The 55,882-nt window shown below is 62.7% G+C and carries 57 protein-coding genes (1 of these 57 cut by a window edge); 23 read left to right on the plus strand and 34 right to left on the minus strand.

The window, feature by feature from the left end; genetic code table 11:
• Positions 1-184 precede the first annotated feature (184 nt).
• Both I8746_RS23220 and I8746_RS23225 read right to left on the minus strand, forming a co-directional pair.
• Entirely contained in the window at positions 185-784 is a 600-nt protein-coding gene (locus tag I8746_RS23220; RefSeq protein ID WP_003254608.1) for an FMN-dependent NADH-azoreductase, read from the minus strand.
• A 109-nt stretch (positions 785-893) separates the two neighbouring features.
• Positions 894-1,208: a hypothetical protein gene (locus I8746_RS23225; RefSeq protein WP_029380540.1), complete on the minus strand. Its 315-nt coding sequence runs from the start codon at positions 1,206-1,208 to the stop codon at positions 894-896.
• Positions 1,209-1,256: 48 nt separating this feature from the next.
• On the opposite strand from I8746_RS23225, the gene I8746_RS23230 reads away from it, so the two are divergent.
• The 4 genes from I8746_RS23230 (at position 1,257) to I8746_RS23245 (ending at position 5,452) form a co-directional block, all read left to right on the plus strand.
• On the plus strand, positions 1,257-2,180 hold the full coding sequence (locus I8746_RS23230) for a LysR family transcriptional regulator (RefSeq protein ID WP_003254610.1): 924 nt from the start codon (positions 1,257-1,259) through the stop codon (positions 2,178-2,180).
• A 13-nt stretch (positions 2,181-2,193) separates the two neighbouring features.
• On the plus strand, positions 2,194-3,006 hold the full coding sequence (locus I8746_RS23235) for an alpha/beta fold hydrolase (RefSeq protein ID WP_221101097.1): 813 nt from the start codon (positions 2,194-2,196) through the stop codon (positions 3,004-3,006).
• Complete coding sequence (locus I8746_RS23240) at positions 3,000-3,557, plus strand: peptidylprolyl isomerase (RefSeq protein WP_012051528.1); 558 nt, start codon at positions 3,000-3,002, stop codon at positions 3,555-3,557. The genes I8746_RS23235 and I8746_RS23240 overlap by 7 nt, the downstream gene beginning before the upstream one ends.
• A gap of 62 nt (positions 3,558-3,619) precedes the next feature.
• Positions 3,620-5,452: an ABC transporter ATP-binding protein gene (locus I8746_RS23245; RefSeq protein WP_221101098.1), complete on the plus strand. Its 1,833-nt coding sequence runs from the start codon at positions 3,620-3,622 to the stop codon at positions 5,450-5,452.
• A 104-nt stretch (positions 5,453-5,556) separates the two neighbouring features.
• Here I8746_RS23245 and I8746_RS23250 read toward each other — a convergent pair whose 3' ends face one another.
• On the minus strand, positions 5,557-6,684 hold the full coding sequence (locus I8746_RS23250) for a GNAT family N-acetyltransferase (protein WP_041168339.1): 1,128 nt from the start codon (positions 6,682-6,684) through the stop codon (positions 5,557-5,559).
• A gap of 262 nt (positions 6,685-6,946) precedes the next feature.
• On the opposite strand from I8746_RS23250, the gene I8746_RS23255 reads away from it, so the two are divergent.
• Positions 6,947-8,191, plus strand: a complete 1,245-nt coding sequence (locus I8746_RS23255) for a putative porin (protein WP_003254615.1) — start codon at positions 6,947-6,949, stop codon at positions 8,189-8,191.
• 201 nt (positions 8,192-8,392) lie between these two features.
• Here I8746_RS23255 and I8746_RS23260 read toward each other — a convergent pair whose 3' ends face one another.
• Together I8746_RS23260 and hrpA are read right to left on the minus strand one after the other, a co-directional pair.
• Positions 8,393-9,514, minus strand: coding sequence for a beta-ketoacyl-ACP synthase III (locus tag I8746_RS23260; RefSeq protein WP_014590060.1), 1,122 nt, complete (start codon positions 9,512-9,514; stop codon positions 8,393-8,395).
• Between the two features lie 174 nt (positions 9,515-9,688).
• Entirely contained in the window at positions 9,689-13,594 is a 3,906-nt protein-coding gene (gene hrpA / locus I8746_RS23265; protein ID WP_012051524.1) for an ATP-dependent RNA helicase HrpA, read from the minus strand.
• A 570-nt stretch (positions 13,595-14,164) separates the two neighbouring features.
• Between hrpA and I8746_RS23270 the strand changes: the two genes are divergently transcribed.
• Both I8746_RS23270 and I8746_RS23275 read left to right on the plus strand, forming a co-directional pair.
• Entirely contained in the window at positions 14,165-15,529 is a 1,365-nt protein-coding gene (locus I8746_RS23270; protein ID WP_029611821.1) for a glutamine synthetase family protein, read from the plus strand.
• Positions 15,530-15,553: 24 nt separating this feature from the next.
• Positions 15,554-16,861: an FAD-binding oxidoreductase gene (locus I8746_RS23275; protein ID WP_003254619.1), complete on the plus strand. Its 1,308-nt coding sequence runs from the start codon at positions 15,554-15,556 to the stop codon at positions 16,859-16,861.
• Between the two features lie 286 nt (positions 16,862-17,147).
• Here I8746_RS23275 and fadD1 read toward each other — a convergent pair whose 3' ends face one another.
• Positions 17,148-18,845 carry a long-chain-fatty-acid--CoA ligase FadD1 gene (fadD1, locus tag I8746_RS23280; RefSeq protein WP_003254620.1) on the minus strand — a complete coding sequence of 566 codons (1,698 nt, stop codon included), beginning with the start codon at positions 18,843-18,845 and terminating at the stop codon, positions 17,148-17,150.
• A 319-nt stretch (positions 18,846-19,164) separates the two neighbouring features.
• Entirely contained in the window at positions 19,165-20,853 is a 1,689-nt protein-coding gene (fadD2, locus tag I8746_RS23285; protein WP_014755704.1) for a long-chain-fatty-acid--CoA ligase FadD2, read from the minus strand.
• Between the two features lie 218 nt (positions 20,854-21,071).
• Here fadD2 and I8746_RS23290 point away from each other — a divergent pair, with 218 nt between their 5' ends.
• Positions 21,072-22,016, plus strand: coding sequence for an alpha/beta hydrolase (locus I8746_RS23290; RefSeq protein WP_221101099.1), 945 nt, complete (start codon positions 21,072-21,074; stop codon positions 22,014-22,016).
• 34 nt (positions 22,017-22,050) lie between these two features.
• On the plus strand, positions 22,051-22,521 hold the full coding sequence (locus I8746_RS23295) for a MaoC family dehydratase (protein WP_003254624.1): 471 nt from the start codon (positions 22,051-22,053) through the stop codon (positions 22,519-22,521).
• A gap of 118 nt (positions 22,522-22,639) precedes the next feature.
• On the opposite strand, the gene I8746_RS23300 is transcribed toward I8746_RS23295, so the two are convergent.
• The 5 genes from I8746_RS23300 to I8746_RS23320 form a co-directional block, all read right to left on the minus strand.
• Entirely contained in the window at positions 22,640-23,878 is a 1,239-nt protein-coding gene (locus tag I8746_RS23300) for an RNA polymerase sigma factor (RefSeq protein WP_014755700.1), read from the minus strand.
• A complete protein-coding gene (locus I8746_RS23305) occupies positions 23,878-24,363 on the minus strand; it encodes an SRPBCC family protein (RefSeq protein WP_012051517.1) in 486 nt (161 codons plus the stop codon). The genes I8746_RS23300 and I8746_RS23305 overlap by 1 nt, the downstream gene beginning before the upstream one ends.
• A gap of 21 nt (positions 24,364-24,384) precedes the next feature.
• A complete protein-coding gene (locus I8746_RS23310) occupies positions 24,385-24,729 on the minus strand; it encodes a YciI family protein (protein WP_010955228.1) in 345 nt (114 codons plus the stop codon).
• Positions 24,730-24,773: 44 nt separating this feature from the next.
• Positions 24,774-25,199, minus strand: coding sequence for a nuclear transport factor 2 family protein (locus I8746_RS23315; RefSeq protein WP_010955229.1), 426 nt, complete (start codon positions 25,197-25,199; stop codon positions 24,774-24,776).
• Between the two features lie 189 nt (positions 25,200-25,388).
• Positions 25,389-25,646: a DUF2790 domain-containing protein gene (locus tag I8746_RS23320; RefSeq protein ID WP_003254632.1), complete on the minus strand. Its 258-nt coding sequence runs from the start codon at positions 25,644-25,646 to the stop codon at positions 25,389-25,391.
• A gap of 318 nt (positions 25,647-25,964) precedes the next feature.
• On the opposite strand from I8746_RS23320, the gene I8746_RS23325 reads away from it, so the two are divergent.
• The gene (locus I8746_RS23325) at positions 25,965-26,369 is read left to right on the plus strand and encodes a GNAT family N-acetyltransferase (protein ID WP_221101100.1); all 405 of its coding nucleotides are present in this window, start codon (positions 25,965-25,967) and stop codon (positions 26,367-26,369) included.
• Here the strand turns inward: I8746_RS23325 and def are convergent.
• From def to I8746_RS23340, 3 genes are all read right to left on the minus strand, one after another.
• A complete protein-coding gene (gene def, locus I8746_RS23330; protein ID WP_012051515.1) occupies positions 26,324-26,860 on the minus strand; it encodes a peptide deformylase in 537 nt (178 codons plus the stop codon). The genes I8746_RS23325 and def overlap by 46 nt on opposite strands.
• The gene (locus tag I8746_RS23335) at positions 26,860-27,816 is read right to left on the minus strand and encodes a YihY/virulence factor BrkB family protein (protein WP_003254637.1); all 957 of its coding nucleotides are present in this window, start codon (positions 27,814-27,816) and stop codon (positions 26,860-26,862) included. The genes def and I8746_RS23335 overlap by 1 nt, the downstream gene beginning before the upstream one ends.
• Before the next feature lie 160 nt (positions 27,817-27,976).
• A complete protein-coding gene (locus I8746_RS23340) occupies positions 27,977-28,156 on the minus strand; it encodes a CsbD family protein (protein ID WP_012051514.1) in 180 nt (59 codons plus the stop codon).
• Between the two features lie 235 nt (positions 28,157-28,391).
• Between I8746_RS23340 and I8746_RS23345 the strand changes: the two genes are divergently transcribed.
• Entirely contained in the window at positions 28,392-28,772 is a 381-nt protein-coding gene (locus tag I8746_RS23345) for a hypothetical protein (RefSeq protein ID WP_003254641.1), read from the plus strand.
• A gap of 5 nt (positions 28,773-28,777) precedes the next feature.
• Here the strand turns inward: I8746_RS23345 and I8746_RS23350 are convergent, their stop codons facing one another.
• On the minus strand, positions 28,778-29,614 hold the full coding sequence (locus I8746_RS23350; protein ID WP_012051513.1) for a S1 RNA-binding domain-containing protein: 837 nt from the start codon (positions 29,612-29,614) through the stop codon (positions 28,778-28,780).
• A 130-nt stretch (positions 29,615-29,744) separates the two neighbouring features.
• On the opposite strand from I8746_RS23350, the gene I8746_RS23355 reads away from it, so the two are divergent.
• The gene (locus I8746_RS23355; protein ID WP_221101101.1) at positions 29,745-30,605 is read left to right on the plus strand and encodes a DUF6279 family lipoprotein; all 861 of its coding nucleotides are present in this window, start codon (positions 29,745-29,747) and stop codon (positions 30,603-30,605) included.
• Positions 30,606-30,624: 19 nt separating this feature from the next.
• On the opposite strand, the gene aceK is transcribed toward I8746_RS23355, so the two are convergent.
• A complete protein-coding gene (gene aceK, locus I8746_RS23360) occupies positions 30,625-32,340 on the minus strand; it encodes a bifunctional isocitrate dehydrogenase kinase/phosphatase (RefSeq protein WP_010955236.1) in 1,716 nt (571 codons plus the stop codon).
• Positions 32,341-32,544: 204 nt separating this feature from the next.
• On the opposite strand from aceK, the gene I8746_RS23365 reads away from it, so the two are divergent.
• Together I8746_RS23365 and I8746_RS23370 are read left to right on the plus strand one after the other, a co-directional pair.
• Positions 32,545-33,420: a DMT family transporter gene (locus tag I8746_RS23365; protein WP_004576045.1), complete on the plus strand. Its 876-nt coding sequence runs from the start codon at positions 32,545-32,547 to the stop codon at positions 33,418-33,420.
• A 13-nt stretch (positions 33,421-33,433) separates the two neighbouring features.
• Positions 33,434-33,892 (plus strand): DUF4265 domain-containing protein, encoded by a 459-nt coding sequence (locus I8746_RS23370; RefSeq protein WP_004576044.1) that lies wholly within the window; start codon positions 33,434-33,436, stop codon positions 33,890-33,892.
• A 3-nt stretch (positions 33,893-33,895) separates the two neighbouring features.
• Here the strand turns inward: I8746_RS23370 and I8746_RS23375 are convergent, their stop codons facing one another.
• On the minus strand, positions 33,896-34,777 hold the full coding sequence (locus I8746_RS23375; RefSeq protein WP_221101102.1) for a DMT family transporter: 882 nt from the start codon (positions 34,775-34,777) through the stop codon (positions 33,896-33,898).
• A gap of 195 nt (positions 34,778-34,972) precedes the next feature.
• Between I8746_RS23375 and I8746_RS27300 the strand changes: the two genes are divergently transcribed.
• Positions 34,973-35,101, plus strand: coding sequence for a hypothetical protein (locus I8746_RS27300; RefSeq protein ID WP_014755693.1), 129 nt, complete (start codon positions 34,973-34,975; stop codon positions 35,099-35,101).
• A gap of 111 nt (positions 35,102-35,212) precedes the next feature.
• Here the strand turns inward: I8746_RS27300 and I8746_RS23380 are convergent, their stop codons facing one another.
• Positions 35,213-36,148, minus strand: coding sequence for an aspartyl/asparaginyl beta-hydroxylase domain-containing protein (locus I8746_RS23380; protein ID WP_014590045.1), 936 nt, complete (start codon positions 36,146-36,148; stop codon positions 35,213-35,215).
• A gap of 173 nt (positions 36,149-36,321) precedes the next feature.
• Entirely contained in the window at positions 36,322-37,296 is a 975-nt protein-coding gene (cysK, locus tag I8746_RS23385; RefSeq protein WP_003254654.1) for a cysteine synthase A, read from the minus strand.
• A 132-nt stretch (positions 37,297-37,428) separates the two neighbouring features.
• Between cysK and I8746_RS23390 the strand changes: the two genes are divergently transcribed.
• The 3 genes from I8746_RS23390 (at position 37,429) to I8746_RS23400 (ending at position 40,727) form a co-directional block, all read left to right on the plus strand.
• A complete protein-coding gene (locus tag I8746_RS23390; RefSeq protein ID WP_004576042.1) occupies positions 37,429-38,502 on the plus strand; it encodes a DUF748 domain-containing protein in 1,074 nt (357 codons plus the stop codon).
• Positions 38,503-38,689: 187 nt separating this feature from the next.
• Positions 38,690-39,535: a MoxR family ATPase gene (locus tag I8746_RS23395; RefSeq protein ID WP_003254658.1), complete on the plus strand. Its 846-nt coding sequence runs from the start codon at positions 38,690-38,692 to the stop codon at positions 39,533-39,535.
• A 13-nt stretch (positions 39,536-39,548) separates the two neighbouring features.
• A complete protein-coding gene (locus I8746_RS23400) occupies positions 39,549-40,727 on the plus strand; it encodes a VWA domain-containing protein (RefSeq protein ID WP_012051509.1) in 1,179 nt (392 codons plus the stop codon).
• Between the two features lie 81 nt (positions 40,728-40,808).
• On the opposite strand, the gene I8746_RS23405 is transcribed toward I8746_RS23400, so the two are convergent.
• The 4 genes from I8746_RS23405 to I8746_RS23420 are packed head-to-tail and all read right to left on the minus strand — an operon-like array spanning position 40,809 to position 44,481.
• Positions 40,809-41,726: a biotin-dependent carboxyltransferase family protein gene (locus tag I8746_RS23405; RefSeq protein ID WP_014755691.1), complete on the minus strand. Its 918-nt coding sequence runs from the start codon at positions 41,724-41,726 to the stop codon at positions 40,809-40,811.
• On the minus strand, positions 41,723-42,409 hold the full coding sequence (gene pxpB / locus I8746_RS23410) for a 5-oxoprolinase subunit PxpB (RefSeq protein ID WP_221101103.1): 687 nt from the start codon (positions 42,407-42,409) through the stop codon (positions 41,723-41,725). Before pxpB ends, I8746_RS23405 begins: the two co-directional genes overlap by 4 nt.
• Complete coding sequence (locus tag I8746_RS23415; protein ID WP_014755689.1) at positions 42,409-43,185, minus strand: 5-oxoprolinase subunit PxpA; 777 nt, start codon at positions 43,183-43,185, stop codon at positions 42,409-42,411. Before I8746_RS23415 ends, pxpB begins: the two co-directional genes overlap by 1 nt.
• Before the next feature lie 9 nt (positions 43,186-43,194).
• Positions 43,195-44,481 carry an MFS transporter gene (locus I8746_RS23420; RefSeq protein WP_003254666.1) on the minus strand — a complete coding sequence of 429 codons (1,287 nt, stop codon included), beginning with the start codon at positions 44,479-44,481 and terminating at the stop codon, positions 43,195-43,197.
• A gap of 130 nt (positions 44,482-44,611) precedes the next feature.
• Between I8746_RS23420 and I8746_RS23425 the strand changes: the two genes are divergently transcribed.
• Entirely contained in the window at positions 44,612-45,523 is a 912-nt protein-coding gene (locus tag I8746_RS23425; protein ID WP_003254668.1) for a LysR family transcriptional regulator, read from the plus strand.
• A gap of 135 nt (positions 45,524-45,658) precedes the next feature.
• Here the strand turns inward: I8746_RS23425 and I8746_RS23430 are convergent, their stop codons facing one another.
• The 3 genes from I8746_RS23430 to I8746_RS23440 are packed head-to-tail and all read right to left on the minus strand — an operon-like array spanning position 45,659 to position 47,475.
• On the minus strand, positions 45,659-46,180 hold the full coding sequence (locus I8746_RS23430) for a DUF2937 family protein (RefSeq protein WP_012051506.1): 522 nt from the start codon (positions 46,178-46,180) through the stop codon (positions 45,659-45,661).
• A gap of 9 nt (positions 46,181-46,189) precedes the next feature.
• Positions 46,190-46,963 (minus strand): class II glutamine amidotransferase, encoded by a 774-nt coding sequence (locus I8746_RS23435; protein WP_003254671.1) that lies wholly within the window; start codon positions 46,961-46,963, stop codon positions 46,190-46,192.
• A 14-nt stretch (positions 46,964-46,977) separates the two neighbouring features.
• A complete protein-coding gene (locus I8746_RS23440; RefSeq protein WP_012051505.1) occupies positions 46,978-47,475 on the minus strand; it encodes a hypothetical protein in 498 nt (165 codons plus the stop codon).
• Positions 47,476-47,654: 179 nt separating this feature from the next.
• Here I8746_RS23440 and I8746_RS23445 point away from each other — a divergent pair, with 179 nt between their 5' ends.
• Positions 47,655-49,697: a S9 family peptidase gene (locus I8746_RS23445; protein ID WP_012051504.1), complete on the plus strand. Its 2,043-nt coding sequence runs from the start codon at positions 47,655-47,657 to the stop codon at positions 49,695-49,697.
• A 196-nt stretch (positions 49,698-49,893) separates the two neighbouring features.
• On the opposite strand, the gene I8746_RS23450 is transcribed toward I8746_RS23445, so the two are convergent.
• The gene (locus I8746_RS23450) at positions 49,894-50,172 is read right to left on the minus strand and encodes a hypothetical protein (RefSeq protein ID WP_003254675.1); all 279 of its coding nucleotides are present in this window, start codon (positions 50,170-50,172) and stop codon (positions 49,894-49,896) included.
• Between the two features lie 132 nt (positions 50,173-50,304).
• Between I8746_RS23450 and I8746_RS23455 the strand changes: the two genes are divergently transcribed.
• Together I8746_RS23455 and I8746_RS23460 are read left to right on the plus strand one after the other, a co-directional pair.
• Positions 50,305-50,676: a YajD family HNH nuclease gene (locus I8746_RS23455; protein WP_003254676.1), complete on the plus strand. Its 372-nt coding sequence runs from the start codon at positions 50,305-50,307 to the stop codon at positions 50,674-50,676.
• Between the two features lie 71 nt (positions 50,677-50,747).
• Entirely contained in the window at positions 50,748-51,218 is a 471-nt protein-coding gene (locus I8746_RS23460) for an RNA methyltransferase (RefSeq protein WP_003254677.1), read from the plus strand.
• Between the two features lie 64 nt (positions 51,219-51,282).
• On the opposite strand, the gene I8746_RS23465 is transcribed toward I8746_RS23460, so the two are convergent.
• The 3 genes from I8746_RS23465 to I8746_RS23475 are packed head-to-tail and all read right to left on the minus strand — an operon-like array spanning position 51,283 to position 53,203.
• The gene (locus I8746_RS23465) at positions 51,283-51,501 is read right to left on the minus strand and encodes an aldehyde dehydrogenase family protein (RefSeq protein WP_108078912.1); all 219 of its coding nucleotides are present in this window, start codon (positions 51,499-51,501) and stop codon (positions 51,283-51,285) included.
• A 2-nt stretch (positions 51,502-51,503) separates the two neighbouring features.
• A complete protein-coding gene (locus tag I8746_RS23470; RefSeq protein WP_012051503.1) occupies positions 51,504-52,712 on the minus strand; it encodes a hypothetical protein in 1,209 nt (402 codons plus the stop codon).
• Between the two features lie 41 nt (positions 52,713-52,753).
• Positions 52,754-53,203, minus strand: coding sequence for a YcgN family cysteine cluster protein (locus I8746_RS23475; protein ID WP_004575890.1), 450 nt, complete (start codon positions 53,201-53,203; stop codon positions 52,754-52,756).
• Positions 53,204-53,348: 145 nt separating this feature from the next.
• On the opposite strand from I8746_RS23475, the gene I8746_RS23480 reads away from it, so the two are divergent.
• Positions 53,349-53,942 carry a nitroreductase family protein gene (locus tag I8746_RS23480; RefSeq protein WP_014755682.1) on the plus strand — a complete coding sequence of 198 codons (594 nt, stop codon included), beginning with the start codon at positions 53,349-53,351 and terminating at the stop codon, positions 53,940-53,942.
• Positions 53,943-54,054: 112 nt separating this feature from the next.
• Here I8746_RS23480 and I8746_RS23485 read toward each other — a convergent pair whose 3' ends face one another.
• The 3 genes in view from I8746_RS23485 to rnd are tightly spaced (at most 2 nt apart) and all read right to left on the minus strand, a layout consistent with a single transcriptional unit that may run on beyond the window.
• Entirely contained in the window at positions 54,055-54,987 is a 933-nt protein-coding gene (locus I8746_RS23485) for a D-2-hydroxyacid dehydrogenase (RefSeq protein ID WP_004575888.1), read from the minus strand.
• 2 nt (positions 54,988-54,989) lie between these two features.
• Positions 54,990-55,283: a YcgL domain-containing protein gene (locus I8746_RS23490; protein ID WP_003254683.1), complete on the minus strand. Its 294-nt coding sequence runs from the start codon at positions 55,281-55,283 to the stop codon at positions 54,990-54,992.
• On the minus strand, positions 55,280-55,882 hold the 3' portion of the coding sequence (gene rnd / locus I8746_RS23495; RefSeq protein WP_004575887.1) for a ribonuclease D. 531 nt of this gene lie beyond the right edge of the window; only the last 603 of its 1,134 coding nucleotides appear in the window; the start codon falls outside the window, past its right edge; its stop codon occupies positions 55,280-55,282. Before rnd ends, I8746_RS23490 begins: the two co-directional genes overlap by 4 nt.

Below are 55,882 nucleotides of genomic sequence, written 5' to 3' on the forward strand. Positions count from 1 at the left end.
CCCTTGCCGGGTGTGTAGAGGACTTTCACCCCCAAGTCACCAGCGAGGCCACCACAGCCAAGCTGGTTGCGCTATCGCGCAACGCGCCATGCCTGGCGCACCATAAAAAAGCCCGGCCATACAAGCCGGGCAGGTACACCCAAAGGAGCAAAAACAGGTGTCAGGTTTGGGAATTCGTGAAGCTTCAGGCCACCGCTGCCAGCTTGGCCTTGGCCTGGTTGACGCCCTTCTCGTGGAACTCGCCGCTCATGTTCAGGCCTTCGGCATGGATGAAGTCGACATCGTGGATGCCGATGAAAGCCATGACCTGGCGCAGGTACGGTTCCTGATGGTCACTGCTGGCACCCGCATGGATGCCGCCGCGGGCAGTCAGGACGATGGCGCGCTTGCCGGTCAGCAGCCCTTGCGGGCCGGTCGGGGTGTATTTGAAGGTGATGCCGGCACGCAGCACATGGTCCAGCCAGGCTTTCAGGGTGCTGGGGATGGTGAAGTTGTACATGGGCGCAGCCATCACCAGCACGTCGGCAGCCAGCAATTCATCCGTCAGCTCGTTGGAACGGGCCAGGGCCTCCAGTTCGGCGGCGCTGCGCTGTTCTTCGGGTTTCATCCAGCCGCCCAGCAGGTTCGCGTCCAGGTGGGGTACCGGGCTTACTGCCAGGTCGCGCACAGTGATCTGATCGGCCGGGTGGGCAGCCTGCCATTGCTGGATGAAATCTTTGGTCAGCTGACGGGAAACGGAATCCTGCTGGCGGGCGCTGCTTTCAATGATCAGTACACGGGACATGGGATGCCTCCATCGGCAAAAAAGGGTGCGATTCGATGGAGGTGAGATTAAGGCTTGACCTATCGATAAAAAAGCGTAAAAAGTGGGTCCAATCTATCGATTAATCCGTTTATTCCGAACTGCAGTTCAAGGCGATCCGCAGTTTGATGATTTGCCGATTGAATTTGGCAGTGACATCGACGCTTTTACCTGCCGGTACGTTCACACGGCGTACCCGCGGTGCCTCCGGGCCATTGCGGAAGGTCACCTTGCATGCAGCCGGGACCTGCCCATAGTTGTTGAGGGTGATGGCGCCAATGTCATAGGCCGTGTCATAGGCGGTGTAGTCGAGCTTGACCCCGGTCAGCTCCTTCTCCACATCGATGGGATAAGCCATGGCCCCGAGGGGCAGGCACATCAGTATTGCCGCACAACATTTCTTCATGGGCCGCTCTCCTTGAAAGAGCGCAGCTTAGGACAACAGGAGCGAAAGATGAAAGCGCCGCGCGTAACCCTTGACCAGTGGCGAACCCTGCAAGCAGTGGTCGATCACGGCGGGTTTGCCCAGGCCGCCGAGGCCTTGCACCGCTCGCAGTCATCGGTCAGCTACACCGTGGCCCGCATGCAGGAGCAACTGGGCGTCCCGCTGTTGCGCATCGATGGCCGCAAGGCGGTGCTGACCGAGGCCGGCAATGTGCTGCTGCGCCGCTCGCGCCACCTGGTCAAGCAGGCCAGCCAGCTCGAAGACCTGGCCCACCACATGGAACAGGGCTGGGAAGCCGAGGTGCGCCTGGTGGTCGATGCCGCCTACCCCAGCGCCCGTCTGGTACGCGCGCTGGCTGCATTCATGCCACAAAGCCGCGGCTGCCGGGTACGCCTGCGTGAAGAAGTGCTGTCTGGCGTGGAGGAAGTGATGCACGAAGGCATCGCCGACCTGGCCATCAGCAGCTACAGCATCGGCGGCTACCTGGGCGCCGAATTAAGCGCAGTGGAATTCATCGCCGTCGCCCACCCCGAGCACAGCCTGCACCGCCTGGGACGCGAACTGACCTTCCAGGACCTGGAAAGCCAGCTGCAGGTGGTGATCCGCGACTCTGGCCGCGCCCAACCGCGCGACGTCGGCTGGCTGGGCGCCGAGCAGCGCTGGACCGTCGGCAGCCTGGGCACCGCCGCCACATTCGTCAGCAGCGGCCTGGGTTTTGCCTGGCTGCCCCGTCACATGATCGAGCGCGAACTGCGCGAAGGCGTGCTCAAGCCATTGCCGCTGGATCAGGGTGGCAGCCGCCACCCACTGTTCTACCTTTACTCGAGCAAAGAGAAGACCCTGGGCCCGGCCACGCAGATTCTCATCGACCTGCTGCGCAATTTCGACACCGCGCCACTGGACGTGCCCTTCGCAGCCCCCCCACAAGCCTGAGAGGACCGCGCCCATGGCCTATTTCGAACACGAAGGATGCACGCTGCATTACGAGGAATATGGCCAGGGCGAACCCCTGGTGTTGCTGCACGGCCTGGGCTCCAGCTGCCAGGATTGGGAGTTGCAGGTGCCGCTGTTCAGCCGCCACTACCGGGTGATACTCATGGACATCCGCGGCCACGGTCGCTCCGACAAACCCGCTGACGGTTACCAGATCGCCACCTTCAGTGCCGACCTGCTGGCCCTGCTCGAACACTTGCACACAGGCCCGGTGCACTTCGTCGGCTTGTCCATGGGCGGCATGGTCGGCTTCCAGTTTGCCGTCGACCACCCTCAATGGTTGCGCAGCCTGTGCATCGTCAACAGCGCCCCTGAGGTCAAGCGCCGCACCCGCAGTGACTGGGCGTGGTGGCTCAAGCGCTGGAGCCTGGCGCGTGTCCTCAGTGTCGAAACCGTCGGCAAGGGTCTGGCCGAGCGGCTGTTCCCCAAACCACAACAAGCAGACCTGCGGCAGAAGATGGCTCAGCGCTGGGCGCGCAACGACAAACGCGCCTACCTGAAGAGCTTCGACGCCATCGTCGACTGGGGCGTGCAGGAACGCATCGGGCAGATTCACTGTCCTACCCTGGTGATCGCCGCCGACCACGATTACACGCCGATACAACTGAAACAGCGCTATGTCGCCCTCATACCCAACGCCAGGCTGGTCGTCGTCGACGATTCCCGGCACGCTACACCCCTCGATCAACCCGAGGTCTTCAACCAGACCCTGCTGCAGTTCCTCGCAGCCGCTTCCACCTCTCAAGGATCTTTGAGCCCATGCTGAAAAAACTCCTGCTCACCGCCTGCTCGGTCGCCTTTGCCACCAGTGTCATGGCGTCCGACAAGACCCCGCACGTCCTGCTGGACACCAGCTTCGGCCAGGTCGAAATCGAGCTGAACGCCGAGAAGGCACCGCTCAGTACCAAGAACTTCCTGCAGTACGTGGACAGCGGCTTCTACAACAACACCATCTTCCACCGCGTGATCCCGGGGTTCATGGTCCAGGGCGGCGGTTTCACTGACCAGATGGTGCAGAAGAACACCAACGACCCGATCAAGAACGAGGCCAGCAACGGCCTGCAGAACACCCGCGGCACCCTGTCGATGGCACGCACGTCCAACCCGAACTCGGCCACCAGCCAGTTCTTCATCAACGTCGCCGACAACGACTTCCTCAACCCAGGTCGCGACGCCGGTTATGCCGTGTTCGGCAAGGTGACAAAAGGCATGGACGTGGTCGATCAGATCGTCAACTCGCCGACCACCATCAAAAAAGGCATGCGGGACGTACCGGCCGATCCGGTCTATATCAAGTCCGCCAAACGTATCGACTGACCGCAGGCTTCACAAGGATGTGAAACCGCCTGAAGGTCGGACGAACAGGAGTGTTGTCGCCCATGCTGTACCGCCGTTTCGAAAGACTGATCGATATTTTCCGCGAGGCACCGAGCGAAGCCCCCCCGAGCACGGTGTGGCCGTTCTACCTGTATTACCTGCGCCAGGTGTGGCCCAGCTTCGTGGCCCTGCTGGTGGTCGGCCTGGTCGCCTCGCTGATCGAGGTGGCGATGTTCAGCTACCTCAGCCGGATCATCGACCTGGCCCAGGGTACGCCCAATGCCAACTTCTTCAGCGAGCACAGCGGCGAGCTGATCTGGATGCTGGTGGTGATTCTGCTGCTGCAGCCATTGTTCTTCGGCCTGCACGACCTGCTGGTGCACCAGACCATCAACCCCGGCATGACCAGCCTGATCCGCTGGCAAAACCATACCTATGTGCTCAAGCAGAGCCTGAACTTCTTTCAGAGCGACTTCGCCGGGCGTATTGCCCAGCGCATCATGCAGACCGGCAACTCGCTGCGCGATTCCGCCGTGCAGGCGGTGGACGCGCTATGGCATGTGCTGATCTACGCCATCACCTCGCTGGTGCTGTTCGCCGAGGCCGACTGGCGCCTGATGCTGCCGCTGCTGGCGTGGATCGTCAGCTACATTGCCGCGCTGTTCTACTTCGTGCCACGGGTCAAGGAGCGCTCGGTGGTGTCTTCGGACGCACGCTCCAAGCTGATGGGGCGTATCGTCGACGGCTACACCAACATCGCAACGCTGAAGCTGTTTGCCCATACCGACTACGAACAGCAGTATGCGCGTGAGGCAATCCGCGAGCAGACCGAGAAAACCCAGCTGGCCTCCCGGGTGATCACCAGCATGGACGTGGTCATCACCACCCTCAATGGCTTGCTGGTGGTCGCCACCACCGGCCTTGCCCTGTGGCTGTGGAGCCAATCGCTGATCACCGTGGGTGCCATCGCCCTGGCCACTGGCCTGGTGATCCGCATCGTCAACATGTCGGGCTGGATCATGTGGGTGGTCAACGGCATTTTCGAGAACATCGGCATGGTGCAGGACGGCCTGCAGACCATCGCCCAGCCAGTCACCGTCACCGACCTGCCCAATGCGCCGGCACTGAAGGTCAGCCGCGGCGCGGTGCGTTTCGATGACGTCGACTTCCATTACGGCAAGGCCACCAATGTCATAGAAGGGCTCAACCTGGACATCCGCCCGGGCGAGAAAATCGGTTTGATCGGCCCGTCCGGGGCAGGCAAGTCGACCCTGGTCAACCTGCTGTTGCGCCTGTACGACGTGCAGGGTGGGCGCATCCTCATCGACGGCCAGGACATTGCCAAGGTGAGCCAGGCCAGCCTGCGTGCACAGATCGGCATGATCACCCAGGACACCTCGCTGCTGCACCGTTCGATCCGCGAAAACCTGCTGTACGGCCGCCCCGGTGCCAGCGATGCAGAACTGCACGAAGCTGTGCGCCGCGCGCGGGCTGACGAGTTTATCCCACACCTTTCGGATGCCCAGGGCCGCACCGGTTTCGATGCCCATGTGGGCGAACGCGGGGTCAAGCTGTCGGGTGGCCAGCGTCAGCGTATCGCCATTGCACGGGTGCTGCTGAAGAACGCACCGATCCTGATCATGGACGAGGCCACCTCGGCGCTGGATTCGGAAGTGGAAGCGGCGATCCAGGAAAGCCTGGAGACGCTGATGCAGGGCAAGACGGTAATCGCCATTGCCCACCGGCTTTCCACCATTGCCCGTATGGACCGGCTGGTGGTGCTGGACAAGGGGCGAATTGTCGAGAGTGGCAGCCACAGTGAGTTGCTGGAGCAGCAAGGGCTGTATGCCCGGTTGTGGCATCACCAGACCGGAGGCTTTGTCGGGGTCGATTGACACCTGTGCGGCCTTTTCGCGGGTAAACCCGCTCCTCACAGGTTCGCTATCGTTGTAGGAGCGGGTTTACCCGCGAAAAGGCCGGCACAGGCAACACAGATCTCTCAGTCCCGGCGGTAGGGCAACATCCCCCGCGCCTCCTCGGCATACCCCTTGACCCCTTCCCGTTCCTGCAGCAGAAAATCCTCCACCGCCCGCCGCAACCCCGGGTGCAGCAGGTAATGCCACGACCGCGTCAACACCGGCTCGAACCCGCGTATCAACTTGTGCTCGCCCTGTGCCCCGGCATCGAAACGCTGGTAACCCTCGGCAATGGCAAAGTCCATGCCCTGGTAGAAACACGTCTCGAAATGCAGCCGGTCGAACTCATCCAGGCAGCCCCAGTAGCGGCCAAACAGGCTGTCGCCCCCCACCAGGCTCAAGGCCATGGCCACATCTCGACCACCCTGGCGGGCCATCACCACGCGCACCGCCTCGGGCATGCGCTCGGCCAGCAGGCTGAAAAAATCGCGAGTCAGGTAGGGGGCACGACGGCGCACCGCATAGGTGTTGGCATAGCACAGAAAGACGAAATCCCACTGTGCCTCGTCCAGTTCATCACCGCGGTACCAGCGGAAGTCGATACCCTGCCCCGCCACCTGCTCGCGCTCCTTGCGCATCTGCTTGCGCTTGCGCGAGCTGAGGCTGTCGAGAAAGTCCTGGAAGTCGCGATACCCCCGGTTTTGCCAGTGAAACTGGCAACCCAGGCGTTCCATCCACCCAGGCAGGCCCGCCAACTGCGCGTCCAGCGCCGGGTCGGTGAAGTTGATGTGCGCTCCGGAAAGCCCACCCTTGCCCAGATACTCCGGCAGGGCCTGCAGCATCAACAAACCGTCAGCCGGATCGGCCGCCAGCAGCCGTGGGCCGCTGACCGGACTGAACGGCACAGCGCCAAGCAGTTTTGGGTAGTAGGCGATACCGGCCCGCTCACACGCATCGGCCCAACCATGATCGAACACATACTCGCCAAACGAGTGCCACTTGCGGTACGCGGGCAACAGCGCCCGTACCTGTCCGTCACGCTCCAGCACCAGGTGCTCGGCGGCCCAGCCAGTGTTGCGCGCCACGCTGCCGCTGTCCTCCATTGCACTGAGAAAAGCATGGCGCAGGAAGGGTTGGCCGGCTGGCACAAGGGCATCCCAGGTGGCCGTCGGCAGATCACGCAAGTGGGCAAGGCTGTACAGGCTGGTCACGTTTTCGGCTCGCTGTCTGAAGACCGTCAGTATCCCCAAGGAAGGCCCGTCGCTCAAATGACGAACGCCGGGTGGGTCCTTTAATACTCAATTACTTAACAACAGTGCCACTAATCAGACATTAATCTGTCATTGGCCCCCGCAATACTTGCGCCTGTTTTCCGGAACCCTAGAACCTGTCTATTCAGGCCCTTTCCGAAGACATGCCAACGCAGGGGCAGGCGCTTGAGCCTCCCCCATTTTTTTCAGTAGGGAGAACCTTATGCGTCTTGTTTCCACACTTACCGGAGTAAGCCTCACCGGCATGATGCTGGCCCTGAGTGCCCCGGCCAGTGCTGCTGTCGACGCCAAGCTGCTCGAAATGCTCCGCGCCAATGGCTCGATCAACCAGGCGCAGTACAACGAACTGCAGGGCGACCTGGCAAAAGAAACCAAGGAAAAGGCCGACCAGAAAGCTCAGTCCGAACGTATGAGCTCCTTTGAACAAAAAGTGGCATGGGCCGCCAAGACCCAGATCAAGGGTGACGTGCGCCTGCGTTACGAAGACGTCAACGTCGACGATCCGAACAGCAGCAGCGGCAACCAGGACCGCCAGCGAGTACGTGCCCGTGTCGGCTTCTACAGCGAGATCAACCCGCAGGTTGACGCTGGGGTTCGCATCGCCACTGGCAGCAGCGCTGACCGACGTTCGACCAACCAGAGCTTCGACAACTACTTCGACAAGAAGTCGCTGTGGGTCGACCTGGCCTACCTCGACTGGCACCCGACTGCAGTCCCTAACCTGCACCTGATTGGCGGCAAGATGCAACAGCCTTGGGTGAGCATGGGCGACATCATCTGGGATAGCGACATCAACCCGGAAGGTGTGGCGGCCACCTACAAGGCTGATCTGGGCGGGGCCGAAGTGTTTGCCAGCGCCGGTCAGTACACCTTGAAGGACAACGTCGATGGTGACGGCGTCCAGTACAAGCACGACGCACAGGTCTACCACGGCCAGTTGGGCGCCAAGTTCGCGCCGGCCGACGTGCTCAAGCTCACCGTGGGTGCCAGCATCTATGGTTACGACAACGACAAGGAAGCAGCCATCCTGCAGTCGTTCGGCAACACCACCAACGAGTTCAATCTGGTGGAAGGCTTTGGCCAGATCGACTTCACTGGCTTGGCCATTCCGTTGTCGGCCTATGGCCAGTACGTGAAGAACACCGACAGCACCGACGGCGAAGATCAGGCCTGGCTGGCTGGCCTGAAAACCAAAATGGGTGCCTGGAGCCTGGACTACAACTACCGCGATGTGCAGCGTAACGCGGTGGTCAGCCTGTTCACCGATTCGGACTTCGGCAACGGCTACACCGGTTCGCGCGGTCATAAGTTCAAGGTCGGTTACGAAATCGACAAGAACTTCTCCCTGGGTGCTGCCTACCTGATGGCCAAGACCGACCTGTCGCAGCTGCCGAACAGCAATGCTGACGTCGACACCCTGCAGGTAGACCTGGAAGCCAAGTTCTAAGCGACACCCTGCTCTGCTTCACCTGACGCGGGAAACGCCGACCCCATCCGGCGTTTCCCGCTTCTTTTTGCCTGTGTGAAATGCGCCGGCCCCTTCGCGGGCTTGCCCGCTCCCACAGAATCACCACAGACCTTGAGAAACTGTGCTGTACCTGTGGGAGCGGGCAAGCCCGCGAAGAGGCCGTAACAGGCGCCTGATGAATCAGCGCTTGCGCAGAATCACGCTACCAATCGAATACCCCGCACCAAACGAGCTCAACACGCCCAACGAGCCTTTGGCCAGGTCATCCTGGTACAGGTGGAAGGCAATCACCGACCCCGCCGAGCTGGTATTGGCGTAACGGTCCAGAATCACCGGTGCCTCTTCCTCGGCCACTTCACGCCCCACCAGTTTCTTGACGATCAACTGGTTCATGCTGAGGTTGGCCTGGTGCAGCCAGAAGCGCTTCACGTCGCCCGGTTGCAGCCCATTCTCCTGCAGGTGTTCACCGATCAGCTCGGCCACCTTCGGGCACACCTCGCGGAACACCTTGCGGCCTTCCTGGATGAACAGCTTGTCCGCAGCGCCTTCACCCTCTTCCGCCGCACGGTTGAGGAAGCCGAAGTTGTTGCGGATGTTGTTGGAGAACTCAGTCCAGAGCTTGCTGCTGACGATGTCGAACTGGTGCGCCGAAGTGGCTTGGTCGGCACGCTCCAGCAACACGGCGGTGGCGGCATCGCCAAAAATGAAATGGCTGTCGCGGTCACGGAAGTTGAGGTGGCCGGTGCACACTTCGGGGTTGACCATCAGCACCGCCCGCGCCTGGCCCAGCGCTACGCTGTTGGCGGCGGTCTGGATACCGAAGGTGGCCGACGAGCAGGCCACGTTCATGTCGAAGGCAAAGCCCTGGACACCCAGTGCCTGTTGCACTTCGATGGCGATGGCCGGGTACGGGCGCTGCAAGTTGGAGCAGGCGACGATCACCCCGTCGACATCGGCCGCCGTTCGGCCTGCGCGCTCCAGGGCCTGGCGGGCAGCGGCCACGGCCATTTCACACAGCACCGATGGTTCATCGTTGCTGCGCTCAGGCAAGCGCGGCTTCATGCGTTGCGGGTCGAGGATACCGGCCTTGTCCATGACAAAGCGGCTCTTGATGCCCGAGGCCTTTTCGATAAACGCCGCGTCGGAGAGCGGCGCCGCCTCGACTTCACCGCGCTCGATGGCGGCAGCGTTGTCCTGGTTGAACTGCTGCGACCAGGCGTTGAAGGAAGCCACCAGCTCTTCGTTGGAAATGCTCTGGGCCGGGGTGTACAGGCCGGTGCCGCTGATCACGACGTTATGCACGGTCGTTCCTCTGGTCAAAGGCCACCGCCACAGGGCGCTGGCTGGAAACATGACAGGTTAATGGCACTTTAGTGCCAATTCAGGGGCCTACGTTTACCCCCGCAAGGCGGGCTCACCCGCCAAGGGCCGCAAAGCGGCCCCAAACGCCCCAAAGTTTGCCACAAATAATAGAGGTTAGCCTTCCACCTGACTCCATTGTTTGTTCAATCGCTTGTCAGAAATCGGCACTTTGGTCCCCAACTGCTGGGCAAACAGCGACACGCGATATTCTTCCAGCCACCAACGGTACACAGTCAGTTGCTCATCGCGCTTACCTTCCTGGGCATGCTTGTCGGCACGGGCCTTGTACTGCGCCCACAAATTGGCCAGCTCGCCGCTCCACACCCGGTCCTTCTGTACTTGCGAGCCGAGTTTCTCGAGGCGCAATTCAACCGCCTTGAGGTAACGCGGCAACTCCTTGAACCACACCCCAGGCGTTTCGCGCACGAAGCCCGGGTACACCAGGTTGCCTAGCTGCTGCTTGATGTCGTTCAGTGCCACCGCTTGGCTCAGGTCGATCTTGCCCTTGAAGCGTTTTTGCAGACCATGCCACAGCTTCAGCACTTCCAGGGTCTGCCTTGCCAGGCGCTCGGCATGCTCGGCCCAGCTGCCGCGCTTGCGTTCAGCCAGCGCGGCCAAGGCCGCGCCATCACGTGGCAACGGTTGTTCGCCTTCAAGGATGCAACTGTCCAGGCTGGCCAGCAGAATGTCTTCGACCAGCGCCTCGACCCGCCCCATTTCACGGTACAGCAGGCCCAGCTCGGTCAGCCCCGGCAGCTTGCCGCGCAGGAACTTGGCCGGCTCGGCCAGTTGCTGCAGCAACAGCCGTTGCAAGGCGCGGCGGTGCTGAAACTCGGCTTCGGCCTGGGTCGAGAAGCGCCCTTCACGCACAGTGCCGTTGTCTTCCACCAGCGCCGGGTACACGGTCATCGACAGGCCGGCGATCTTCTGCTGAGCGGTCTGCTTCACTTCGCTGAAGGCCTTGGCCTGCACCGGCTGCTCACCCTTGGCGTCACGCGGCACGGCCAGGGCAGCCTGGCTGGCGGCAGCAAAGCGCGCGGTCAGTTCCGCCAGGTCGCGGCCTTCGCCAAGGAACTTGCCCTGGCCATCGACCACTTCGATGTTCATGCGCAGGTGGCCTTCGACCTGGTTGACCGACTCGTCCCAGGCCTCATCCGACACACGCGCACCGGTCATGCGCAGCAGCTCCTGGCCCAGGGCCTGCGGGAGCGCCCCTTGGCCGAAGGTCATGCGCGCCAGCGAAGCCTTGACGAAGTCAGGCACCGGGACAAAGTTCTTGCGCAGGGCCTTGGGCAGGTTGCGCACCAGCGCCACGCACTTGGCCTCCAGCAGGCCCGGCACCAGCCACTCCAGGCGCTCGCCCGGCAGGCTCGGCAACAGCGGCGCCGGCACCCGCACCGTCACACCATCGCGGGGGTGGCCGGGCTCGAAGTGGTAGCTCAGCGGCAGGCGCAAATCGCCCACCTGCATACTGTCGGGGTACTGTGCGGCGGTCACTTCGCTGGCCTCGCGGGCCAGCACGTCCTCCTCGCGCATGATCAGCAGGTTGGCGTCCTTCTGGCTGCCCATGCGGTACCAACTGTCGAAGGTCGCCGTCTGGTGGATTTCCGCCGGCAGGCGTGCTTCGTAGAAAGCGTACAGCGTTTCTTCGTCAGCCAGAATGTCACGCCGGCGAGCCTTGGCTTCCAGCTCGTCCAGCGCTTCAAGCAGGCGTTTGTTGGCCGCCAGGCATTTGGCCCGCGACTGGATTTCGCCACCCACCAGGCCTTCACGGATGAACAGCTCGCGCGAGGTCGCCGGGTCGATCGGGCCGTAGTGCACCGGCCGACGGCCGACCAGGATCAGCCCGTAGAGCGTGATCTGCTCGTAGGCCACCACCTGCCCGCGCTTCTTCTCCCAGTGCGGCTCGAAATGGTTTTTCTTGATCAGGTGGCCGGCCAGCGGTTCGATCCAGTCCGGCTCGATCTTGGCCACCATGCGCGCATACAGCTTGGTGGTTTCGACCAGCTCGGCAGCCATGACCCACTGCGGGCGCTTGCGCCCCAGGCCCGACGATGGATGCACCCAGAAGCGCCGCTGGCGGGCGCCCTGGTAGTCGCCCTCTTCGGTCTTCTGGCCAATCTGGCTGAGCAGCCCGCTGAGGATTGCCTTGTGCATCTTCTGGTAATCGGTCGGTTCCTTGTTCACCGTCAGCTGCAGGTCACGGCAAATCAGCGCCAACTGACGATGAGCATCGCGCCACTCGCGCAGCCGCAAGTAGTTCAGGAACTGCTTGCGGCACCAGTTGCGCAGCGGGTTGGCAGTCAGCGCCTGGCGTTGTTCCTCGAAGCCGCGCCACAGGTTGACCAGCGCCGCGAAGTCCGAGTCCACGTCCTTCCACTGTGCGTGCGCCTGGTCGGCGGCCTGCTGGCGTTCTGGGGGGCGTTCACGCGGGTCCTGCACCGACAGCGCACTGGTGACGATCAGCACTTCCTGCAGGCTGCCCAGGCGCGCGCCTTCAAGCAGCATCCGGCCCAGCCTCGGGTCGATCGGCAAGCGCGCCAGCTGGCGGCCAATTGGCGTCAGCTGGTTCTCGCGGTTAACCGCCGAAAGCTCCTGCAACAGGTTGAAGCCATCGCTGATGGCTTTGCCATCCGGCGGCTCGATGAACGGGAAGGCATCGATTGCGCCCAGGCGCAGGTGCAACATCTGCAGGATCACCGCCGCCAGGTTGGTGCGCAGAATCTCCGGGTCGGTAAACGCTGGCCGGCTGTTGAAGTCCTCTTCGCTGTAGAGACGCACGCAAATGCCCGGCTCGACCCGGCCGCAACGGCCTTTACGCTGGTTGGCACTGGCCTGTGACACCGCCTCGATCGGCAGGCGCTGGACCTTGGCGCGGTAGCTGTAGCGGCTGATGCGCGCGGTCCCGGTGTCGATCACATAGCGGATGCCAGGCACGGTCAGCGAGGTTTCGGCGACGTTGGTGGCCAGCACCACGCGGCGTCCGGTGTGCGGTTGGAAGATCCGCTGCTGCTCGGCCGGCGACAGGCGCGCGTACAGCGGCAAAATCTCGGTATGGCGCAGTTGCGCCTTGCGCAGGATCTCGGCGGCATCACGGATTTCCCGCTCGCCCGGCAGGAAGATCAGCACATCGCCCGGCCCCTTGCCCTCGCTACGCTCGTGCTGCGCCAGCTCGTCGAGGGTGGCAAGGATGGCCTGATCGACGGTGAGGTCATCCTCGATCTGGTTGCCCTCTTCGTCCTGTTCGCTGGTCAGCGGGCGGTACCAGGTGTCCACCGGGAAGGTGCGCCCGGACACCTCGATGATCGGCGCACCGTCGAAGTGCCTGGAGAAGCGCTCCAGGTCGATGGTGGCCGAGGTGATGATCAGCTTCAGGTCCGGTCGACGATGCAGCAACGTTTTCAGGTAGCCGAGCAGGAAGTCGATGTTCAGGCTGCGCTCGTGCGCTTCGTCGACGATGATCGTGTCGTAGCGTTCAAGGAAGCGGTCGTGCTGGGTTTCGGCCAGCAGGATGCCGTCGGTCATCAGCTTGACCAAGGTATTGGAATCGCTCTGGTCTTCGAAACGCACCTGGTAGCCGACCAGCGCGCCCAAGGGCGTGCCCAGCTCTTCGGCGACTCGCGCGGCCACGCTACGCGCTGCGATCCTGCGTGGCTGGGTATGGGCGATCAACCCATGGCTGCCACGGCCAAGTTCCAGGCAGATTTTCGGCAACTGGGTCGTCTTGCCAGAGCCGGTCTCGCCGGCGATCACCAACACCTGGTTTTCGGCCAGGGCCTTCTTGATTTCGTCACGCTTGGCGGCGATGGGCAGGTTGTCGTCGTAGCGTACGGTCGGCACGCTCTGCTGACGCGCGGTGACCTGAGCGCAGGAGGCCTGGACCTTCTCCACCCATTGCGCCAGCTTCGCCTCATCGGGGCGCTTGCGCAGTTCGTGCAGTTGCCGGCGCAGGCGATGGCGGTCGGCAATCATGGCGTGGTCGAGGTTTTGCAGCAGTTTATCGATGGCGTGGTCAGTCATGGGGCTTTTTAGTGATGCAGGTGAGCCTGCTTTTTCATGATCGGCATTCGGAAAGTCGGGCGATTGTCGCAGATTTGCGGATTCTCTGCTGCCTGCACGCTCCCTGTGGGCGCGGCCTTGTGTCGCGATAGGGCCGCAAAGCGGCCCAGCAATTTCTGCGTGATCGCTGATGGCCGGGGCCCGCTACGCAGCCCTTTCGCGACGCAAGGCCACTCCACATTGACCGTGATGCTTTCAACACGAATGTTTAGCCAAGTGCGATGTAAAGGTTGCCATTCACTGCTTTAATCAACCTTACACCGCATGTGAGTATCAAAGGCATGACTCCCACCCAGCCCATCGCCCCACCGTCGTCCCGCCCTTCGCTACCGAAGGCCCGGAGCCGTGCCGGGGAAAATCCGCTGGTCCACATCATCCTCGCCTTCTGGGCCTTGTGGCACTGCCGTCACGCGCGCCCACCGGACACCTCGCTCACGCCATTGTGACCAAACCCGGCCAGCGTCTGGCCGTTTGACTCAACTGGGCCGCCTGCTTGCGCGGTGGCCCTGCGCGCCTATGAGCGAATTGATCATGCACTTTGCCCCTGTAGAGCAGGCTACCCGTTTTCTGGCCGACAACCCCGATATCGAGCTGTTCGAACTGTTCATCCTCGACGCCAACGGTGTGCCACGCGGCAAGCTGTTGCACCGCGAGGAACTGCTGGCCGTGTATCAGACAGGCCGGCCACTGCCCAGCACCATCCTTGGCCTGACCCTCAATGGCGACGACGTGGAAAACTCCGGCCTGGTGTGGGACGTAGGCGATATCGACTGCCGTGCCTACCCGCTGGACGGCAGCCTGGTGCGGCTGCCCTGGCGCCGGGTGCCAACCGCTGCAGTGCAGGTGAGCATGCACCCCAGCGAGGGGCTGCCGGCCAGCATCGCTGACCCACGCCATGTGCTGCTGCGCACCATCGAAGCGTTGAAGGCCGATGGTTACCACCCGGTGATGGCCTGCGAGCTGGAATTCTACCTGCTTGACCAGCAGCGTGATGCCCAGGGCCGCCCACAACCGGCACTGGACAACGATGGCGGTCGCCCACGCAGCACCCAGGTCTATGGCCTGCGCGAACTGGAGCAGATCGAACCGTTCCTCGCCGACCTGTACGCTGCCTGCAAGGCCCAAGGCATCCCGGCGCGCACGGCCATTTCCGAGTACGCCCCCGGCCAGGTGGAAATCACCCTGGAGCATGGCGATGCGCTGCAGGCGATGGACCAGGCGGTGCGCTACAAGCGCCTGGTAAAAGGTGTGGCCCATGCTCACGGCATGCAGGCCTGCTTCATGGCCAAGCCATTTGCCCAACTGGCCGGCACGGGCATGCACATGCACCTGAGCCTGGCCGACAGCGCCCGCAACAACCTGTTCGCCAGCGAAGACAAGGCCGGCACCCCGCTGCTGCGCCAGGCCGTGGCCGGCATGCTGCGCCACCTGCGCGACTCGCTGCTGCTGTTCTGCCCCAACGCCAACTCGTACCGACGTTTCCAGGCCAACAGCTATGCGCCCCTGGCGCCAACCTGGGGCGTGGACAACCGCACCGTGAGCCTGCGTGTGCCAGGAGGCCCTGCCAACAGTCGCCATGTGGAGCACCGCATCTGTGGCGCGGATGCCAACCCTTACCTGGCTGCAGCGGCGATCCTCGCTGCCAGCCACCGCGGCATCCGCGAACAGCTTGACCCAGGTGCCCCCGTTGAAGGCAACGGTTACGCTCAGGCCACCGAACACCTGCCCACCGACTGGCTGACCACCCTCGACGCCCTGCAACATTCCGAATGGGCCCGTGAAGCACTGGGCGAAGACTTCCTTGGCGTGTACCTGAAGGTCAAGCGCGCCGAGTACCGCCAGTTCATGGCTGAAGTCAGCGAACAGGACTGGCGCTGGTACCTGCACCAGGCCTGAGCCCCTACAAAACAAGGAACACCCATGAACGCAGCATTGAACAACGGCCCGGCGCAGCGCGCGCCGTCCTATTACAGCGCCACCCTCAACGACCACAGCGAGTACCCGCAGCTCAAAGGCACGGTGCAGGTGGATGTGGCAATCATCGGCGGTGGCTTTACGGGCGTGGCCACAGCGGTTGAACTGGCCGAGCGCGGCCTGAAGGTCGCCATCGTCGAAACCAACCGTATCGGCTGGGGCGCCAGCGGTCGCAACGGCGGCCAGGTCACCGGCAGCCTGTCGGGCGACGAGGCCATGCGCTCGCAGATGCGCAACCACCTGGGCGCCGAAGTGGACGATTTCATCTGGCACTTGCGCTGGCGCGGGCACCAGGTGATCGAACAGCGCGTGGCGCGCTATGGCATCGATTGCGACCTCAAGCGTGGCCATTTGCATGCCGCGATGAAACCTTCGCACATGAACGAACTGCGTGCATTCGAGGCCGAAGCACAGCGCCGCGGCATGGGCGAGCAGGTGCAACTGCTCGACCGCGCTGCAGTGGCGGAGCATCTGCAAAGCCCGCTTTATCTGGGTGCGTTGAAGAACCTGCGCAACCTGCACCTGCACCCACTCAACCTGTGCCTGGGCGAAGCCCGTGCCGCGCATGGCCTGGGTGCACTGATATTCGAAAATTCCGAAGTGCTGGACATCGTCCATGGCCCGCGCCCGGCGGTGGTTACCGCCCACGGCCGGGTCGAGGCACGCCAGGTGATGTTGGCCGGCGATGTGTATCACAAGCTGGAAAAGCGCCAGCTCAAGGGCAAGATCTTCCCGGCCATGGGCGGTATCGTCACCACCGCGCCGCTGGGTGAACTGGCCGAGCAGATCAACCCGCAGGACCTGGCGGTGTACGACTGCCGCTTCGTCCTCGACTACTACCGCCTGACGGCCGACAAGCGCCTGCTGTTCGGCGGCGGCGCCAACTACTCAGGCAAGGATTCACGCGACATCGAAGGCGAATTGCGCCCCTGCATCGAACGCACCTTCCCGGCATTGAAGGGGGTGCCGATCGAGTTCCAGTGGAGCTGCGCCATGGGCATCGTGGTCAACCGCATCCCGCAGCTGGGCAAGCTGTCGGACAACGTGTGGTACTGCCAGGGTTACTCGGGGCACGGCATTGCCACCAGCCACATCATGGGCGAGATCATGGCCGAAGCGTTGACCGGCACGCTGGAGAAGTTCGACACCTTTGCCCAGTGCAAGCATGTGCGGGTGCCGATGGGGGACTTGCTGGGGAACCCGCTGCTGGCGGCGGGGATGTGGTATTACCAGATGCTCGAGAAGCTGCGCTGAGTTGCGCGGATGTAGGCGCGGGTTTACCCGCGAAAGGGCCGGCCCTGCTGACCGATCTCCACCCGCCTTTCACCGTTGTCGCCACTACCGTATTCGCGGGTAAACCCGCTCCTACAGGGGCTCACAATGTCTGAAGACGGCGCCGCATCTTATTGTGGGGCCTTGTGTCGCGAAAGGGGCGCAAAGCGCCCCCAGCCATTGTTGCATCGCCGCCGAAACCCCAGGGCCGCTTCGTGGCCCTTTCGCGACACCAGGCCGCTCCCACACTGAGCGTGCAGGCTTATGGTCAGGCGATCTTCTTCAAGCCTTGCTTCTTGAGCTCTTCATCACGCAGTTCGCGGCGCAGGATCTTGCCCACGTTGGTGGTAGGCAGCGAGTCGCGGAACTCGATGTGGCGCGGTACCTTGTAGCCGGTGACGTTGGCACGCATGTGCTCCATCACCTGCTCCTTGGTCACGGTCATGCCCGGTTTGACCACGATGAAGACCTTGATCACTTCACCCGACTTCTCGTCCGGCACACCGATGGCAGCGCACTGCAGCACGCCCGGCAAGGCCGCCAACACGTCTTCCAGCTCGTTGGGGTACACGTTGAAGCCCGAGACCAGGATCATGTCTTTCTTGCGGTCGACGATGCGCATGTAGCCGTCCGCCTGGATCACGGCGATGTCACCGGTCTTCAGCCAGCCTTCGCTGTCGAGAATCTCAGCCGTGGCGTCTTCACGCTGCCAGTAGCCCTTCATCACCTGCGGGCCCTTGACACACAGCTCGCCCACTTCGCCAAGCGGCAGCTCATTGCCGGCGTCGTCGATGACCTTGCACAAGGTCGACGGCACCGGAATACCGATGGTGCCCACCTGGTTCGCTTCCGACGGGTTCACCGCCGCCACCGGGCTGGTTTCGGTCATGCCGTAGCCTTCGCAGATGGCGCAACCGGTAACGGCCTTCCAGCGCTCGGCCACGCTTAGCTGCAAGGCCATGCCGCCCGACAGGGTGATTTTCAGCGCCGAGAAATCCAGGGCTCGGAACGCCTCGTTATTGCACAGGGCAACGAACAGGGTGTTGAGGCCCACAAAGCCGCTGAACTTCCACTTGCCCAGTTCCTTGACCATCGCCGGCAAGTCTCGCGGGTTGCTGATTAGCACGTTGTGGTTGCCGATCAGCATCATCGCCATGCAATGGAAGGTAAACGCATAGATGTGGTACAGCGGCAGCGGGGTGATGAGGATTTCGCAGCCTTCGTGCAGGTTGGCGCCCATCAGTGCCCGGCACTGCAGCATGTTGGCCACCAGGTTGCGGTGGGTCAGCATGGCGCCTTTGGCCACGCCGGTGGTACCGCCGGTGTATTGCAGCACCGCCACGTCGTTGGCCTGCGGGTTGGCTTCGGTCACGGGCTGGCCCTTGCCCAGCGCCAGGGCGTCATTGAAACGCACGGCCTGCGGCAGGTTGTAGGCCGGCACCATCTTCTTCACGTACTTGATCACGCTGTTGATCAGCAGGCGCTTGAGTGGCGGCAGCAGGTCGGCCACTTCGGTGACGATAACGTGCCTGACCTGGGTTTTGGGCACCACTTTTTCGGCCAGGTGGGCCATGTTGGCCAGGCACACCAAGGCCTTGGCACCCGAGTCGTTGAACTGGTGTTCCATCTCCCGCGCGGTGTACAGCGGGTTGGTGTTGACCACGATCAGCCCGGCACGCATGGCACCGAAGACCGCGACCGGGTATTGCAGGACGTTAGGCAGTTGCACGGCAATGCGGTCACCCGGCTTGAGGTCGGTATGCTGCTGCAACCAGGCGGCAAACGCCCCCGACAACGCATACAACTCGCCATAAGTGATAGTCTTGCCCAGGTTGCTAAAGGCCGGTTTGTCGGCAAAGCGTTGGCAGGATTGCTTGAGTACTGCCTGGATATTGGGGAATTCGTCAGGATTGATTTCCGCCGTAATCCCGGCTGGGTACTTATCCTTCCAAAAATTTTCGATCATGGAAGCCCACTCCTTCAGCAACAGCGAAGTTCGATTCACGCGTCGATGCGCTTATTATTGATATGAGATGACGGTTCGTTGCAAACCGGATCATCTGGAAGCGGGCCGAGAGTAACAGCTTTGTCTGGGGTCGCCTAGAGGCCAAAACAGGCCTTACGGTCACAAAAATGACTCAATGAACAATACAGGTCATTTTTAGAGTAATTATCCAAAATGTCGCAGATAAGGCTGTATATGGCCTGTTAGAGCGGTTTAAGGCATTCGCGGGTAAACCCGCTCCTACACTGGGCGGTGTAGGAGCGAAGACGCCATCCCGGTATCACGCTATATCGCGCAACTCCCGCCGCAGAATCTTGCCCACCGGCGTCATGGGCAACGATTCGCGCAGCACGATGTGCTTGGGTACTTTGTAGCCGGTGAAGTTGGCCTTGCAGTAGGCCTTCAGCTCATCAACGCTCAGCCCCCCCTCGCGCGGCACCACGAACAGCTTGACCGCCTCGCCGGAACGCTCGTCCGGCACGCCGATAGCCGCACAGTTGGCGACCTTGGGGTGCCCCATCACCACATCCTCGATTTCGTTGGGGTACACGTTGAAGCCCGAGACGATGATCATGTCCTTCTTGCGGTCGACGATGCGGGTGAAGCCGTCCGGGTCGATCACCGCGATATCACCGGTCTTGAACCAGCCTTCTGCATCCAGTGCCTGGGCCGTTGCCTCGGGCTGCTGCCAGTAACCCTTCATGACCTGCGGGCCTTTGATGCAAAGCTCGCCCCGCTCGCCCAGCGGCAGTTCGTTGCCATCATCATCGATGACCTTGAACGCAGTACCCGCCACGGGGATGCCCACCGTACCCAGACGCGCCAGCTGGCCATAGGGGTTGGTGCTGGCCACCGGCGAGGTCTCTGTCAGGCCATAACCTTCAACGATGCGGCACCCGGTAAGGTTTTCCCAACGCTCGGCGGTGGCCTTGACCAGCGCTGTGCCACCAGAGTTGGTGACCTTCAGCGCCGAGAAGTCCAGCTGACGGAAGCCCGGGTGGTCCATCAGTGCGACAAACAAGGTATTGAGGCCCAGCAAGGCAGAGAAACGCCACTTGCCCAGCTCCTTGATGAAGCCGGGAATATCCCGCGGGTTGGTAATCAGCACGTTATGGTTGCCGGTGACCATCATGCACATGCAATTCGCGGTGAAGGCATAAATGTGGTACAGCGGCAACGGCGCAATCATCACTTCCTGGCCGTCCTTCAGTAGCTTCTGCCCATCGGGGCCGTGCTGCGAGAAGCAGGCCAGCACCTGCAGCATGTTGGCCACCAGGTTGCCATGGGTGAGCATGGCGCCCTTGGCCAGGCCGGTGGTGCCGCCGGTGTACTGCAGCACAGCGATGTCCTCGAGGTTCAGCGACACCGGTTTGGGCGACAGCCCGCGGCCCTCGCGCAGCACCTGCTTGAACGGCACCGCCTGGGGCAACCGGTAGGCCGGCACCATCTTCTTCAACTTGTCGACCACGGTGTTGACCAGCCAGCCCTTGGCGGCCGGCAACAGGTCGCCCATCTTTGCCTCGATCAGGTACTCGATACCGGTATCGGGCAGCACCTCCTGCACGCGCTTGCCGAACATGTTCAGGTACACCAGCGCACGCGCGCCACTGTCCTTGAACTGGTGGCGCATCTCGCGCTCGGTGTACAGCGGATTGGTATTGACCACGATCAGCCCGGCGCGCATGGCACCGAATACGGCGATGGGGTACTGCAGCACATTGGGCATCTGCACGGCGATGCGCTCACCCGGTTTGAGGTCGGTGTGCTGCTGCAACCAGGCAGCGAAGGCTGCCGAATGGCGCTCCAGTTCCGCGTAGCTGAGGGTCACGCCCAGGTTGCTGAACGCCGGGCGGTCGGCAAAGCGCTTGCAGGAGCGCTCGAACACCTCAACGACCGAGGCGTAGGCATTGATGTCGATGGTGGAAGGCACGCCTGCCGGGCGCTTGTCATTCCAGAAGTCGGCTTGCATTTATTATTGTTCCTCTGCCTGGACCTGCACTGCGTCCTTTAGTCCTTTACCTGACCGCCTGCCGGCGAAAAGGCGTTGATTCGACGTTAGCAGGTAAACCCAAGGTGGCATATACGCCAAGTGCCGCCATTAACATTGTGAATCTTATTTGTGCCCCTCCTGCAATCCGGCCGGTTGTGCATACACTGTTCGGGTAACCGCGCGCACAAGGACCCGCCATGCCTCACGACGCCTTCTGGCTGCCCGCCAGTGAGCACTGCAGCCTGTACGTACACCAATGGCTGCCGGCCACACCGGTAAAGGCCGTGGTGCTGCTGGCCCATGGCATGGCCGAGCATGCCGGGCGCTACCAGCGCCTGGGCCAGGCCCTGAGCGAGGCCGGCTTTGCCCTGTTCGCTGCCGATCAGCGTGGCCACGGGCGCACTGCCGAGCTGGGCAACCTCGGCCTGTTCGCCCGCCATCATGGCTGGAATGCCGTGGTCAACGACCTGGGATGTGTGGCCCAGCATATCGGCCAGCAGTACCCGTGCACGCCACTGTTCCTGTTCGGCCACAGCATGGGCAGCTACATCGCTCAGGCCTACCTGCTGCATCACAGTGGCAGCCTGCACGGGGCTATCCTCAGCGGCTCCAACTACCAACCGGCCATGCTGTACCGCTTTGCGCGGCTGATTGCCCGGCTGGAGTCCTGGCGCCAGGGGCCACTGGGCAAGAGTGCACTGATCGAATGGTTGTCCTTCGGTTCGTTCAACAACGCCTTCAAGCCCAACCGCACAGCCTTCGACTGGCTCAGCCGCGACCCGGGCGAGGTCGATCAGTACGTGAACGACCCGTTGTGCGGCTTTCGCTGCACCAACCAGTTGTGGCTCGACCTGCTGCAAGGCTTGGCGCAGATCAGTCAGCCGGGTAACCTCGCGCAGATCGATCCCAACCTGCCGATGCTGGTGATCGGCGGTGAATGTGATCCGGTCAGTGCCGGCAAGCGTCTCACCCATCTGGCCGACGCCCTGCGCGCGACCGGCAACCGACATGTACAGCTGTGCGTCTACCCGGAGGCGCGGCATGAAGTACTCAACGAAACCAACCGTGGCGAGGTCATCGCCGATATTCTCGGCTGGCTTGAACAGGCGCTGGCCCTTGGCCGCCCTGCGCGCAGTGAATGATAGCCGCCCTCGCCCAACGCTTAAGGAAGCATCGATGTCCCAGGTCACCAACACGCCTTACGAAGCCCTCGAAGTCGGCCAGAAGGCCGAGTACAAGAAGTCCGTTGAAGAACGCGACATCCAGCTGTTCGCTGCGATGTCCGGTGACCACAACCCGGTTCACCTGGATGCCGAATTCGCCGCCAAGAGCATGTTCCGCGAACGTATTGCCCACGGCATGTTCAGCGGCGCGCTGATCAGTGCTGCAGTGGCCTGCACACTGCCTGGCCCTGGCACCATCTACCTGGGCCAACAGATGAGCTTCCAGAAGCCGGTGAAAATTGGCGACACCCTGACCGTGCGCCTGGAAATCCTCGAGAAGCTGCCCAAGTTCAAGGTGCGCATCGCCACCAACGTCTACAACCAGAACGACGAGCTGGTGGTCGCGGGTGAAGCCGAGATCCTGGCGCCGCGTAAGCAGCAGACCGTCGAGCTGGTGTCGCCGCCGAATTTTGTGGCGAGCTGAAGTGTGATGCAGCCAGCACCTGCTTCAAGGCTGCTCTCCTGGGTAACCCGCTAATTCGTTGATTTAGCGGGCAGCCTGTGGGATATGGGCTGGCCCGCAAAGAGCCGGCACCCCCACATCATTCGATAGCCTGCAAACGCCGCTCGATATGCCGCCGCTCAGGCGCCTGTCGGGTCAAGGCCAGCGCCTGCTGCCAGGCCGCTCGCGCCTCTTCTACCTGCCCCAGTTGGCAATGCAACTCGGCGCGCGCCGCATGTGCCAGGTGATAGTCCAGCAACTCCCCCCGCGCCAGGATCCCTTCGACTTCCCGCAAGCCAACCTCCGGCCCATCCCGCTTCGCCAGGGCCACCGCGCGGTTAAGCGCCACCACCGCTGATGGCCAATACCGCTGCAACACGTCATACAGGCCGACGATTTCTCCCCAGTCCGTCTCTTCAGCCGTCGCCGCTTCGGCATGCACGGCAGCAATCGCCGCCTGGATGGTATAGGCCCCAAATGCACGGCTCTGCAGGGCCTGGCGCACCAGAGCACAGCCTTCGGCAATGAACTGCCGGTCCCACAGGCTACGGTCCTGCTGCTCCAGAACCACCAAATCGCCTTGGCCATCGATGCGCGCCCGCTGCCGGGACGCCTGCAGCAACATCAACGCCAGCAGGCCGACCGCCTCCGGGTCGGGCAGCAACTGCACCAGCAACCGCGCCAGGCGAATGGCTTCATCGCTCAGTTCCTGCTGCAGCAGTGTTTCGCCCGATGACGCCGAATAGCCCTCATTGAACACCAGGTAGATCACCCGCAATACGCTTTCCAGGCGCTCGGGTAGCTCATTGAGCTCGGGTACCTGGTACGGTATGCCCGCGTCACGGATCTTGGCCTTGGCACGCACGATCCGCTGGGCGATGGTTGTCGGGCTTTGCAGAAAGGCGCGGGCGATCTGCTCGGTGGTCAGGTCGCAGACTTCGCGAAGCGTCAATGGCACCTGAGCGTCGGCCGACAGGGCCGGATGGCAACAAGTGAAGATCAGCCGCAGGCGGTCATCCGCCAGCAGTTCTTCTTCACTGGGGTCCTGCGCCTGACCATCCAGCAGCATGCTCAAGTCCGCCTGGGAGCGGTCGAAGCGGACGCGCCGGCGCAGCGCGTCGATGGCCTTGAAGCGCCCGACAGAGACCAGCCACGCTCGCGGGTTGGCGGGGATACCGTCGCGTTGCCAGCGCTCGACGGCAATGAAGAAGGCGTCATGCATGGCCTCCTCGGCCAGGTCGAAATCACCCAGCAAGCGGATCAGTGTCGCCAGTATGCGCCGCGATTCCCGCCGGTACACGGCCTCGACTTCGGCGCGCACCTGGGCCAGTGCGGCCATCAGTCGGGCATCCGCTGGGTCACCACCTCCACCAGGCGGTCCAGGCTTTCTCCCCAGCCTTGGTGGAAGCCCATTTCTTCATGGGCCCGGCAGTCGGTGGCATTCCAGTGCCAGGCACGGGCGGTGTAGCGGGTTTTGCCCTGTTCCTCGTCAAAGCTGATCACGGCGGTCATGAAGGCCTTGTCCGACGGCACCCAACCGGGGCCGAAGGCATCGGTGAACACCAGCCGGCGTGGCGCGGCAATTTCCAGGAAAACGCCCTGGTTCGGGTACTCGCTGCCATCCGGCGCGCGCATCAAGGTGCGAAACAGGCCACCGGCCCACAACTGCATCTCACACTCCGGGGTGGTCATGCCGCGCGGCCCCCACCACTGCATCAGCCACTGGGGTTCGGTCCAGGCGCGAAATACCTTGGCCGGTGGGGCGTCGATCAGGCGGCTGATGGACAACTCGTGTTGCGCCTGGGCAATGGGGGCAAGGCTCATGCTGATTGTTCTCCTTAGCTGTCAGGGTTGCAGCTCGCGCACCGGTCGCACCTCGACACTGCCGACCCGCGCGGCAGGGATGCCCTTGGCGATATTCAGCGCTTCGTTGAGGTCGCGGGCCTCCACCAGGTAAAAACCGGCCAGTTGCTCCTTGGTCTCGGCGAACGGGCCGTCGGTCAGGCTCATGTGTCCGTTGCGCATGCGTACCGTGGTGGCCGTCTGCACCGGCTTCAGCGCCTCGGCCGCCAGCATGCGCCCGGAACCGTGAATGGCTTCGGCGTAGGCCATGCATTCGGCGTCTGCCGGGCTGTCGGGCAGGCTGTGCAACAGCCCCTCGTCACAATAGACCAGGCACAGGTATTTCATGGTCGCCTCCAGGGTATTGGCAAAGTGCGTTTGGCGATAAAGGCTCAGGGCTTGAGATCGAACAGGGCCTTTTGCGTTTCCATGTCGAAAGGCGCCGACCAGTGTTCGTGGATGACCTGCCACTGGCCGCCTTGACGACGATAGCCCACCGTGGCGCGCATGAAGCCGCACTGGCTTTCGTCGTCGCCCGGGCCGCAGCGGTTCAGCCAATGGGCCAGGGCCAGATCGCCAGCGGCGTGCACGGTGAGTTGGGCAAGTTCGAACACCATGGGGCCGGTGCACATGCCCATGCACATTTCCCAGTGCGCCGTGTAGGCGGACTTGCCTTTGAATTGCAGGGCCTGGATGGCATCGAAGGCGACGATATCGTCGGCGTAGGGGGCGATGATGCCCGGGATGTCGCGATCGCGCACGGCTTGCATCCAGCGCTCGATCAATTGGCGGATTTCGGATTCGGCTGCGGTGCTCATCGGGGGGACCTCCGACAGATCATAGGGGGCACGGTGTGTGACGCGTGCCTTCAGCTATGGTCGAACGGGAAGCGGAGGATTCGACAGGCGGGGGAAATTATTCTGTATTGGCGGAGCACCTGGGAGATCGCATCAGGGTTAGCAAGTGCCCGCCACAGCGTTTTCAGCCCCTGTGGCGGGCACCGCCAGTCAACCCTGCTGGCAACCTTCACCCATGGCCCGGTACTGGATGGTGTGCACCTGGCCCTGATGGTCTTCATAGGTCATGGTCGCAGGTACCACTTCGCAGACATTGGGGATGGTCGACAGGTTGATCACCCGCTTGATGTCCAGGTTCATCGAGTAGTCGTACTGCTGAGCCACAGGCTCGCTGGAGACGGGTTTGGCCTCATCGGCGAGGGCGAACGAGGACATACCGACCAATGCAAGAATCAGTAATGGTTTCATGTGGTTTTGCCTTTAGAGCGTTCAAGCTGATCGATTGACTTCTATTGCCGTATCCGGCGCGGAGAAGTTGTCATCTAGGGTCTAGATGGCACGAAGTACCGATCCCGCTTCGTACTGCCAGGGGGGATGAAGAAAATTCTACTCCCGGCCAGCAATAGTTGAACCCCGCAGTCGGATATTCACCCTTGCCGGTTTTGCAACAATCTGCGACAAAGTGGCCGCAAATCATCAGGCCAGAGCCTCTAGCCACGTTTCAGGGTAGGACTCGCCATTTCTGAAAAATTGTCCTGTTCGACGCTTTCGGACACAGAACGCCGTTTGCTGGACCACTTTTACCGCCAGCACAGCTCACGCATGCGCGCTGCAAGCGACGCCGAACTGTGGGTAGCACGGGCCCCTGGCATCATCGCCGGGCTGAGCCTGAGTGCGGTGGGTGAAGGATTCTGGCTGACGGGCCTGTTCGTCGCCCCGCAGCGGCGCAACCAAGGGGTGGCCGCGCAGTTGATCGAGGCAGCACTGGCGCAGGTTGACGGGCCCGTCTGGCTGTTCTGTCATCCCGACCTGACGCCCTTCTACCACCGCCTGGGTTTCGACCTGGCCCAACAGCTGCCAGAAGCCCTGGCCAGCCGCCTGCTTCGCTATCAGCGCAACAAACGCCTGGTAGCCCTGCAGCGAGGTCAGTCGTCGCTGACCTCGAGCCCAGGGAACAGCACCTCGGTGTAGCCGAACCTGGAAAAGTCCTGGATGCGCGAGGGGTATAGCCGGCCGATCAGGTGGTCGCACTCGTGCTGCACCACCCGCGCATGAAAGCCATCGGCAAAGCGGTTGATCGGGTTGCCCTGGGGGTCGATGCCCTGGTAGCCGATATGCTTGAAGCGCGGCACCACGCCGCGCAAGCCAGGCACCGACAGACAACCTTCCCAGCCGTCCTCGATCTCGCTTGAGGTCGGGGTGATGACCGGATTCAGCAGAATGGTCTGCGGCACCGCCTCGGCATCGGGGTATCGCTCGCTGCGCTCGAAGCCGAAGATCACCAACTGCAGGTCGATGCCGATCTGCGGGGCGGCCAGCCCCACACCGCCTACGTGACGCATGGTTTCGAACATGTCGTCGATCAGTTGCTGCAGTTCGGCACTGCCAAACATGTGCTCGGGCACTGGCGGAGCGATGCGCAGCAGGCGTTCGTCGCCCATCTTGAGAATGTCACGGATCATCAGGGGTTCGGCTCGACGCTATGAGGCTTGCTCGGGTTCGGGTGCTCGTGACCCAGTACAGTCAAGGTTTCCTTGGGCTTTTCCCCGTCGAAGTCTTTCTCGCCCGGGTTCTTGCCTTCGGCTGACATGTGCTCGATCACCGCATTCATTTCGGCGCCGAGCAGCAGCACGGCAGCCGAAATATAGAAATACAGCAACAGCACGATGATTGCACCAATGCTGCCGTACATGGCGTTGTAGTCGGCAAAGGTCTTCACGTAGTAGGCAAAGCCCAGTGAGGCGACGATCCACACCACAACCGCCAGCACCGAGCCCGGGGTGATGAAGCGAAACTGCTGTTTCACATCAGGCATCACGTAATAGATCAGGGCCACTGCCACCATCAGCAGAATGATGATCACCGGCCAGCGCAGGATGGTCCACAGTGTGACGATGAACTCCTGCATGCCGATCTGGGCGGCTATCCATTCCATCACCTGCGGGCCCAGCACCATCAGCGCTGCGGCCGCCAGCAGCATGCCAGCCAGGCCCACGGTGTAGAAAATGGAAAGCGGGATACGCTTCCACACCGGGCGCCCTTCGGGCACATCGTAAGCGGCGTTCATGGCGCTCATCATCAGGCGCACGCCGGCGGAGGCGGTCCACAGGGCGATCACGATACCCACCGACAGCAGCCCGCCCTTGGATTGTTGCAACTGGTCGATCACCGGGTTCACCTGCTCCAGCGCCTGGGGCGGTAACACCAGTTCCGATTGCAGACGCAGCCAGGAGAAAAAGTCCGGCAAGTGCAGGAAACCGATCAGGGCAATCAGGAACAACAGGAAGGGGAATAGCGAGAACAGCGCCTGGTAGGCCAGCGCTGAGGCATAGGTGGACATCTCGTCGTCGAGGAATTCCTTGACGGTGCGAACCAGCACGCGGTGCAGGGGCAAGCCGCGCAGGTCGGGGAAAATCATAGCGTCTCCTTTCGCCGCTTGATCGTTACACAGGCAAGTCTAATAGACCGTGCCCGAGCTGTGCTGCTCCCGGCCGTGATTGAAGAATTTGCTTACGAATAGTGCCGGCCTCTTCGCGGGTTCACCCGCCAGAGACCGGCACAGGCCGCCTCACCTCAAGTCAAGGCTTCTTCACCGCATCCTTCACATTGCCCTTGACCTGCTGCGCCTCGCCTTTAAGCTCCTGCGCCTTGCCTTCAGCCCGCAGCTTGTCGTTGTCGGTCACCTTGCCAACACCCTGTTTCACGTTGCCGATCGCTTCGTTGGCCAAGCCTTTCGCTTTGTCTTTAGTACCGCTCATGGCAAAACTCCTGCAAATGGAGACACGTGAACCGTGTCGACAGTAGGTTGACCCAACGCCTGGGCCAGGAGTTTCAACGGATTTTCCGGCCAGAAGCCGAACGGTAAAACGGCAGGCGAATACCGCCCAAGCCTGCGAAGAGGCCGGCACAGGCACCGCAAGTCACAAACCTTGCCCCGCCCCGTGCCACCCCTCACAATGCAGGCCTTCATAGCGTCAACTCGCAGGAACCTGCATGAAACTCGACAAACCCGCCGCCATCGCCCGGCGCAACGAAGCACTGGCCCGGCCGGTGCTGACCAGCAGCAATACCCTGTTCGCCATCCTGGACAACAAACGCAACCTGTGGTGGTTCGAAGTGCCAGTGGCACTGCTGGGCAAGGGCCAGGCCGACTGGGTCAACCTGCTGCTGCACACGCCAGAAAGCGATGAACTGCAGCACCTGAAGGTGCCCACCAATTTCCTCAAGGCTCACCTGGAGCAAATGGAAGTGCGCAAGCCCGGCAAGCGCCGCTCCACCATCAGCCTGGCCCTCAGCGCCGACCGTGACTCGCTGCTGCGCGACACCCGTCCGGGTGGCGAGCAGCTGGACTTCCGCAACTTCGTACAGGCGTAAGGCCGTCAGGCTTTCTCGATGCGATCGTCATGGATGACGATCAGGCCCTGCTTGAACAACCCGCCAATGGCCTTCTTGAAGTTGCCCTTGCTGACGTTGAACAGCTTGCTGATCAACGCAGGGTCACTCTTGTCGCACACCCCCAACACCCCGCCTTCGGCTTCCAGGCGCGCCAAGATCTGCTCTTGCAGGGTGTCCGCCAGGGCGGCGCCTACTGGCTGCAGGCTCAGTGAAAGCTTGCCGTCCTGGCGCACTTCCTTGATGAAGCCCTTCTCGTGCATGCCCGAGCGCAAGAACTTGAACACCTCGTTCTTGTGGATCAGGCCCCAGTGGCGGTTGTTGATGATGGCCTTGAAGCCCATCGGCGTCTCGCCGGCCACCAGCAGTTCGACCGGCTGGCCAACCTTGTAGTCGGCCGGGGTGACATCGAGGTAGCGGTCCAGGCGCGACGTGGCAGTGATCCGGCGGGTGCGCTTGTCGAGGTACACGTGCACCACGCAGTAATCACCGATCTTCAGCGGCCGAGCCTCTTCCGAGTAAGGCATCAGCAAGTCCTTGGACAGGCCCCAGTCCAGGAAGATACCGGCACCGTTGATGTCCTTGACCTTCAGGCTGGCGAACTCGCCGACCTGCACCTTGGGCTTCTCGGTGGTGGCGATCAGCTGGTCTTCGCTGTCCAGGTAGATGAACACGTTCAACCAGTCATCGACCTCGGTCTCGGCGTTTTTCGGGATGTAGCGCCCGGGCAGCAGGATTTCGCCATCGGCGCCGCCGTCCAGGTACAGACCGAAGTCCACGTGTTTCACGATTTGCAAACTGTTGTAACGCCCAAGCAGAGCCATTTCCGATGATCCTCAAGACAAGGCGGCTATTCTACACCTGAAGCCACCACATGGCCCGACCACTCATGCAGTGGAACCGCCAGGCCGCACTTGCATCTACCTTCTGGCCAGCCTGAGGAAGGAACAGCACATGCCGCTACGCCTGCCCAAAGCCCTGCTTATCGCCATCGGCTTCGCCCTGGCCTTGGCCGCCTGCAGCCGCATCGACCTGGCCTATCGCAACCTCGACCGCCTGGTGCCGTGGTCGCTGAGCGACTACCTGGACATGAACCGCGAGCAAAGGGCGCTGCTGGACGATCGGTTGCGCGAGCACCTGGCCTGGCATTGCAAGACTCAACTGCCCGGCTACCTCGACTGGCTCGACCGGCTACGTGACCTGGTCGCCGACGACCAGGTCACCGACCAAGCGCTGCAGCAAAGCACCCGGGAGGTCCGTGAGGCAATTGGTCGGGTGGCCGAGGAAATCACCCCTTCGGCCACCGAACTGCTGCGCGGCATGAGCGACGACCAGGTAGCGCAGATGCGTGAAGCCTTCCGCGATGACATCAGTGAGCGGCAAAAGCAGTATGTGGATACGCCATTGCCGAAGCAGATGGCCCGCCGTAGCGAGCGCATGGAAAAACGCCTGACGCCATGGTTTGGCGAGTTGACGGCGGTACAGAAGCAACGCATCCAGACCTGGTCTCAAGCGCTGGGTGACCAGAACCGTGAATGGATCGCCAACCGTGCCCACTGGCAACAGCAACTGCTGTTGGCGATGAACCAGCGCAACGACTCCAGTTTCGAGCCGCGCCTGGCGACTTTGTTGCAACGCAAGGAGAGTTTGTGGACACCCGAATACCGGGCGGCATATCAGAATGCCGAGCAGCAGGCACGCAGCCTGCTGGTGGACCTGGTGCGGCAAAGCACCCCGCAACAGCGGCGGTTCCTGCAGGAACGGCTGAGCAAGGTGCGTACCCATTTGAGCGAGATGAAGTGTTTGAAGGCGTGACAGGTCTGTTCGACCTGATTCACCGGGCCTTGCGCCGATACGGAAACACATCGATCACTTTCCCCTCACGTATCGCCGCCTGCAGCCCCTTCCAGTAATCCGCGTCATACAGTTCCCCATGCAAGCGGCTGAACAACCGCCGCTGGCCCATATCGGCAAACAGAAACGGCGGAAACTCTTCGGGGAACACATCATGCGGCCCGATCGAGTACCACGGCTCGCCCGACATTTCGTCCTCCGGGTAACGCGGTGGCGGAATGTGGCGAAAATTCACCTCGGTCAGGAAGCTGATTTCGTCATAGTCGTAAAACACTACCCGGCCATGACGGGTCACGCCAAAGTTCTTCAGCAACATGTCGCCGGGGAAGATGTTCGCCGCCGCCAACTGCTTGATGGCCAGGCCGTAGTCCTCCAGCGCCTCCAGCACCTGGCCCTCGGTGGCCTGCTCCAGGTACAGGTTCAACGGCGTCATGCGCCGCTCGGTCCAACAGTGGCGAATCAGCACCGTGTCGCCCTCCAGCGCCACCGTCGACGGTGCCACCTCCAGCAACTCGGCCAGGCAATCCGGCTCGAACTTGCTGCGCGGAAAGCGAAAATCGGCAAACTCCTGGGTGTCGGCCATACGCCCCACCCGGTCGACGCTCTTCACCAGCCGGTACTTGTCGATCACCGTGGCGCGGTCCACGGTTTTCGATGGCGAGAAGCGGTCCTTGATGATCTTGAACACCGTATTGAAGCCGGGCAAGGTAAACACGCTCATGACCATGCCCCGTACCCCTGGCGCCATGACAAAGCGGTCATCACTGCTGGCCAGGTGGTTGATCAGTGCGCGGTAGAACTCCGACTTGCCCTGCTTGTAGAACCCGATCGAGGTATACAGCTCGGCAATGTGCTTGCCCGGCAGGATGCGCTTGAGGAAATTGACGAACTCGGCGGGCACCGGGACATCGGCCATGAAGTAAGAGCGGGTAAACGAAAAGATGATCGACACCTCGGCCTCGTCGGTGATCAGTGCATCGGCCTCGATACCGTGGCCCTCGCGGTGCAACAAGGGAATCACCAACGGCCACTGCTCATCGCTGTTGTACAGGCGGCCGACCAGATAGGCCCCCTTGTTGCGGTAAAGCACGGGTACAAACAGCTCCACGGCCAGCGCCGGGTCCTTGCACACCCAGTCGGGCAGGCATTCGCGCAGTTGTTCTTCCAGCCGCGCCAGGTCGCCTTCCAGGTCGCCATACGGCATGTCGAACGGGTAATCGGCGAACACCGCGCGCAGCAAGTTCCTGAGACTGCCGTCAAGCCGATAGGTACGGGTTTGCGCCGCGCGCTCGCGGCCGCGCATGGAAGGCCGGGTCGTGTGGATGAACATGCAGCCGTCGCTGATCAGGTCATGGCTGAACAGGCTGCAAAACAGCGAGTTGTACCAGGTCTCTGCCAGCTCGTCGTCCAGGCGTGGGTCGATCAGGTGGATATAGGCGTTTTTCACCAGCGGCCACTGTTCCACGTCCAGCAGCACCTCTGCGGCAAAGGCCTGGCGCAGCCAACCGTTGACTTCGGCGACTTTCTCTTCGTAGAGATTGATGCGGGCTGCGGCGGCCTGCTGGATATCCTGCCAGCGCGCCTGCTCGAAGCGCTGGCGAGCACCCAGGGTGATGCGCTGGAAATGATCGCGGTAGTCGTCGAAGCCGGCGAGGATCATCCGGGCGATTTCGACAGCGGGCCAGGGCTGGGACATGCGTGGGGCCTCGGAGCTGGGATTGAGTACAGAGCTTAGCCGCCCTTGGCTTCATGGGTTACGGCCATTGAAGGCCCGAGCTGTAGTTGCAGCTGCCTTGCCCAGAGCCCCGCAGCCCAAGAGGAATTACACAGCAAGAAAGCACAAGAATCCCCCCGCCCCGTGGCGTACACTCGCGCCCCTGCCTTACCTCCGGAGACCGTTGTGAGCCCCATCGCCCTAGCCCGCCTGCTGACCCTTGCCGCCGTCTGGGGAGCGAGTTTCCTGTTCATGCGCATCATCGCCCCCGAACTGGGCACGGTGCCGACCGCGTTCTTCCGGGTTTCCATCGCCTGCCTGGGCCTGATCGTGCTTCTGGCCGCCGCCCGCGTGCGCTGGGACTTCCAGGGCAAGCTCGGCGCGTGCCTGGTGCTGGGCATGATCAACTCCGGCATCCCCGCCACCTTCTACTCGGTGGCGGCCCAGGTGCTGCCGGCCGGCTATTCAGCGATCTTCAACGCCACCACCCCGCTGATGGGCGTGCTGGTCGGCGTACTGTTCTTCCGCGAGCCAATGACCCTGGCCAAACTCTGCGGCATCTTCCTTGGCCTGTTCGGCGTCGGCATCCTCAGCGGCGCCGGCCCGGTGGCACTGGACATGGCCCTGCTGCAAGGCGCCCTCGCCTGCCTGGCGGCCACCACCTGCTACGGCTTTGCCGGGTTCCTCGCCCGCCGCTGGATCAGTGGCCTGGACAGCCGTCTTTCCGCGCTGGGCAGCATGCTCGGCGCAACGCTCATGCTGACCCCGCTGTTCGGCTGGAGCGCACTCACCCAACCGCCCGCCAGCTGGGGGGGCTGGGAGGTGTGGTTGTCGTTGCTGGGGCTGGGTTTGCTGTGCACCGCCTTTGCCTACATCCTGTACTTCCGCCTGCTCGAGGAAATCGGCCCGGTAAAAGCCAGCACCGTGACCTTCCTGATCCCGGTATTCGGCGTATTGTGGGGGGCATGGCTGCTGAATGAGCCGTTGTCGATGGCGCACCTATACGGCGGCCTGCTGATTGGCCTGGCCTTGTGGCTGGTGCTGCGCCCGGCGCGCAGCTGAAGCGGAGTACGGCATGAACAGCGCGTACAAGAAGGTCCTGTTCCGCCTGGAACAGGACGAGAACGGCTACCCACCAGCCTCGGTCGAGGGCCTGTGGGCCAAGGCCGTGGAAGGCGGCTATGCCATCGACAACATCCCCTTCCATGTCTATGGCATCGCCCCGGGCGACGTGATCGACACCCGCGAGGAAGCAGGCGAAACCTGGTTCGCAGCGCTGCGCCACAGCAGCGGCAGCTCGGTGTTCCGGGTGGTCGTCAAACCACCGGAAACCCTCGACCAGGTGCGCGCAGCATTGCTGGATTTCGGCTGCGCCTGTGAAACCGAGCAAGCAGTGAAGATGTTGGCGGTCGAGGTCCCACCGCAACGCTCGCTCGATACCCTGCTCTACTACCTGCTCACCCAGCGCGAAGCCGGCCTGCTGGACTTCGAGGAAGGCGTGTTGCGCCACGCCATCCCCGAAGAATTCCGCTAGGGCCTACGCCTCGGCCAGGCGCGCGGCAGGCTTGCGAAACACGAACAGCAGCCCTACCACGATCAGCCCCATGCCCAACAGGCTGAGCGGTGCCAGGCGGTTACCGAAGATCAGCAAGTCCATTACCGCAGTCACTGCCGGCACCAGGTAGAACAGGCTGGTGACATTGACCAGGTTGCCCTTGGCGATCAGCCGGTACAGCAGCAAGGTTGCCAGCAGCGAGACCACCAGGCCCATCCACAGCAGCGCACCGACGAAGCTGCCGGTCCACTCGACATGAAGCGGTTGCAGAGGTGCGAACAGCGCGCACATGGCAAAGCCGGCCAGGTACTGCAGCGGCAGTGTGCCCATGGGGTTGTCGGTAATGCGCTTCTGCAGGATCGAACCAAAGGTCATGCTGACCAACGCCAGCAGGGCGAACAGCATGCCCGCCAGCGATACCCCGCCCAGGTTGATGCCCTGGTAGACCACCATGATCAAGCCAGCCAACCCCAAACCCAGGCCGAACAAACGGCTCCAGGAGCGCTGGCGTTCCATCAGCACCACGGTGAGGATCGGTTGTACCCCCATCACCGTGGCCATGACGCCGGGGGTGACATGGGTATCAAGCGCCAACAGATAGAAGATCTGATAGGCACCGAGCAGCACACAACCGGTACCCAGGGCACGCAGAATGCTCCCGCGAGTACGCGGCCAGCGCAGCCCTAGCAACGGGCCGATCAGCAACAGGCCGGCCAGGGCCAGCGCCGAGCGCAACAGCAGAAAGGCAAACGGGCTGGCATGCGCCAGGCCGAGCTTGGAGACGATCGCCCCGCTGCTCCACAGCAGGACGAACAGGCAGGTAGTGGCCGCCGAGGCCACGGACGTTTTGGTAAAGACAGACATGAATTGCCACCTGATAGTAGGCAGATAAGCCAAACGGACGGCGTGCGCTTCAACGTGAGCAGTAACCGACCGTGTTCAGTACGTTGCGCGTGCGAAGGGTTGCGGCACGAAGCCGATCAGCCCAGCACAACCACGCAATGAGGCGGAGCTACGCCGCCTACGACGCCACTGACAGGTGGTGGGGAGTGACAGATCATGACCGGCTGCTGGCTACCACGCACGACCAAGCCCGCGACTGGCGCGATGGCAAAGCGTGTGGTGGAAGGGATGGCTGGCATGAACGCGGTCTTTGAGGAAGTGAATGTTCTGGAATATAGCGAGTGATTCTTCGCGGCACAACCCCGCTGCCACAAGCGCACCCTCGTCCTTGAAGGATCAGGCGCACCGGTGTCAGCGGGCTTGCCCCGCAAAAGAGGCCGGTTAGGCCAGAAAAAATCAGAACAACCAGCGATACAACAGATACGCCACCACTACCGCCAGTACCGGCCGCAGCACGCGGTAAGCCTTGGGGTTGGCGCGCTTGAACTGCTTCACGTGGTTGCTGATCCTGTTGCTGAAGCGCTTGCTCCAGGCGTACGCCTGGTTGATCCCGCCCACGCGCTCGTCGTCGGTGTTCTGCGGCGCGGTGGCGCGGCCGAGGAAGGCACTGACCTTACGGTTGATGCGCGTCATCAGTGGGCTACTCAGCGGGCGCTCGATGTCGCAGAACAGGATCACGCGGGTAACGTCGGTTTCGTTCTTGACCCAGTGCACGTAGGTTTCGTCGAACATCACGTCTTCGCCGTCACGCCAGGCGTACTGCTCACCGTCCACGTAGATGCGGCATGCGTCGGAGTTGGGCGTGGACAGCCCCAGGTGATAACGCAGCGAGCCTGCGAACGGGTCGCGGTGCGGGTTCAGGTGGCTGCCGCCGGGCAGCAGGGCAAACATTGCGCCTTTGACATTGGGGATGCGGCTGACCAGCTCGACAGTGCGCGGGCACAGGGTTTGCGCCGAAGGCAGCGGTTTGTCGTACCACTTCAGGTAAAAGCGCTTCCAGCCCTTCTTGAAGAACGAACCGAAGCCGGCGTCGTTATCTTTCTCAGCGGCACGGATATAGCCTTCGTCGAACAGGCGCATGGCCTCTTCGCGGATTTCCTGCCAGTTGTCCTTCAGCACGTCCAGCTCGGGGAAGCGCTGGCGATCCAGGTAGGGCTTGGACGGCACGCCGGAAAACAGGTACATCAACGCGTTGTAGGGGGCGAACAGCGCCGAATGGTTGACGAACTGGCGCAACACCGGCAGGCGGGCCTTGCCGCGCAAGTGCACGAACAGCACGCTGCCGAAAAACACCAGCAAGACACCCGCCTTGGCTGCAAAGGAAAAGGTCATGCTTTCACTCCTTGAGGAAGAGTCAGGGCTGCGCTGCCTGCTCTCCAGAAAATCATCCTGCCATCATAAACCGATCCCGCCGCAGTAAAAACAACCCGGGCGGGATCGCATTCATGAAGATTTTGCAATAAACCAGGCCGCCGATTGTTGCGCCGGATCAGCGGGAAGGCCGATTACTGCTGGTTTTCCTGCTCGCTGAACATGTCGCTGAACAGCATGCTCGACAAGTATCGCTCGCCCGAGTCGGGCAGGATTACGACGATGGTCTTACCCTGCATTTCCGGTTTTTCGGCCAGGCGCACCGCTGCCGCCATTGCCGCACCGCAGGAAATACCACAAAGGATGCCCTCTTCCTGCATCAGGCGAATCGCCATGGCCTTGGACTCTTCGTCGGTCACCGTCACCACTTGGTCGACGATCGACAGGTCGAGGTTTTTCGGCACGAAGCCGGCGCCGATGCCCTGGATTTTGTGCGGGCTGGGCTTGAGTTCTTCGCCGGCCAGGGTCTGGCTGATCAGCGGCGATGCCACGGGCTCCACTGCCACCGACAGGATGGCCTTGCCCTGGGTATGTTTGATGTAACGCGACACGCCGGTGATGGTGCCGCCAGTGCCCACGCCCGCCACCAGCACGTCGATGGCGCCGTCCGTGTCGTTCCAGATCTCAGGACCGGTGGTTTTCTCGTGAATGGCCGGGTTGGCCGGGTTTTCGAACTGGCCCGGCAGGAAGTACTGCTCCGGGTCGGAGGCGACGATTTCGTTGGCCTTCTCGATGGCGCCCTTCATGCCCTTGGCCGGATCAGTCAATACCAGCTCGGCGCCCAGTGCCTTCAGCACCTTGCGGCGCTCCAGGCTCATCGAGGCGGGCATGGTCAGCATCAGCTTGTAGCCGCGGGCGGCGGCGACGAAGGCCAGGCCGATACCGGTGTTGCCCGAGGTGGGCTCGACGATGGTCATGCCCGGTTTGAGCTTGCCGCTGCTCTCGGCGTCCCAGACCATGTTCGCGCCAATGCGGCATTTGACCGAGTACCCGGGGTTGCGCCCTTCGATCTTGGCCAGGATGGTCACGCCGCGCGGGGCGATGCGATTGATCTGCACCAGCGGCGTGTTACCGATGGAGTGGGCGTTGTCTGCAAAGATACGGCTCATGGCAGGGGTCCTTGGCATGAAAAAGCAGGGAAATGCCTCAAGGGTAAGCCTGCGGCGGTGGCCCGTAAAGCCTGTTCGAACTCAGCCCGGCACGTTGCGGTCAACCGCACATCCCGCCCTGGAGACAGCCTCATGAAAGCCCGCTATCGCTGGCCGCTGGTCGGCCTGGCCAGCCTGATCGTGCTGCTGGTGGCGCTGCACCTGGCCCTGCCCTACCTGGTGCGCGACTACCTCAACGACAAGCTGGCCGACATGGGAGACTACCGCGGCCAGGTAGCCGATGTGGACCTGGCCTGGTGGCGCGGTGCCTATCAGATAAACGGGCTGAAAATCGTCAAGACCACCGGCAAGGTGCCCGTACCGTTTCTCGACGCCCCACTGATCGACCTCTCGGTGAGCTGGCATGCGTTGTGGTACGACAAGGCAGTGGTGGCGGAGGTGACCTTCGTGCATCCCGAGCTGAACTTTGTCGACGGTGGTAGCAAACAGGCGTCGCAGACCGGCCAAGGTACCGACTGGCGCCAGCAGCTGGAAAAACTCCTGCCCATCACCCTCAACGAAGTGCGTATCGACAATGGCGTGCTGACGTTCCGCAACTTCAATTCCAAGCCACCGGTCGACCTCAAGGCCACCCGGTTGAACGCCAGCATCCGCAACCTGACCAACGTGCGCGACCAGAAAGGCCGTCGCGACGCAAGTTTCGAAGGCACGGCGCTCATCGCGGGGGATGCGAACGTAGAAAGCCGTGCCACCTTCGACCCTTTCAGTGATTTCGACGACTTCGAATTCAGGCTTCGCGCCACCGGCATCGAGCTGCGCAAACTGAATGACTTTGCCAGCGCTTACGGCAAATTCGACTTCAATGCCGGGCACGGTGACGTGGTCATCGAGGCCCAGGCAGAAAACGGCCGGCTGAACGGCTATATAAAACCGCTGCTGCGTGATGTCGACGTGTTCGACTGGCAACAGGACGTCGAGGAAAAGGACAAGGGTTTCTTCCGCTCGGTGTGGGAGGCCTTGGTGGGGGCGACCGAGACGGTGCTGAAGAACCAGCCGAAAAACCAGTTCGCTACCCGGGTGGAGCTCAGCGGCAGTGTGCGCAAACAGGATGTCAGTGCCTTCGAGGCGTTCTTGCAGATCCTGCGCAACGGGTTTGTCCAGGCATTCAATGCGCGCTATGAGCAACCAGCGCCGAAGTCTGACTGAGACAGCGTGACGGGGCATTCAGGGACTGAATACCCGGTCTGCGTTTGCAGCCGCCTGGCCCCGCGTTATAGTCGGAAACAAATCCGGATTATGTGCTGCCTGTTCGGGCCGCTTCGCGGGTAAACCCGCACCTACAACCCTGTACCGCGAAAAGGCCCGCACAGCCCTAAACAGAGGACAACCCCCCATGAAGTTCGAAGGCACCCGCGACTACGTCGCCACAGACGACCTGAAACTGGCGGTAAACGCGGCCATTACCCTCGAACGCCCGCTGTTGGTCAAGGGCGAACCGGGCACCGGCAAAACCATGCTCGCCGAGCAGTTGGCGGCCTCGTTCGGGGCGCGCCTGATCACCTGGCACATCAAGTCCACCACCAAGGCCCACCAGGGGCTCTACGAGTACGACGCGGTCAGCCGCCTGCGCGATTCGCAGCTAGGCGTGGACAAGGTGCACGATGTGCGCAACTACCTGAAAAAGGGCAAGCTCTGGGAGGCCTTCGAGGCCGACGAGCGGGTCATCCTGCTGATCGACGAAATCGACAAGGCCGATATCGAATTCCCCAACGACCTGCTGCAAGAACTCGACAAGATGGAGTTCTACGTCTACGAAATCGACGAGACCATCAAGGCCAAACAGCGTCCGATCATCATCATTACCTCGAACAACGAAAAAGAGCTGCCGGACGCCTTCCTGCGCCGCTGCTTCTTCCACTACATCGCCTTCCCCGACCGCACGACCCTGCAGCAGATCGTCGACGTGCACTACCCGAACATCAGCCAGTCGCTGGTCAGTGAGGCGCTGGATGTGTTCTTCGACGTGCGCAAGGTGCCGGGGCTGAAGAAAAAGCCGTCCACCTCCGAGCTGGTCGACTGGCTCAAGCTGCTGATGGCCGACAACATCGGTGAAGCGGTGCTGCGCGAACGCGACCCGACCAAGGCCATCCCGCCGCTGGCCGGTGCGCTGGTAAAAAACGAGCAGGATGTACAACTGCTCGAGCGCCTGGCCTTCATGAGCCGGCGCGGCAACCGCTGACAGGAGCAGGGCCATGCTGCTCAATCTGTTCAATGAGATGCGTGCGGCCAAGGTGCCGGTTTCGGTGCGTGAACTGCTCGACCTGCACCAGGCCTTGCAAAAGCGCGTGGTGTTCGCCGACATGGACGCGTTCTACTACCTCGCCCGCGCCATCCTGGTGAAGGACGAACGCCACTTCGACAAGTTCGACCGTGCCTTCGCAGCCTACTTCAAGGGCCTGGAAAACCTCGACCGGCACATCGAGGCGCTGATCCCCGAAGACTGGCTGCGCAAGGAATTCGAGCGCTCGCTGACCGATGAAGAACGCGCACAGATCCAGTCGCTGGGCGGCCTGGACAAGCTTATCGAGGCCTTCAAGCAGCGCCTCGAAGAGCAGAAGGAACGCCACGCTGGCGGCAACAAGTGGATTGGCACCGGCGGCACCAGCCCATTCGGCTCGGGCGGCTTCAACCCCGAGGGCATCCGCGTCGGTGACGCCGGCAAGCGCCAGGGCAAGGCAGTAAAAGTCTGGGACCAACGCGAGTACAAGAACCTCGACGACCAGGTCGAGCTTGGCACCCGCAACATCAAGCTGGCCCTGCGCCGGCTGCGCAAGTTCGCCCGCGAAGGCGCCGCCGAAGAGCTGGACATCGACGGCACCATCGACCACACCGCGCGTGATGCCGGGTTGCTGAACATCCAGATGCGCCCCGAGCGGCGCAACACCGTGAAGCTGCTGTTGCTGCTCGACATTGGCGGTTCGATGGATGCCCACGTCAAAGTCTGCGAAGAGCTGTTCTCGGCCTGCAAGACCGAGTTCAAGCACCTGGAGTATTACTACTTCCACAATTGCGTTTATGAGTCGGTGTGGAAGAACAACCTGCGCCGCACGTCCGAACGTTTTTCCACCTTCGACCTGCTGCACAAGTACGGCGATGACTACAAGGTGGTGTTCGTCGGTGACGCGGCCATGGCGCCCTACGAGATCACCCAGCCGGGTGGCAGCGTGGAGCACTGGAACGAAGAAGCCGGGTATGTGTGGATCCAGCGTTTCATGGAAAAATTCAGGAAGGTCATCTGGATCAACCCGTACCCCAAGCAGGCCTGGGAGTACACCGCCTCGACCCATCTGGTGCGCGACCTGATCGAGGACAAGATGTATCCGCTGACCCTGCAAGGGTTGGAGGACGGGATGCGCTACCTGTCCAAGTGAGGTTGCCTGCTCCAACATCACCGTCAAGGCATGCACAGGACGTGTGTAGGAGCGGGTTCACCCGCGAAGAGGCCGCCCGCTCTACCGCCAACGGTTCAGGTAATCCTGCTGCTCCCGCCAGGCCTCGTCCTGCACCACCGCCCTGAACCGTACCACCGCCCCCGGCATGCACTGCGCCAGTTGCGCCAGCGCCAGCGGCGTCAGCGCGCCCAGCCGCGGGTACCCACCAATGGTCTGCCGGTCATTGAGCAACACGATCGGCTGCCCGTCCGGCGGCACCTGTACCGCACCCAGCGGGATCCCTTCGGAGATCATCGGCGCCCCTTGGTACACCAACTGCGGCCCCAACAACCGGATGCCCATGCGGTCGGCCCGGCTGTCCAGCGTCCACTCCCGGTTGAATGCCTCGAACAGGCTGGTACCGCTGAATTCACCAATCTGCGCGCCCATCACCAGGTCGAGCACCGGCTTTGGGGCGAACTGTGGGCACAACGCGTGCGGCACTTCGCGCAGGGGTGCACTGCTACCGGTAAAAGCCAATGCCTGGTTTCTAGCCAGCGCAGCCCCCTGGCCATCGATGCCACCCAGTGCTTCACGTACCACGGTGGCACAACTGCCCAGCACCTCCTCCCCCAGGAACCCACCCGGTGCCGCCAGATACGCCCGCACACCCACTTTGGGCTGTTTCAAGGTCAAGCGCTGCCCCTTGGCCAGGGCAAAGCTGCGCCATGGCGCCAGGGGCTGATCATCGACACACGCCTCCAGGTCGGCACCGGCCAGGGCCAGCACGCAATCCTGTTCAGCCACTACGCAAAAACCACCCAGCGCCACCTCGACCACCGGCGCCCCCAACGGGTTGCCCAGCAGCCAGTTGGCCCAGTGCATCGCCACCCAGTCCAGCGCCCCGCCCTGGGTCACGCCAAGGTGGCGCACGCCAAAGCGCCCGGCATCCTGTAACTGGCACAACGGCGTACTGGCCTCAATCATCAACTGCTTCATCCCTGCGCCTCCACATCACCACCCATGGCCAGGAATTCGCTGCGCGAAACCGGCACGAAGCGCACCCGGTCACCGGGTTGCAAAAGGCTGTAACCCTCACGCTCACGGTCGAACAACCGCACCGGGGTGCGCCCGATCAGGTTCCAGCCACCCGGCGATACTGCCGGGTAGGCCGCCGTCTGGCGCTCGGCAATACCCACACTGCCCGCCGCCACGCGCTTGCGCGGGGTACTCAGACGAGGGCTGGCCAGGCGCTCGTCGACCAGGCCCATAAAGCCGAAACCAGGCGCGAAGCCCAGGGCAAACACCGGGTAATCACGTTCGCCGTGCAACCGAACAATCTCCGCTTCACTCAAGCCGCTGCGGGCCGCCAGCACAGGCAGCTCGGGGCCGACACTGGCGTCGTACCACACCGGGATCTCGTGTCGGCGGCCGCCACTGCCGGTGTCAGGCTGCAAGCCGTCCAGCGCCTGAGCGATTCGCGCCCTGGCCTCGCCTGGCGGCAGGGCAGACTGCACCATCAGCGTGGTGTAGGACGGCACCAGGTCCAGCAGGTGCTCGCCGAACGCCGCGCTCAAGCGCCAGCTGGCGGCGAGCATCCATGGCATGTTGGCCTCATCGATACGGTCGAACAGGCGGACCATCAGGCTGTCGATGGCGACCACTTCAATTCGCGGTTTCATCACGCCTCCAGCCCATCGAGGGCCTGGCGAATCTGCCGCACCGCCGCCACCGAACTGTCGTTGTCGCCATGCACGCAGAGGGTGCGGGCGGCAAGCTGCAAGGCACTGCCATCGTCAGCCAACAGCGTTTCGCCTCGGGCCAGACGCACCGCCTGCTCCACCACCCGCGCCGGGTCGTGATGCACCGCACCCGGCAGGCGCCGCGACAGCAGATGGCCACTGGCGGTGTAGGCGCGGTCTGCGAACGCCTCGAACCATAGCGGCACGCCGATTTCATCGCCCAGTGCCTGGGCGGCACGGTTGTCGGCGGTGGCCATCAGCATCAACGACAGGTTGCTGTCATAGGCCGCGACGGCCTCCAGCACGGTACGCAGCTTGAGCGGGTCGGCCATCATGTCGTTGTACAGCGCACCATGGGGCTTCACATAGGCCACGCGACCACCCAGCACTTTGCAGATGCCATCCAGCGCACCAATCTGGTAATGCAGCAGGTCACGGATTTCTTCCGGGCTGCAGGCCATGGAACGGCGGCCAAAGCCGACCAGGTCCGGGTAGGCCGGATGCGCGCCGATAGTCACCCCGTGCTCCAGCGCCAGGGCCACGGTACGGCGCATGATACCGGGGTCGCCGGCGTGGTAGCCGCAGGCGATGTTGGCGCAATCGATGTAAGGCATGACCTCGGCATCCAGGCCCATGCGCCAGCTGCCGAAACTCTCACCCATGTCGCAATTGAGTAGCAGGCGTTCCACCACGCGGTCTCCCTTGTCGTTGTGCATAGGCCTACCTTACCGCGCCTGCAGCTGTTTGCCGCGGGTTTCCGGCAAGCTCAAGGCCGCCACGATCACAATGCCGTAGGACACCGCAGAAAACACGCCGATACCCAGGCCCAGCGGAACATTCTGGCCGAGCATGCCGATCATCAACGGAAACAGCGCGGCAATGACCTTGCCGATGTTGTAACAGAAGCCCTGCCCCGAACCCCGAATGCGCGTGGGGAACAGTTCGGTCAGAAACGCCCCCATGCCGCTGAAGATACCCGAGGCGAAGAAGCCCAACGGGAGGCCCAGCCACAGCATCACGCCATCGCTGACCGGCATCTGCGTGTACAACAGCACAATGACGAAAGAGCCCACGGCGAACAGGATGAAGTTCTTCTTGCGCCCCAGCAGGTCGGATAGATAAGCGCTGACCACATAGCCCATGTACGAGCCGACGATCACCATGGCCAGATAACCACCCGTGCCCAGCACGCTCAGGCCGCGTTCGTTCTTCAGGAAGGTTGGCAGCCACGAGGTGATGGCGTAGTAACCGCCGAGTGCGCCGGTGGTCAGCAGGGATGCCCGCACGGTGGTCCAGAGCATGCCCGGCGCGAAGATTTCGTAGAAGCGCGAGGGTGCCTCGGCGTTTTCCACTGCCTTGGCCTTACGATAGACCTCAGGGTCCTTGACCAGGCGGCGAACGAAGATAACGAAGATTGCCGGTACCAGCCCCAGCAGGAACAACGCACGCCAGGCCTGCTCTGCCGGCAGCCACGAGAACAGCAGCGCATAAAGGATGGCCGTGAGGCCCCAGCCAATTGCCCAACCGGACTGCACCATGCCCACCGCCTTGCCGCGGTCCTGGGCGCGGATCACCTCGCCGATCAACACCGCGCCGGCGGTCCACTCGCCACCGAAGCCAAAGCCCATGAGGGTTCGGGCAATCAACAGTTGCTCGTAGTTCTGAGCGAAGCCGCACAGGAAGGTGAAGAAGGCGAACCACAACACCGTCAGTTGCAGGGTACGCACCCGGCCGATGCGGTCGGAGAGGATACCGGCCACCCAGCCTCCTACAGCCGAGGCGATCAGCGTGCTGGTGTGGATCAACCCGGCTTCGGTGGTGGTGATACCCCACAGCATGATCAGTGTAGGAATGACGAAACTGAGCATCTGTGTGTCCATGCCGTCCAGGCCATAGCCAATCTTGCAGCTCCAGAAGGTACGTCGTTGCTGTTTGTCGATGTCGCGGTACCAGGCGAAAGGCCCGGACGAACGGAGGGAACTGACCTGCTGTTGCACGCCGGTGGGGTTCATGGATGCCTCGGCTTGTTGGTATTGTTTTATGGGCGACATGAAGCGTCGCGGCCTGGGCGTCATTGTTCAGAGGCCGCCTCGCCTGCGTCCAACGAAAAAAACCGCCGGTCTGGAACAAGAAAAACTGATCATGAACCTTCGCTTCCTCGAAACCTTCGTCTGGGTCGCCCGGCTCAAGAGCTTCCGCCTGACGGCAGAAAAGCTGTTCACCACCCAGGCTTCGGTATCCAGCCGTATTGCCGCACTGGAGGCTGACCTGGGCGTGAAGCTGTTGCTGCGCGACTCCCGCGGCGTCAGCCTGACCCCGGAGGGCGGCAAGGTGCTGGAATACGCCGAACGCATGCTGGAAACCGCCAAGGCCATGAAGCAGTCGCTGGACAGCGACCGGGCCAAGGTCGGGCGCATTCGCATCGGGGTAATGGACACTGTGATCCACACCTGGATGAGCGCGCTGGTGGCGGAGCTGACCGAGCGTTACCCGCAGGTGGAAATCGAACTGGTGGCCGACACCGCGCTGAACTTGCGCGAGCAGCTGCAGAAGGGCTTTCTTGACGTGATTTTGCAGACCGACTTGCTGCGCGAGCAATCGATCCGCAGCCTCGACCTGGCGCGCTACCCAATGGGCTGGGTGGTGGCCGCAGGCGCCCACCAGCACCGGGACTATGCGTCGCTGGCCGAACTTGGGCGCGAGCGCATCATCACCTTCTCGAAGAATTCACGGCCGCACCAAGAGGTGCTGAGCTTGCTGCAGGCTGCGGGGGCAGAGGCGCCGCGGTTGAATTGTGTGAATTCGGTGGCGGCGATTACCCGGCTGTTGCGCGACGGTTTTGGCATTGGCGCGCTACCGCCGGCGCTGGTGGATGCCGAGTTGGGCCGGGGCGAGCTGGTGCTGCTGGAAGGGTTGCAGCCGCCGCCGAGCCTTGAGCTGGTGGTGGCGTGGCAGACCGGGGTGGCATTGGTCGATGAGGTGGTTGGGGTTTGCCGGCAGGTGTTGGAGCGGTATGCGCGGGATGTGGGGGGGCAGCGGATCGTACTGGTCTGACCAACAGTTTCTGCCTGTACCGGCCCTTTCGCGGGCTTGCCCGCTCCCACAGGTACAACCTGGCCCGCCCAGGCCTGTGATGATCCTGTGGGAGCGGGCAAGCCCGCGAAAGGGCCGGTACAGGTACAGCAGAACTTAGCGCCAGCTCTCTTTCACCACCCTGCGCCGCCCGCCCAGGATCAGCCAGCCAATCCCCAACAACACGCTTTCGACCACAAAGGCCAGCACAAAACCGGCACCCACACCCCAGCCAATCGCCTCGGGCACCAGCAGAATCTGGTAGCTGTAGCCATTGAGGGTTTCTTCACGCAACTGCGGGTCGGCCTGTACCAGCACATGCCAGGTACGCTCAGCCCATGACCCTTGCAGCACCTGCCATTCGTTTTCCAGCAGTTCGTTGCGGATCATCAGGCTTTCGATGCTGTTGGCATCACTGTTGAACACCGGGTCGTCGCTGCTGCGGTAGTGCTGCAGCAGCGCCTGCAAGTCGCCCTTGAAAAAGCGCTCGGCCGTTTGCCGGAACCCATCGAGCGCCTCGCGCGATTCGAACAGGTGCGCCTCGACCCGCTGGCTGTAGTCCTTGACCAGCCCCGGGACCTGGATACCGGCCAGCAGGCCGAAGGTGAACAACAGCAATCGCAGGTAACTTCTGAACATGCAGCGTCCTTAGCTCTGGCCGTGCGCCACGCACTCGCCGTGCCGCCACAGGGCCCACTGACCCGGCGCGTAGCGGTGCCAGGTCTCGTTCTCGGTCAGGGCCTCGGTGGCAATCACCGTGACCACGTCGTTGGGGGTGGTTTCGGTATGAAAATCGACGATCAGGTCGACATCCTTCAACCGTGCGGCACCAAATGGCGCACGGCGGGTAATGTGCACCAGCTTGGTCGAGCAAAAGCAGAACAGCCAGTCGCCGTCGCTGAGCATGCAGTTGAACACGCCCTGACCACGGTAGCCGGCACAGGCTTCGACCAACACGGGCAGCAGCTGTTCCACCGGCACCGGTTCGGGGAAAGCGCTGCGGATGCGGTTGAGCAGGTCGCAGAAGGCCGCTTCGCTGTCGGTGTCGCCCACTGGCCGGTAAAAACTGGCCAGGCCCTTGAAGTCACCCAGTTGGCCATTGTGCGCGAAGCACCAGTTGCGGCCCCACATTTCCCGTACGAACGGGTGGGTGTTGGACAGGCACACCCTGCCGACGTTGGCCTGACGGATATGACCGATCACCACTTCGCTTTTGATCGGGTAGCGCTGCACGAGGTTGGCTACTTCCGACTCGCTGCTCGCGGCCGGGTCCTGGAACAGGCGCAGGCCGCGGCCTTCGTAAAAGCCTATCCCCCAGCCGTCACGGTGCGGGCCGGTACGCCCGCCCCGCTGCATCAGGCCGGTGAAGCTGAAAACAATGTCGGTAGGGACGTTGGCACTCATGCCCAGCAGTTCGCACATAGGCGTGTCTCCGTTTACAGACGAGGCTCGACCCGGCCTGCGCCACGCGTAGCGGCTGGCGGCAAGTCGTCACGGTAACGGTCGCTGCGCTCGGCAGCCAGCGGCGCCTGGGTGCCGAGCTGGTCATCCTCGGCCCGCTGACGCCTGGCAGCGGCTTCGGCCTGCTCACGGCGTGCGTGCGCGCGCTTTTCCAGCGGCCAGCGCATCAGCACGAAGAGGAAGTACAGGCCGAAGGCGATCATGCCATACATGGCGAAGTCGGACACAGCGCGCCAGGCGTTGTTGCCGACCTTGAAAGCGACATCCAGCGCAGTGATGGCGATTGCAGGGGCGAAGCTGTCCTTGACCGGGTCGACGATGGTCGGGGTCAGCAGCAGCACCGCCAGCACCACCCGTAGCGGTTCGCGCAGCCAGCGCCACATCCAGCCGGTGAGCTTGAAGCCCACCAGCAGGCACCCTAAGGCGGCTACTGCGTACAAGCCCCAGGCGAAGGTGTAGTCGTTCTCGGTCATGGTGTTCGTGCAAGCCAGGCAAAGAGATGCCTATGATAAACACTTTTCCGGGCGCAGACAGTGTTTGCCTGTGCCGGCCTCTTCGTGGGTAAACCCGCTCCTACAGGGATCGCACCGAGGTAGGAGCGGGTTTACCCGCGAAGAGGCCGGCACAGGCAACCCCAATCAAGAGATCTTCAATGCCAGCCAAGCCCCAACCCCCGATTGCCCAAGCCGACCAGGCCACCGACCCGTATGCCTGGTTGCAACAGCGCGATACCCCCGAGGTACTCGCTTACCTGCACGCTGAAAACGCCTACCAGGAAGCCTGCCTGGCCGACCAGGCACCGTTGCGTGAGCAACTGTTCGAAGAGATCAAAGGCCGCATCCTGGAGACCGACCTCTCGTTGCCGGCGCCCTGGGGCCCCTACCTGTACTACACCCGTACCACCGCCGGCGACGAATACCCGCGTCACTACCGCTGCCCACGCCCGGCCGACGACTCGAACACCGTCGATGAAAGCCAGGAGCAACTGCTGCTCGACCCCAACGTCCTGGCCAACGGCGGTTTCCTCTCCCTCGGCGCGTTCAACATCAGCCCCGACCACCGTCTGCTGGCCTACAGCCTCGACACCAGCGGCGACGAAATCTATACCCTGTACGTCAAAGACCTGGCCAGTGGCCGTGTCACTACCCTGCCCTTCGACAACTGCGACGGTAGCCTGACCTGGGCCAACGACAGCCAGACGCTATTCTTCGCAGAGCTGGATGACACCCACCGCCCATGGCGCCTGCGTCGCCACACCTTGGGCACCGACGCCGCGCACACCGTGTTCGAAGAGCCAGACGGGCGTTTCTTCCTGCACTGCTACCGCACCAGCTCCGAGCGCCAGCTGGTGCTGCTGCTGAACAGCAAGACCACCAGCGAGGCCTGGGTGCTGGACGCCGAAACCCCGCAGGCGCCGTTCACCTGCCTGGCGCCGCGCGTCGAAGGCCACGAATACTTCCCCGACCACGGCCAACTCGACGGCCAGTGGCGCTGGTTCATCCGCACCAACCAGGATGGCATCAACTTCGCCCTGTACCACGCGCCAGTCGCGCCAGTGCCAAGCCGCGAACAGTGGCAGGTGCTGGTGGCGCACCGCGACGCGGTCATGCTCGAAGGCCTCAGCCTGAACGCCGGTGCCCTCACCCTGAGCCTGCGCGAAGGCGGCCTGCCGATCATCGAAGTACGCCCGCAGGGCTTGCCGGCCTACCGCGTCGAACTGCCAGACGCCGCCTACAGCCTGTACGTGCAGGACAGCCTGGAATTTGCCAGCACTCGCATACGCTTGCGCTACGAAGCGCTCAACCGCTCGGCCCAGGTGCGCCAACTGACGTTGCCCACGGGCGCCCAGGTGGTGCTCAAGCAAACCCCGGTGCTCGGTGCATTCGATGCCGATGACTATGTCAGTGAGCGCCTGTGGGCAACCGCAGCGGACGGCACCCAGGTGCCGATCAGCCTGGTACGCCGCCGCCAGGACCTGGGCAAGACCGTGCCACTGTACCTGTACGGCTATGGTGCCTATGGCGAAAGCCTCGACCCCTGGTTCTCACATGCGCGTCTGAGCCTGCTGGAGCGCGGCGTGGCCTTTGCCATCGCCCATGTGCGAGGTGGTGGTGAACTGGGGGAGGCCTGGTACCGTGCCGGCAAGCAGGAGTACAAGCACAACACGTTCAGCGACTTCATCGCCTGCGCCGAGCACCTGATCAGCCAGGGCGTGACGGCCGCCGATCGCCTGGCCATCAGTGGTGGCAGCGCCGGCGGCCTGCTGATCGGCGCGGTGCTCAACCTGCGCCCTGAGCTGTTCCGCTGCGCCATTGCCGAAGTGCCCTTCGTCGACGTGCTCAACACCATGCTCGACCCGGAGCTGCCGCTGACCGTGACCGAGTACGATGAATGGGGCAACCCTGAGGAGCCGGAGGTGTATGAACGGATCAAGGCTTATGCGCCGTACGAGAACCTGAAAGCGCAGGCCTACCCGGCGATGCTGGTGGTGGCGGGCTACAACGACAGCCGCGTGCAGTATTGGGAGGCGGCCAAATGGGTGGCGAAGTTGCGCACACTCAAGACCGACAGCAACCTGCTGCTGCTCAAGACCGAGATGGGGGCTGGGCATGGCGGGATGAGCGGGCGGTACCAAGGGTTGAAGGATGTGGCCCTGGAGTATGCGTTCGTGTTTGGCGAGCTGGGTATCCTTTGAGAGAGCGGGGGGCGCGTTGCGCCCCTTTCGCGACACAAGGCCGCTCCCACAGGACAGTGGGCTGCACCCCAGATGTTGGACATCTGTCCATCTTCTGAGGTGCAGTCCACAGCGCGGAATCCAGTCCAACCTGTGGGAGCGGCCTTGTGTCGCGATGGGCTGCAAAGCAGCCCCAGACGCCCTCAGCTCCCGCCCGTCAATCATCCTCCACAACCGGCTTCGGCGGGTCCTGCCGCAACCCGGGCAATGGCTGATCCTTCGGCGGGCCGGGCACTGGCATCGGCGGCAACAAGGGCGCCCCCGGCTGGCTGTCATAAGCCTTGGGCGGCGTACTCGGGGTAATCTGCGGGTATGGCGTAGGCGTCGGCGTACCGGGCGCGCCGGGTACTGGCGGCGTGAGCCTGGGTGGCGTGCTGGCAGCTTCTGCCAAGGGCAGGCCAGCCATCAACAGCGCGGCGAGGATCGCGTGAAACATCAGCAACCTCCTGTCGGGAACCTTTCTACAGGCTACGCCTAAATCAACGCTTTCGCCTGTCCGCCTGACCTGCAAGCGCGCTAGACTCAATGGCATAACCGTCACTTGCCTGATCAGAACAAAGGAAACACCATGAGCTCCACCTCTTCTGCCGCCGCCACCGCGCGCCTCGACCGCATCCTGGCTGATGCCAAGCGCGACAAGGAAATGGGCTACCGCGACAAGGCCCTGAGAATGTACCCGCACGTATGCGGCCGCTGCGCCCGCGAGTTCGCCGGCAAGCGCCTGAGCGAGCTGACCGTGCATCACCGTGACCACAACCACGACAACAATCCTCAGGACGGCTCCAACTGGGAGCTGCTGTGCCTGTACTGCCACGACAACGAACACTCGCGCTACACCGACCAGCAGTACTTCAGCGAAGGCTCCACCAGCACCCCGAGCATTGCCAAGGCTACGCACAACCCGTTTGCCGGGCTGGCGGGCATGCTGAAGAAAGACTGAACATCGATTCGCCCCCCGCTGCTACCGGGCAGCCCGTATAATCGCGCTTTTTTCGCGAAGGGCCCCGGTACGTGGCAAACAAACGATACAGCTGCATCGGCCTGTTCAACCCCAAGTCGGCAGAAAACGTCGGCTCTGTGATGCGCGCAGCGGGCTGCTATGGCGTCAATTCGGTGTTCTACACGGGCAAACGCTATGAACGCGCACGTGACTTCGTCACTGACACCAAGCGCGTGCACTACGACATCCCGCTGATCGGCATCGACGACCTGCAGCGCATTATCCCGCTGGGCTGCACGCCAGTAGCGGTAGAACTGGTGGAGGGTGCGCGGCCATTGCCGGATTACACCCATCCGGACCGGGCCATTTACATCTTCGGGCCAGAGGATGGCTCGTTGAGCGAAGAGGTGCGGGGATGGTGTGAAGAGACTATCTACATCCCGACCGAGGGCTGCATGAACCTGGCAGCGACGGTGAATGTGGTGCTGTACGACCGCTTGGCCAAGGGGCTGAATACCCGCTCGGGGCCCAAGTTCAAATAAAAAGGCCGCCACTGCGGCGGCAGGACAGACCTGCCAACACAGGGCGACCGAGTGCTGAGCTCCGTCAGAACAGCACCGAAACCGGGCCGAACATTGCCTCGACAAACCATGGGTTGTCGCGATCAACGCTGCCGACGATGGTTGGCTGCACGCTCCCCAACCTCGGTTTCGCCCCGTGAACAATGCTGAGTTTCTGCTCCGCGGTGTATTCCAGGTACGACTTGATACGCTTGAAATGCGACTTGCAGACGATGCCGCCCTGCCGATTGTCAGGCGCAGGGATGCCTAGTGCAGCACCTTGCTCTGCAGCACATCGGAACGCCGCCCCAGCACGTTCTCGCTGATCTGCACAAAGTCTTCGGTACTGACGCTGGGCAGGCGCATCAGCCCCCGCACCACATCGTCCAACGAACGTTTGGCCTGGGTGTGAATGCGGATTTCCTTGTCCAGCGCCTGCAACAGCATCACGCCGCGGGCCACCTGGGCCGGGCTTGCGCGTTCACCCTTGAGCCGGTTGACCTTGGCGCCCTGCTTGCTCAGACGCGCCTGCCAGACCTGGTAACGGTCATCACTCATCCCGCCCGAGCGGCGTAGCAACTCGTTGGCGTAATAATCGGTCAGGCTCTCTACCAGCCAGTCACTGCCGTCACGCCCGTGAATCTGCGCGAACAGTTGCACCAATTCGCGCAGCAACGGGCTATTGCCGTTTTCGCTGACCATGGGCCGGGCACTGTTCAGGTACAACGAGCCCTGCGCAGCCATAGCCCCTCGCCACATGCCGTCACGCGCCCCGACCAACAGCAGCTTGGGCGGGTTACGCGGGAACACAGCTTGTAGTTGTGGCCAGACGAATGTGAGCAAGGTCAGGCTGTCCATGCGCCGCATACCCTGCCCCACCGGCGCGGCCACGGTCACTTCGGTCTCGCCCAGGCGAGCGCGGCGGCTGCCCAGGTCGCCGGCAAGCATCCAGCCGGTCGGGCGATCGAACAGGCGCGACACGTTGTCGATGCGAAACTTCCCCTTGCCGATACGCGGCCAGGACGTTTCGATGCTCTTCCAGCCCTCGGGCAGGTCGAAAGCCAGGCGCGCCACCAGCTCGGTACCATCCTGCTGGTCGAGGCGCGCAGGGGGTATCAGCTGGTCGCCGAGGAACAGCGCCCAGTGTGGGGTGATGCGTGATGAATAGGCGCCGCTGGCCAGCTTCTGGTCCAGCTGCACACGGTAGCTGAGGCTGGTCTTGCCGGCCGCTGGCTGCCAGATACCACGCTGCCCCTTCAGCTGCCATTGCCCATCGGCCTGGAAGCCGCTGTAGGCCCCAGCCTTGCCCAAGTCGAAGTCCAGGCTGCGCACGGCGCTGCCTTCAGCCAATGTCACGCGGACCTCGGCCTGGCCGCTGGCAGGCAGCAAGCGCACCTGGTAGTCGAGGTCGACCTTCTTCGCCCAGGCCGGCGAACTGGCCATCAGGCCCAACAGCAACAACAGCTGGCAACGCATACAGAAACTCCTTGTTTCCCCGAGGCAGCGGGCTACGCCGGTCAGCTGGCGCGAAAGATCAGGTGGTCTTCCCAGTCGTCTTCGTGCACATCGTGTTCACTGAGCATACGCCCCGACTGGGAAATGCGCTGTTCATGAACCTGTTGCCGGTCGCCACAGACCAGGTGGTGCCAAGCCGGCAAGTCCTTGCCCTCACTGACCAGACGGTAACCGCAGGTACTCGGCAGCCACTTGAACTGGTCGGCCTTGCCCGGGGTCAGCTGGATGCAGTCTGGCACGTGGGCGAAGCGGTTGGGGTAGTCGCTGCACTGGCACGTATCCAGGTCCAGCAATTTGCAGGCGATGCGCGTGTAATAGACGCTGTTGTCGTCTTCGTCCTCGAGCTTTTGCAGGCAGCACAGGCCGCAGCCATCGCACAGCGACTCCCACTCTTGCTGGCTGAGTTGTTCGAGGGTCTTGCGCCGCCAGAACGGCGCGTTTTCAGCGATCATCACACAGGGTTCCTGCCTTCATCTTGGGGGCCACGGCGCGCGGCGGCGCCAGTCTAGAGCCTGGCCTTCGGCAAAGCCAGACCGCTTGTCAGTCGCGACGGCACGCAGTAGCGTGCGCTTTTCCCGTCCGTTTGCAGGAGCCGCCATGAGCGCCAACCCCCGCATTGCCGATTACGCCATCAACGAGCAGTTCATCAACCGCTGGTCACCACGCGCCTTCACCGCCGAGCCGATCAGCGAAGAAACCCTGCTGAGCTTCCTCGAGGCCGCCCGCTGGGCACCTTCGGCCTATAATTCGCAGCCTTGGCGCTTCCTTTATGCCCGCCGCGACACGCCGAACTGGGAGCGTTACCTGAGCCTGCTGGTGCCATTCAATCGCAGCTGGGCGCAACAAGCGTCGGCGCTGGTGCTGGTCATTTCGAAGACTACCTTCGCGGCCCCGGGCGCTACGGAAGAAAAACCGGCCCTGTGGCACACCTTCGACACGGGCTCTGCCTGGGGGCACCTGGCCCTGCAGGCCAGCATCAGCGGCTGGCATACCCATGGCATGGCCGGCTTCGATCAGGACCTGGCACGTCAGGAACTGAAGATTCCCGATGGTTACGCACTGCATGCCATGGTGGCGATCGGCAAGCTGGGGGACAAGGCCAGCCTGGATGAAGCCCTGCAGGCGCGTGAAGTGCCGAGCCCGCGCAAGCCGCTGAGCGAGCTGGCTGCTGAAGGCGATTTCAGCCTGTAAGGTTTGTGTTGGCCGTGCTGGCCTCTTCGCGGGCAAGCCCGCTCCTACGGGGATATCACCACCCTGTGCTGGAGGGGTTTTCAGGCGAAGAGGCCGGTACGGGCCACAGCAATCAGTAGCCCCGGGCGAAATCGACTTCGCCACGCAACCCCTGCCCCGCCGCATACGCTCGCACATTCTCCGCAAACAAGCGCACCATCGCCGCCGGCGAGGTGGGCGCCGAGCTGTGCCCGGTCAGCAGCAAGCCCCAGGCGGTCCAGAACGGGTGTTGCTTGGGCAGCGGCTCCTGGCGGCACACATCGATCACCGCACCGGCCAGATGGCCCTCCTTCAACGCCTCGACCAGGTCGGCATCGACCACCGCCACACCACGTCCGGCATTGATGAACAAGGCCGAGGGCTGGAAGCACTTGAACAGCGCTGCGTCATACAGGTCATGAGTCGCCGGGGTATCCGGCAGCAGGTTCAGCACGTAGTCGACCTGGCCAACCAAGCGCGGCAGGTCGGCCAGCGCCGCCACCTCGACGAACGGCGCCTGCTCACGGGCGCTGCTGGCAACGCCGTACAGCGCCACACCAAACGGCTGCAGGAACTCGGCCACACGCTGACCAATGTCGCCTACACCCACAATGAGGACCTTGCGCCCTTCCAGGCTGCGCCCCGGGCGGTCATCCCACCGCCGCTCGACCTGGCTGACCAGGCGCGACAGCACCTCACGCTCATGGCCTAGCATATAGGTGAGCATGTACTCGGCCATCACCTGCCCGAAGATGCCTACTGCGCGGCTCAGGCGGTAATCACGCGGCAGGCCGTCGGCCAGCAACGGCGTGATACCGGCCCATGTCGACTGTATCCAGCCAGGCTTGTGGCCTTGGCGCAGCAGACTGGCCAGCAAGTCCGGCTGACCCAGCCACACCGGGCACTGCGGTGCCTGGCGGGCCAGTTCGGCAGAGTCGCCGCTGGTCAACACTTCCACTTCTGGCGCGGCGGCGCGCAAAAGCCCGGCGTATCGAGCATGGTCATGCTCAGCGATCAGTACACGCATGGTCAGACGGGGTCGTTACGGCGCAGCAGCTCTTCGGGCAGGTGCTCGATGTACTCATCTTCCAGCGGTGGCATCTGCAGGTGGTAGCCTTGGCTTTCGAGGTTCTCCAGCACCTTGGTGATGTCCTCGCGGGCCAGCTTGCGCTCAGGGCTGAGCACCAAATCGAAAGCGTGCACGGGGGTGCCGAAGAACGGCAGCAGGCCTTCAGGCACGCGCTCCAGGCCGTCAGCCTTGAGTACGTACAGGTACATTTCGTTCTTGCGTGGGCTCTTGTAGATCGAGCAAATACGTTTCATCGGGTTTCTCCGGCACCTGCCAGGTTGTCCAGCAGGGCCTGGCCCATGCGCTCACGGCGCCAGCCGCGCAGCGAATCGGGCAGTTGATAAGGGCCATTGGGGTATCCGCTCTTGAGCAGCGCCTCCAGGGCTTTCTTGCGCAGCATCAACTCGGGCGCAATCCCCAGGCGCTCGCCTTCGGCCTGGCCGATGGCACGCAGCTGCTTGAGAAGGCCCGCAGCCTCGATCGGCAGCGGCTCGGGCAAGGGCGCAGGCCATTGCTCGGCAGGCAGGCTGGCGGCGCGCTTGATCAGCTGGATGAGGCACTCACCGTCCTGACGAATGGTGCGTGGGTGCATCTCGTCGATCTTGGCCAAGGCTGACAGGTTGTTCGGCTGGCTTTTGGCCATGGGCCACAGCGAGTGCTCCTTGAGGATACGATTACGCGGCACATCGCGGTTGCGCGCTTCGCGCTCGCGCCAGGCGCACAGCTCACGTAGCACTGCCAGCTGTTGAGGCGCCAGCTTCCAGGCCAGCTTGACGTCGCGGTACAGGCTTTCAGGCTCGACTTCACGGCGCAACGCAGCCACCAGCTCGGCGCCGTCTTCCAGCACCCAGGC

The sequence above is a fragment of the Pseudomonas sp. USTB-Z genome, assembly GCF_019691255.1.
In the GTDB taxonomy this organism is placed as follows: Bacteria; Pseudomonadota; Gammaproteobacteria; order Pseudomonadales; family Pseudomonadaceae; genus Aquipseudomonas; species Aquipseudomonas alloputida.

Coding starts and splice junctions, on each gene's coding strand:
- I8746_RS23245 (WP_221101098.1), top strand. CDS start 3,620: ATGCTGTACCGCCGTTTCGAAAGACTGATCGATATTTTCCGCGAGGCA.
- I8746_RS27300 (WP_014755693.1), top strand. CDS start 34,973: ATGACCGGCTGCTGGCTACCACGCACGACCAAGCCCGCGACTGGCGCG.
- I8746_RS23270 (WP_029611821.1), top strand. CDS start 14,165: ATGCACTTTGCCCCTGTAGAGCAGGCTACCCGTTTTCTGGCCGACAAC.
- I8746_RS23230 (WP_003254610.1), top strand. CDS start 1,257: ATGAAAGCGCCGCGCGTAACCCTTGACCAGTGGCGAACCCTGCAAGCA.
- I8746_RS23430 (WP_012051506.1), bottom strand. CDS start 46,180: ATGTTCAGAAGTTACCTGCGATTGCTGTTGTTCACCTTCGGCCTGCTG.
- fadD1 (WP_003254620.1), bottom strand. CDS start 18,845: ATGATCGAAAATTTTTGGAAGGATAAGTACCCAGCCGGGATTACGGCG.
- pxpB (WP_221101103.1), bottom strand. CDS start 42,409: ATGAAACCGCGAATTGAAGTGGTCGCCATCGACAGCCTGATGGTCCGC.
- I8746_RS23390 (WP_004576042.1), top strand. CDS start 37,429: ATGAAAGCCCGCTATCGCTGGCCGCTGGTCGGCCTGGCCAGCCTGATC.
- I8746_RS23405 (WP_014755691.1), bottom strand. CDS start 41,726: ATGAAGCAGTTGATGATTGAGGCCAGTACGCCGTTGTGCCAGTTACAG.
- I8746_RS23335 (WP_003254637.1), bottom strand. CDS start 27,816: ATGATTTTCCCCGACCTGCGCGGCTTGCCCCTGCACCGCGTGCTGGTT.
- I8746_RS23400 (WP_012051509.1), top strand. CDS start 39,549: ATGCTGCTCAATCTGTTCAATGAGATGCGTGCGGCCAAGGTGCCGGTT.
- I8746_RS23350 (WP_012051513.1), bottom strand. CDS start 29,614: ATGGCTCTGCTTGGGCGTTACAACAGTTTGCAAATCGTGAAACACGTG.
- I8746_RS23450 (WP_003254675.1), bottom strand. CDS start 50,172: ATGTTTCACGCGATCCTCGCCGCGCTGTTGATGGCTGGCCTGCCCTTG.
- I8746_RS23490 (WP_003254683.1), bottom strand. CDS start 55,283: ATGAAACGTATTTGCTCGATCTACAAGAGCCCACGCAAGAACGAAATG.
- fadD2 (WP_014755704.1), bottom strand. CDS start 20,853: ATGCAAGCCGACTTCTGGAATGACAAGCGCCCGGCAGGCGTGCCTTCC.
- I8746_RS23480 (WP_014755682.1), top strand. CDS start 53,349: ATGAGCGCCAACCCCCGCATTGCCGATTACGCCATCAACGAGCAGTTC.
- I8746_RS23420 (WP_003254666.1), bottom strand. CDS start 44,481: ATGAACCCCACCGGCGTGCAACAGCAGGTCAGTTCCCTCCGTTCGTCC.
- I8746_RS23315 (WP_010955229.1), bottom strand. CDS start 25,199: ATGAGCACCGCAGCCGAATCCGAAATCCGCCAATTGATCGAGCGCTGG.
- I8746_RS23240 (WP_012051528.1), top strand. CDS start 3,000: ATGCTGAAAAAACTCCTGCTCACCGCCTGCTCGGTCGCCTTTGCCACC.
- I8746_RS23475 (WP_004575890.1), bottom strand. CDS start 53,203: ATGATCGCTGAAAACGCGCCGTTCTGGCGGCGCAAGACCCTCGAACAA.
- I8746_RS23395 (WP_003254658.1), top strand. CDS start 38,690: ATGAAGTTCGAAGGCACCCGCGACTACGTCGCCACAGACGACCTGAAA.
- I8746_RS23275 (WP_003254619.1), top strand. CDS start 15,554: ATGAACGCAGCATTGAACAACGGCCCGGCGCAGCGCGCGCCGTCCTAT.
- I8746_RS23440 (WP_012051505.1), bottom strand. CDS start 47,475: ATGACCGAGAACGACTACACCTTCGCCTGGGGCTTGTACGCAGTAGCC.
- I8746_RS23290 (WP_221101099.1), top strand. CDS start 21,072: ATGCCTCACGACGCCTTCTGGCTGCCCGCCAGTGAGCACTGCAGCCTG.
- I8746_RS23220 (WP_003254608.1), bottom strand. CDS start 784: ATGTCCCGTGTACTGATCATTGAAAGCAGCGCCCGCCAGCAGGATTCC.
- I8746_RS23305 (WP_012051517.1), bottom strand. CDS start 24,363: ATGAGCCTTGCCCCCATTGCCCAGGCGCAACACGAGTTGTCCATCAGC.
- I8746_RS23415 (WP_014755689.1), bottom strand. CDS start 43,185: ATGCACAACGACAAGGGAGACCGCGTGGTGGAACGCCTGCTACTCAAT.
- I8746_RS23435 (WP_003254671.1), bottom strand. CDS start 46,963: ATGTGCGAACTGCTGGGCATGAGTGCCAACGTCCCTACCGACATTGTT.
- I8746_RS23370 (WP_004576044.1), top strand. CDS start 33,434: ATGAACAGCGCGTACAAGAAGGTCCTGTTCCGCCTGGAACAGGACGAG.
- cysK (WP_003254654.1), bottom strand. CDS start 37,296: ATGAGCCGTATCTTTGCAGACAACGCCCACTCCATCGGTAACACGCCG.
- I8746_RS23345 (WP_003254641.1), top strand. CDS start 28,392: ATGAAACTCGACAAACCCGCCGCCATCGCCCGGCGCAACGAAGCACTG.
- I8746_RS23300 (WP_014755700.1), bottom strand. CDS start 23,878: ATGGCCGCACTGGCCCAGGTGCGCGCCGAAGTCGAGGCCGTGTACCGG.
- I8746_RS23225 (WP_029380540.1), bottom strand. CDS start 1,208: ATGAAGAAATGTTGTGCGGCAATACTGATGTGCCTGCCCCTCGGGGCC.
- I8746_RS23235 (WP_221101097.1), top strand. CDS start 2,194: ATGGCCTATTTCGAACACGAAGGATGCACGCTGCATTACGAGGAATAT.
- def (WP_012051515.1), bottom strand. CDS start 26,860: ATGATCCGTGACATTCTCAAGATGGGCGACGAACGCCTGCTGCGCATC.
- I8746_RS23425 (WP_003254668.1), top strand. CDS start 44,612: ATGAACCTTCGCTTCCTCGAAACCTTCGTCTGGGTCGCCCGGCTCAAG.
- hrpA (WP_012051524.1), bottom strand. CDS start 13,594: ATGACTGACCACGCCATCGATAAACTGCTGCAAAACCTCGACCACGCC.
- I8746_RS23295 (WP_003254624.1), top strand. CDS start 22,051: ATGTCCCAGGTCACCAACACGCCTTACGAAGCCCTCGAAGTCGGCCAG.
- I8746_RS23310 (WP_010955228.1), bottom strand. CDS start 24,729: ATGAAATACCTGTGCCTGGTCTATTGTGACGAGGGGCTGTTGCACAGC.
- I8746_RS23320 (WP_003254632.1), bottom strand. CDS start 25,646: ATGAAACCATTACTGATTCTTGCATTGGTCGGTATGTCCTCGTTCGCC.
- I8746_RS23355 (WP_221101101.1), top strand. CDS start 29,745: ATGCCGCTACGCCTGCCCAAAGCCCTGCTTATCGCCATCGGCTTCGCC.
- I8746_RS23445 (WP_012051504.1), top strand. CDS start 47,655: ATGCCAGCCAAGCCCCAACCCCCGATTGCCCAAGCCGACCAGGCCACC.
- aceK (WP_010955236.1), bottom strand. CDS start 32,340: ATGTCCCAGCCCTGGCCCGCTGTCGAAATCGCCCGGATGATCCTCGCC.
- I8746_RS23375 (WP_221101102.1), bottom strand. CDS start 34,777: ATGTCTGTCTTTACCAAAACGTCCGTGGCCTCGGCGGCCACTACCTGC.
- I8746_RS23485 (WP_004575888.1), bottom strand. CDS start 54,987: ATGCGTGTACTGATCGCTGAGCATGACCATGCTCGATACGCCGGGCTT.
- I8746_RS23380 (WP_014590045.1), bottom strand. CDS start 36,148: ATGACCTTTTCCTTTGCAGCCAAGGCGGGTGTCTTGCTGGTGTTTTTC.
- I8746_RS23455 (WP_003254676.1), top strand. CDS start 50,305: ATGAGCTCCACCTCTTCTGCCGCCGCCACCGCGCGCCTCGACCGCATC.
- I8746_RS23470 (WP_012051503.1), bottom strand. CDS start 52,712: ATGCGTTGCCAGCTGTTGTTGCTGTTGGGCCTGATGGCCAGTTCGCCG.
- I8746_RS23340 (WP_012051514.1), bottom strand. CDS start 28,156: ATGAGCGGTACTAAAGACAAAGCGAAAGGCTTGGCCAACGAAGCGATC.
- I8746_RS23255 (WP_003254615.1), top strand. CDS start 6,947: ATGCGTCTTGTTTCCACACTTACCGGAGTAAGCCTCACCGGCATGATG.